This is a genomic window from Variovorax sp. OAS795 (assembly GCF_040546685.1).
GTDB lineage: Bacteria > Pseudomonadota > Gammaproteobacteria > Burkholderiales > Burkholderiaceae_C > Variovorax.
Genome location: NZ_JBEPOH010000001.1, coordinates 2,010,464 through 2,063,308, shown reverse-complemented (window position 1 = coordinate 2,063,308; position 52,845 = coordinate 2,010,464). Strand labels below are relative to the sequence as shown.

Annotated in this window: 70 protein-coding genes and 2 tRNA genes (2 of these 72 only partly in view); 18 read left to right on the top strand and 54 right to left on the bottom strand. The window is 62.9% G+C overall.

All coding sequences use genetic code 11. The annotated features are described in order from the left end of the window. The 8 genes from ABID97_RS09925 to ABID97_RS09890 form a co-directional block, all read right to left on the bottom strand. Positions 1-681 carry the 5' portion of a competence/damage-inducible protein A gene (locus ABID97_RS09925; protein WP_354398338.1) on the bottom strand. It extends 126 nt beyond the left edge of the window, so the window shows 681 of its 807 coding nt (coding positions 1-681); it begins with the start codon at positions 679-681; its stop codon lies beyond the left edge, outside the window. After that, entirely contained in the window at positions 678-1,553 is an 876-nt protein-coding gene (locus tag ABID97_RS09920) for an EI24 domain-containing protein (protein ID WP_354398337.1), read from the bottom strand. The genes ABID97_RS09925 and ABID97_RS09920 overlap by 4 nt, the downstream gene beginning before the upstream one ends. A 38-nt stretch (positions 1,554-1,591) precedes the next feature. Then, positions 1,592-2,566, bottom strand: a complete 975-nt coding sequence (locus ABID97_RS09915) for a sterol desaturase family protein (protein WP_354398336.1) — start codon at positions 2,564-2,566, stop codon at positions 1,592-1,594. A gap of 10 nt (positions 2,567-2,576) precedes the next feature. Continuing rightward, complete coding sequence (locus tag ABID97_RS09910) at positions 2,577-3,323, bottom strand: polysaccharide deacetylase family protein (RefSeq protein WP_503012811.1); 747 nt, start codon at positions 3,321-3,323, stop codon at positions 2,577-2,579. A gap of 64 nt (positions 3,324-3,387) precedes the next feature. Continuing rightward, positions 3,388-4,395: a YVTN family beta-propeller repeat protein gene (locus tag ABID97_RS09905; protein ID WP_354398334.1), complete on the bottom strand. Its 1,008-nt coding sequence runs from the start codon at positions 4,393-4,395 to the stop codon at positions 3,388-3,390. Positions 4,396-4,473: 78 nt separating this feature from the next. Next, positions 4,474-5,208, bottom strand: coding sequence for a pseudouridine synthase (locus ABID97_RS09900; RefSeq protein WP_354398333.1), 735 nt, complete (start codon positions 5,206-5,208; stop codon positions 4,474-4,476). Between the two features lie 53 nt (positions 5,209-5,261). Further along, complete coding sequence (ggt, locus tag ABID97_RS09895; protein WP_354398332.1) at positions 5,262-6,998, bottom strand: gamma-glutamyltransferase; 1,737 nt, start codon at positions 6,996-6,998, stop codon at positions 5,262-5,264. A 47-nt stretch (positions 6,999-7,045) separates the two neighbouring features. After that, positions 7,046-8,641, bottom strand: coding sequence for a methyltransferase regulatory domain-containing protein (locus ABID97_RS09890; RefSeq protein ID WP_354398331.1), 1,596 nt, complete (start codon positions 8,639-8,641; stop codon positions 7,046-7,048). A gap of 347 nt (positions 8,642-8,988) precedes the next feature. Between ABID97_RS09890 and ABID97_RS09885 the strand changes: the two genes are divergently transcribed. From ABID97_RS09885 to ABID97_RS09865, 5 genes are all read left to right on the top strand, one after another. After that, on the top strand, positions 8,989-9,384 hold the full coding sequence (locus ABID97_RS09885; RefSeq protein WP_354398330.1) for a hypothetical protein: 396 nt from the start codon (positions 8,989-8,991) through the stop codon (positions 9,382-9,384). After that, positions 9,344-10,306 (top strand): hypothetical protein, encoded by a 963-nt coding sequence (locus ABID97_RS09880; RefSeq protein ID WP_354398329.1) that lies wholly within the window; start codon positions 9,344-9,346, stop codon positions 10,304-10,306. The genes ABID97_RS09885 and ABID97_RS09880 overlap by 41 nt, the downstream gene beginning before the upstream one ends. A gap of 417 nt (positions 10,307-10,723) precedes the next feature. Beyond that, entirely contained in the window at positions 10,724-11,209 is a 486-nt protein-coding gene (locus ABID97_RS09875; protein ID WP_354398328.1) for a hypothetical protein, read from the top strand. 1 nt (position 11,210) lies between these two features. Next, complete coding sequence (locus ABID97_RS09870) at positions 11,211-11,825, top strand: helix-turn-helix domain-containing protein (protein WP_354398327.1); 615 nt, start codon at positions 11,211-11,213, stop codon at positions 11,823-11,825. A 10-nt stretch (positions 11,826-11,835) separates the two neighbouring features. Then, a complete protein-coding gene (locus tag ABID97_RS09865) occupies positions 11,836-12,198 on the top strand; it encodes a hypothetical protein (RefSeq protein ID WP_354398326.1) in 363 nt (120 codons plus the stop codon). Positions 12,199-12,309: 111 nt separating this feature from the next. On the opposite strand, the gene ABID97_RS09860 is transcribed toward ABID97_RS09865, so the two are convergent. After that, positions 12,310-12,903: an ATP-dependent DNA ligase gene (locus ABID97_RS09860; RefSeq protein WP_354398325.1), complete on the bottom strand. Its 594-nt coding sequence runs from the start codon at positions 12,901-12,903 to the stop codon at positions 12,310-12,312. Positions 12,904-13,311: 408 nt separating this feature from the next. On the opposite strand from ABID97_RS09860, the gene ABID97_RS09855 reads away from it, so the two are divergent. After that, a complete protein-coding gene (locus ABID97_RS09855; protein WP_354398324.1) occupies positions 13,312-13,587 on the top strand; it encodes a hypothetical protein in 276 nt (91 codons plus the stop codon). 670 nt (positions 13,588-14,257) lie between these two features. Beyond that, on the top strand, positions 14,258-14,467 hold the full coding sequence (locus tag ABID97_RS09850; RefSeq protein ID WP_354398323.1) for a hypothetical protein: 210 nt from the start codon (positions 14,258-14,260) through the stop codon (positions 14,465-14,467). A 12-nt stretch (positions 14,468-14,479) separates the two neighbouring features. Here ABID97_RS09850 and ABID97_RS09845 read toward each other — a convergent pair whose 3' ends face one another. The 4 genes from ABID97_RS09845 to ABID97_RS09830 all read right to left on the bottom strand — a co-directional run bounded on the left by ABID97_RS09845 (position 14,480) and on the right by ABID97_RS09830 (position 16,557). Then, positions 14,480-14,695: a hypothetical protein gene (locus ABID97_RS09845; RefSeq protein WP_354398322.1), complete on the bottom strand. Its 216-nt coding sequence runs from the start codon at positions 14,693-14,695 to the stop codon at positions 14,480-14,482. Positions 14,696-14,766: 71 nt separating this feature from the next. Further along, positions 14,767-15,231, bottom strand: a complete 465-nt coding sequence (locus tag ABID97_RS09840; RefSeq protein ID WP_354398321.1) for a hypothetical protein — start codon at positions 15,229-15,231, stop codon at positions 14,767-14,769. A 450-nt stretch (positions 15,232-15,681) separates the two neighbouring features. Next, a complete protein-coding gene (locus ABID97_RS09835) occupies positions 15,682-16,344 on the bottom strand; it encodes an SOS response-associated peptidase (RefSeq protein ID WP_354398320.1) in 663 nt (220 codons plus the stop codon). A gap of 30 nt (positions 16,345-16,374) precedes the next feature. Further along, positions 16,375-16,557 carry a hypothetical protein gene (locus tag ABID97_RS09830; protein WP_354398319.1) on the bottom strand — a complete coding sequence of 61 codons (183 nt, stop codon included), beginning with the start codon at positions 16,555-16,557 and terminating at the stop codon, positions 16,375-16,377. A gap of 72 nt (positions 16,558-16,629) precedes the next feature. On the opposite strand from ABID97_RS09830, the gene ABID97_RS09825 reads away from it, so the two are divergent. The 3 genes from ABID97_RS09825 to ABID97_RS09815 are packed head-to-tail and all read left to right on the top strand — an operon-like array spanning position 16,630 to position 17,469. Further along, positions 16,630-16,875, top strand: coding sequence for a hypothetical protein (locus ABID97_RS09825; RefSeq protein ID WP_354398318.1), 246 nt, complete (start codon positions 16,630-16,632; stop codon positions 16,873-16,875). A gap of 8 nt (positions 16,876-16,883) precedes the next feature. Further along, entirely contained in the window at positions 16,884-17,219 is a 336-nt protein-coding gene (locus tag ABID97_RS09820) for a hypothetical protein (RefSeq protein WP_354398317.1), read from the top strand. Next, positions 17,206-17,469 (top strand): hypothetical protein, encoded by a 264-nt coding sequence (locus ABID97_RS09815; protein ID WP_354401856.1) that lies wholly within the window; start codon positions 17,206-17,208, stop codon positions 17,467-17,469. Before ABID97_RS09820 ends, ABID97_RS09815 begins: the two co-directional genes overlap by 14 nt. A 22-nt stretch (positions 17,470-17,491) precedes the next feature. On the opposite strand, the gene ABID97_RS09810 is transcribed toward ABID97_RS09815, so the two are convergent. The 39 genes from ABID97_RS09810 to ABID97_RS09620 all read right to left on the bottom strand — a co-directional run bounded on the left by ABID97_RS09810 (position 17,492) and on the right by ABID97_RS09620 (position 47,890). Next, a complete protein-coding gene (locus ABID97_RS09810) occupies positions 17,492-17,881 on the bottom strand; it encodes a hypothetical protein (protein WP_354398316.1) in 390 nt (129 codons plus the stop codon). A 1-nt stretch (position 17,882) separates the two neighbouring features. After that, on the bottom strand, positions 17,883-18,656 hold the full coding sequence (locus tag ABID97_RS09805; protein ID WP_354398315.1) for a hypothetical protein: 774 nt from the start codon (positions 18,654-18,656) through the stop codon (positions 17,883-17,885). A 177-nt stretch (positions 18,657-18,833) separates the two neighbouring features. Next, positions 18,834-19,211, bottom strand: coding sequence for a hypothetical protein (locus tag ABID97_RS09800; protein ID WP_354398314.1), 378 nt, complete (start codon positions 19,209-19,211; stop codon positions 18,834-18,836). 160 nt (positions 19,212-19,371) lie between these two features. Continuing rightward, entirely contained in the window at positions 19,372-19,908 is a 537-nt protein-coding gene (locus tag ABID97_RS09795; RefSeq protein ID WP_354398313.1) for a lysozyme, read from the bottom strand. Next, entirely contained in the window at positions 19,905-20,207 is a 303-nt protein-coding gene (locus tag ABID97_RS09790; RefSeq protein ID WP_354398312.1) for a hypothetical protein, read from the bottom strand. Before ABID97_RS09790 ends, ABID97_RS09795 begins: the two co-directional genes overlap by 4 nt. 87 nt (positions 20,208-20,294) lie before the next feature. After that, complete coding sequence (locus tag ABID97_RS09785; protein WP_354398311.1) at positions 20,295-20,852, bottom strand: SPRY domain-containing protein; 558 nt, start codon at positions 20,850-20,852, stop codon at positions 20,295-20,297. Next, positions 20,849-22,099: a hypothetical protein gene (locus ABID97_RS09780; protein WP_354398310.1), complete on the bottom strand. Its 1,251-nt coding sequence runs from the start codon at positions 22,097-22,099 to the stop codon at positions 20,849-20,851. The genes ABID97_RS09785 and ABID97_RS09780 overlap by 4 nt, the downstream gene beginning before the upstream one ends. Further along, positions 22,096-25,287: a phage tail protein gene (locus ABID97_RS09775; protein ID WP_354398309.1), complete on the bottom strand. Its 3,192-nt coding sequence runs from the start codon at positions 25,285-25,287 to the stop codon at positions 22,096-22,098. Before ABID97_RS09775 ends, ABID97_RS09780 begins: the two co-directional genes overlap by 4 nt. Beyond that, the gene (locus ABID97_RS09770) at positions 25,284-25,763 is read right to left on the bottom strand and encodes a C40 family peptidase (protein ID WP_354398308.1); all 480 of its coding nucleotides are present in this window, start codon (positions 25,761-25,763) and stop codon (positions 25,284-25,286) included. Before ABID97_RS09770 ends, ABID97_RS09775 begins: the two co-directional genes overlap by 4 nt. Further along, complete coding sequence (locus ABID97_RS09765) at positions 25,760-26,635, bottom strand: phage/gene transfer agent baseplate hub protein (RefSeq protein ID WP_354398307.1); 876 nt, start codon at positions 26,633-26,635, stop codon at positions 25,760-25,762. Before ABID97_RS09765 ends, ABID97_RS09770 begins: the two co-directional genes overlap by 4 nt. After that, positions 26,632-30,117 (bottom strand): hypothetical protein, encoded by a 3,486-nt coding sequence (locus ABID97_RS09760; protein ID WP_354398306.1) that lies wholly within the window; start codon positions 30,115-30,117, stop codon positions 26,632-26,634. The genes ABID97_RS09765 and ABID97_RS09760 overlap by 4 nt, the downstream gene beginning before the upstream one ends. Then, positions 30,117-30,383 (bottom strand): hypothetical protein, encoded by a 267-nt coding sequence (locus tag ABID97_RS09755; protein WP_354398305.1) that lies wholly within the window; start codon positions 30,381-30,383, stop codon positions 30,117-30,119. Before ABID97_RS09755 ends, ABID97_RS09760 begins: the two co-directional genes overlap by 1 nt. Positions 30,384-30,397: 14 nt before the next feature. Continuing rightward, on the bottom strand, positions 30,398-30,760 hold the full coding sequence (locus ABID97_RS09750) for a hypothetical protein (RefSeq protein ID WP_012747592.1): 363 nt from the start codon (positions 30,758-30,760) through the stop codon (positions 30,398-30,400). Then, positions 30,757-30,984 (bottom strand): hypothetical protein, encoded by a 228-nt coding sequence (locus ABID97_RS09745; RefSeq protein ID WP_354398304.1) that lies wholly within the window; start codon positions 30,982-30,984, stop codon positions 30,757-30,759. Before ABID97_RS09745 ends, ABID97_RS09750 begins: the two co-directional genes overlap by 4 nt. A 1-nt stretch (position 30,985) precedes the next feature. After that, positions 30,986-31,636, bottom strand: coding sequence for a phage tail tube protein (locus ABID97_RS09740; protein ID WP_354398303.1), 651 nt, complete (start codon positions 31,634-31,636; stop codon positions 30,986-30,988). Between the two features lie 82 nt (positions 31,637-31,718). Then, positions 31,719-32,084 (bottom strand): tail completion protein gp17, encoded by a 366-nt coding sequence (gp17, locus tag ABID97_RS09735; RefSeq protein ID WP_354398302.1) that lies wholly within the window; start codon positions 32,082-32,084, stop codon positions 31,719-31,721. Beyond that, the gene (locus ABID97_RS09730) at positions 32,081-32,518 is read right to left on the bottom strand and encodes an HK97-gp10 family putative phage morphogenesis protein (RefSeq protein ID WP_354398301.1); all 438 of its coding nucleotides are present in this window, start codon (positions 32,516-32,518) and stop codon (positions 32,081-32,083) included. The genes gp17 and ABID97_RS09730 overlap by 4 nt, the downstream gene beginning before the upstream one ends. Next, complete coding sequence (locus ABID97_RS09725; RefSeq protein ID WP_354398300.1) at positions 32,511-32,885, bottom strand: phage head closure protein; 375 nt, start codon at positions 32,883-32,885, stop codon at positions 32,511-32,513. The genes ABID97_RS09730 and ABID97_RS09725 overlap by 8 nt, the downstream gene beginning before the upstream one ends. Before the next feature lie 2 nt (positions 32,886-32,887). Then, a complete protein-coding gene (locus tag ABID97_RS09720) occupies positions 32,888-33,556 on the bottom strand; it encodes a head-tail connector protein (RefSeq protein ID WP_354398299.1) in 669 nt (222 codons plus the stop codon). Further along, positions 33,553-34,074 (bottom strand): hypothetical protein, encoded by a 522-nt coding sequence (locus tag ABID97_RS09715; protein WP_354398298.1) that lies wholly within the window; start codon positions 34,072-34,074, stop codon positions 33,553-33,555. The genes ABID97_RS09720 and ABID97_RS09715 overlap by 4 nt, the downstream gene beginning before the upstream one ends. Continuing rightward, a complete protein-coding gene (locus ABID97_RS09710; RefSeq protein ID WP_354398297.1) occupies positions 34,001-34,318 on the bottom strand; it encodes a hypothetical protein in 318 nt (105 codons plus the stop codon). Before ABID97_RS09710 ends, ABID97_RS09715 begins: the two co-directional genes overlap by 74 nt. A 36-nt stretch (positions 34,319-34,354) precedes the next feature. Further along, positions 34,355-34,804: a hypothetical protein gene (locus tag ABID97_RS09705; RefSeq protein WP_354398296.1), complete on the bottom strand. Its 450-nt coding sequence runs from the start codon at positions 34,802-34,804 to the stop codon at positions 34,355-34,357. Positions 34,805-34,853: 49 nt separating this feature from the next. Then, the gene (locus tag ABID97_RS09700; RefSeq protein WP_354398295.1) at positions 34,854-36,314 is read right to left on the bottom strand and encodes a phage major capsid protein; all 1,461 of its coding nucleotides are present in this window, start codon (positions 36,312-36,314) and stop codon (positions 34,854-34,856) included. A gap of 70 nt (positions 36,315-36,384) precedes the next feature. Beyond that, a complete protein-coding gene (locus ABID97_RS09695) occupies positions 36,385-37,071 on the bottom strand; it encodes a head maturation protease, ClpP-related (RefSeq protein WP_354398294.1) in 687 nt (228 codons plus the stop codon). Beyond that, positions 37,068-38,594 (bottom strand): phage portal protein, encoded by a 1,527-nt coding sequence (locus ABID97_RS09690; protein ID WP_354398293.1) that lies wholly within the window; start codon positions 38,592-38,594, stop codon positions 37,068-37,070. Before ABID97_RS09690 ends, ABID97_RS09695 begins: the two co-directional genes overlap by 4 nt. After that, positions 38,591-40,297 (bottom strand): terminase large subunit, encoded by a 1,707-nt coding sequence (locus tag ABID97_RS09685; RefSeq protein WP_354398292.1) that lies wholly within the window; start codon positions 40,295-40,297, stop codon positions 38,591-38,593. The genes ABID97_RS09690 and ABID97_RS09685 overlap by 4 nt, the downstream gene beginning before the upstream one ends. Further along, positions 40,260-40,658 carry a hypothetical protein gene (locus ABID97_RS09680; RefSeq protein WP_354398291.1) on the bottom strand — a complete coding sequence of 133 codons (399 nt, stop codon included), beginning with the start codon at positions 40,656-40,658 and terminating at the stop codon, positions 40,260-40,262. Before ABID97_RS09680 ends, ABID97_RS09685 begins: the two co-directional genes overlap by 38 nt. A gap of 69 nt (positions 40,659-40,727) precedes the next feature. Next, positions 40,728-41,108, bottom strand: coding sequence for an HNH endonuclease (locus tag ABID97_RS29520; protein WP_503012810.1), 381 nt, complete (start codon positions 41,106-41,108; stop codon positions 40,728-40,730). 1 nt (position 41,109) lies between these two features. After that, on the bottom strand, positions 41,110-41,295 hold the full coding sequence (locus tag ABID97_RS09670) for a hypothetical protein (RefSeq protein ID WP_354398289.1): 186 nt from the start codon (positions 41,293-41,295) through the stop codon (positions 41,110-41,112). Positions 41,296-41,760: 465 nt separating this feature from the next. Then, a tRNA-Met gene (locus ABID97_RS09665) sits at positions 41,761-41,836 on the bottom strand. 6 nt (positions 41,837-41,842) lie between these two features. Continuing rightward, a tRNA-Asn gene (locus ABID97_RS09660) sits at positions 41,843-41,918 on the bottom strand. A gap of 289 nt (positions 41,919-42,207) precedes the next feature. Beyond that, positions 42,208-42,915 (bottom strand): hypothetical protein, encoded by a 708-nt coding sequence (locus ABID97_RS09655; protein ID WP_354398288.1) that lies wholly within the window; start codon positions 42,913-42,915, stop codon positions 42,208-42,210. Further along, positions 42,912-43,328: a hypothetical protein gene (locus ABID97_RS09650; protein ID WP_354398287.1), complete on the bottom strand. Its 417-nt coding sequence runs from the start codon at positions 43,326-43,328 to the stop codon at positions 42,912-42,914. The genes ABID97_RS09655 and ABID97_RS09650 overlap by 4 nt, the downstream gene beginning before the upstream one ends. Next, positions 43,325-43,579, bottom strand: coding sequence for a hypothetical protein (locus tag ABID97_RS09645; RefSeq protein WP_354398286.1), 255 nt, complete (start codon positions 43,577-43,579; stop codon positions 43,325-43,327). Before ABID97_RS09645 ends, ABID97_RS09650 begins: the two co-directional genes overlap by 4 nt. A 257-nt stretch (positions 43,580-43,836) precedes the next feature. After that, positions 43,837-44,727: a toprim domain-containing protein gene (locus ABID97_RS09640; protein ID WP_354398285.1), complete on the bottom strand. Its 891-nt coding sequence runs from the start codon at positions 44,725-44,727 to the stop codon at positions 43,837-43,839. Next, complete coding sequence (locus ABID97_RS09635) at positions 44,724-46,181, bottom strand: DEAD/DEAH box helicase (protein ID WP_354401718.1); 1,458 nt, start codon at positions 46,179-46,181, stop codon at positions 44,724-44,726. Before ABID97_RS09635 ends, ABID97_RS09640 begins: the two co-directional genes overlap by 4 nt. Before the next feature lie 86 nt (positions 46,182-46,267). Next, positions 46,268-47,200: a ParB N-terminal domain-containing protein gene (locus tag ABID97_RS09630; RefSeq protein WP_354398284.1), complete on the bottom strand. Its 933-nt coding sequence runs from the start codon at positions 47,198-47,200 to the stop codon at positions 46,268-46,270. Then, positions 47,197-47,514 carry a hypothetical protein gene (locus tag ABID97_RS09625; RefSeq protein ID WP_354398283.1) on the bottom strand — a complete coding sequence of 106 codons (318 nt, stop codon included), beginning with the start codon at positions 47,512-47,514 and terminating at the stop codon, positions 47,197-47,199. The genes ABID97_RS09630 and ABID97_RS09625 overlap by 4 nt, the downstream gene beginning before the upstream one ends. Positions 47,515-47,623: 109 nt before the next feature. After that, positions 47,624-47,890, bottom strand: coding sequence for a hypothetical protein (locus ABID97_RS09620; RefSeq protein ID WP_258507238.1), 267 nt, complete (start codon positions 47,888-47,890; stop codon positions 47,624-47,626). Between the two features lie 43 nt (positions 47,891-47,933). Here ABID97_RS09620 and ABID97_RS09615 point away from each other — a divergent pair, with 43 nt between their 5' ends. Then, positions 47,934-48,176 (top strand): hypothetical protein, encoded by a 243-nt coding sequence (locus ABID97_RS09615; RefSeq protein WP_354398282.1) that lies wholly within the window; start codon positions 47,934-47,936, stop codon positions 48,174-48,176. A gap of 9 nt (positions 48,177-48,185) precedes the next feature. Here ABID97_RS09615 and ABID97_RS09610 read toward each other — a convergent pair whose 3' ends face one another. Continuing rightward, positions 48,186-48,428: a Cro/CI family transcriptional regulator gene (locus ABID97_RS09610; protein WP_354398281.1), complete on the bottom strand. Its 243-nt coding sequence runs from the start codon at positions 48,426-48,428 to the stop codon at positions 48,186-48,188. Between ABID97_RS09610 and ABID97_RS09605 the strand changes: the two genes are divergently transcribed. Further along, positions 48,405-49,151, top strand: coding sequence for a LexA family protein (locus ABID97_RS09605; protein ID WP_354398280.1), 747 nt, complete (start codon positions 48,405-48,407; stop codon positions 49,149-49,151). The genes ABID97_RS09610 and ABID97_RS09605 overlap by 24 nt on opposite strands. 355 nt (positions 49,152-49,506) lie before the next feature. On the opposite strand, the gene ABID97_RS09600 is transcribed toward ABID97_RS09605, so the two are convergent. After that, positions 49,507-50,013: an Arc family DNA-binding protein gene (locus ABID97_RS09600; RefSeq protein ID WP_354398279.1), complete on the bottom strand. Its 507-nt coding sequence runs from the start codon at positions 50,011-50,013 to the stop codon at positions 49,507-49,509. 85 nt (positions 50,014-50,098) lie between these two features. On the opposite strand from ABID97_RS09600, the gene ABID97_RS09595 reads away from it, so the two are divergent. The 6 genes in view from ABID97_RS09595 to ABID97_RS09570 are tightly spaced (each overlapping or abutting the next) and all read left to right on the top strand, a layout consistent with a single transcriptional unit that may run on beyond the window. Beyond that, the gene (locus ABID97_RS09595; protein ID WP_354401716.1) at positions 50,099-50,347 is read left to right on the top strand and encodes an Arc family DNA-binding protein; all 249 of its coding nucleotides are present in this window, start codon (positions 50,099-50,101) and stop codon (positions 50,345-50,347) included. Next, complete coding sequence (locus ABID97_RS09590; protein ID WP_354398278.1) at positions 50,337-51,188, top strand: hypothetical protein; 852 nt, start codon at positions 50,337-50,339, stop codon at positions 51,186-51,188. The genes ABID97_RS09595 and ABID97_RS09590 overlap by 11 nt, the downstream gene beginning before the upstream one ends. Next, positions 51,188-51,688 carry a hypothetical protein gene (locus ABID97_RS09585; protein WP_354398277.1) on the top strand — a complete coding sequence of 167 codons (501 nt, stop codon included), beginning with the start codon at positions 51,188-51,190 and terminating at the stop codon, positions 51,686-51,688. Before ABID97_RS09590 ends, ABID97_RS09585 begins: the two co-directional genes overlap by 1 nt. After that, positions 51,681-52,346, top strand: a complete 666-nt coding sequence (locus ABID97_RS09580) for a hypothetical protein (protein ID WP_354398276.1) — start codon at positions 51,681-51,683, stop codon at positions 52,344-52,346. The genes ABID97_RS09585 and ABID97_RS09580 overlap by 8 nt, the downstream gene beginning before the upstream one ends. Continuing rightward, positions 52,343-52,792: a ribonuclease H family protein gene (locus tag ABID97_RS09575; protein WP_354398275.1), complete on the top strand. Its 450-nt coding sequence runs from the start codon at positions 52,343-52,345 to the stop codon at positions 52,790-52,792. Before ABID97_RS09580 ends, ABID97_RS09575 begins: the two co-directional genes overlap by 4 nt. After that, positions 52,789-52,845: the beginning of a hypothetical protein gene (locus ABID97_RS09570; RefSeq protein WP_354398274.1), read on the top strand. It continues 387 nt past the right edge of the window; only the first 57 of its 444 coding nucleotides appear in the window; the start codon lies at positions 52,789-52,791; its stop codon lies off the right edge, out of view. The genes ABID97_RS09575 and ABID97_RS09570 overlap by 4 nt, the downstream gene beginning before the upstream one ends.

Here is a 52,845-nt window from a genome sequence, read left to right as displayed (position 1 = left end):
GTACTCGGGATGGTCGACGCTCGGGAGGCTGAACACCTTGATGCCCGGGTGCGCCGCTTCGATGGCCTCCATCAACGGTGTGAGCGTGGCTTCCATGGCACCGAAGACGATGACGGATTTTTCGGTGCCCTGCCCACTGGTGAACAGGTGCGCATAGCGGCTGTCGAGCACCGATTCAATCATCGGCCATGCCATGACCGGAAACCCGGGCACGAAATGGACGTGATCGACACTGAAGCCCGGAATCTTGTTGTACGGGTTGCGGATGATCGTCGCGCCCTTCGGGAACACACCCATGTTGAGGCGGTGGATGTTGTCGGGCCGGTCGGGCTCGTAGGCAATGCCCTGCTCGCGCGCCGTGTCCTGCATGCGCTCGCGGATCAGCAACTCGGCCTCGGGATGCAGTTCGAGTGGCAGGCGAAGCGCCTTGGCGGCGCACTGCCGCGTGTGGTCGTCGGGCGTGGCGCCGATGCCGCCGGTTGAAAAGACAATGTCCCCCGACGCAAAGGCCCGGCCCAGCGCCGCCGTGATGCGCGTGGGCTCGTCGCCCACGTATTCGGCCCAGCCGAGCTGCAGGCCGCGCGCGGCCAGCAGTTCGATGACCTTGGGCATGTGCTTGTCGGCACGCTTGCCCGAAAGAATTTCGTCGCCGACAACGATCAGGCCGAATGCGCGGGTCATGGGGATTTCCACTGAGAAAGAACGGCCTGGTCGGCCTCGAGGGCGGGTGTGCCTTCGGTTGCCGCGGCAGAGGCGCCACGCTGTGCACGCAACTGCGCCAGGGCATCGAGGCAGTAGTGGCCGAACCAGAGTGCGGAGAAAGCAAACACCAGCGTGTAGATCCAGATGGCGAGCGGCACCAGCACGAAGAAGGCGGCGGCAAACAAAAGGCCCGATGCCCAGACGATGCTGGGCGCGGCGCCCAGGTAGCCGCACAGCACGCCGATGCACAGGAGCGGCAGCCGGTGGGTTCGCAGGATGGTGGCCCGTTCTTCGGGGCTTGCATGTTCGGCCAGCGCATCGAAGCTCATCACGCGGTAGGTGAGCCAGCCCCAGATCAGCGGCGGGAGCACCAGCACCAGCGGCGGAATGAGCCACAGCGGCATCGAGACCACCAGCGCCACCAGCGCGAGCACGGTCACGGCGAGAGAGCGCGCCACGCTGCCGAAGAAAGAAGCGCCCTTCTTGCGTTCGAGCGCAGGAAAGCGGCGCAGCGCCACCAGGGCCGTGAGCGGGGGCGCCATGAGGCCGGCCACGATCAAGAGCGAGACGACGACGATGGCCGGCGTGGCGGCGACCACGACCACCAGCGGCGCGAGCACGGCTGTGGCGTCGCCCGAGAACAGGCGGCCGATCCAGCCCCAGAAGCTCGACAGCAAGGGCCAGGCATCGAGCGCCTCGCGCGTCCAGGCCACGGTGGCGTCCCAGAAGAAATAGCCGAATCCTGCGGCCAGCAACACCATCAGGCCCAGGGGCAGCAGCGACAGCACGATCACGCGCGGCAGCATGCAATAGGCGACCGCGCGCCAGAAAGAGTCGAGGAGCAGGCGCATTGGGTGCGAAGGATAACCGGCCCGGTGGTCGGCGGCGCTCAGCCGCGGCCAACCATCCGCTTCAGGCCGAGCCACTGCTGGGTCCAGAAGCCGCTGCCGTAGTCGCGCACCCTGCCATCGGCACCGGGCTCGACCTGGTCGCGGATGCCGGTCGGGTCGTAGCGCTCCTCGAAGTTGGCGGTCCGAAAGAGCATGTCCCACCACGGCAGCAGCACGCCGAAGTTGTGCCCGCCCAGTGTGTTTGCGCCGTGCGATTCATGGCCGAGGCCGATGCTGTGGTGCAGCCTGTGGAAACGCGGGCTGATCCACAGCCGCTCGCCGATGGCGCCGAAGCCGAGCTTCAGGTTGGCATGCTGGAGGCTTTCGCTGAGCTGCGTGAAGGCCACGAAGGCAATGAACTGGCCCGGTGCCACGCCGATCAGCTGCGCCACGATGACGATCAGGGTGTCGTGCACGATGTCGTCCAGCAGGTGGTTGCGATCGTCGCTCCACATGGTCATCTGGCGCTGCGAATGGTGCAGCGAATGCAGTCCCCACCACCAGTTGAACCGGTGCTGGCCGCGGTGGATCCAGTAGCCGACGAAGTCGAGCACCACGAGGTAGATCGCAAACGCGACCCACGGCACGTCGGTCACGCCGGGCCAAGCCTCGTCGAGATGGAAGGTGCCCCAGCCCGCAGTGCGCAGGCTCCCGATGGCCTCGTCGAACAAGGGCTCGAGCGTGAAGAACATCGCCAGGCGGAACAAGCCGAGGCGATGGATCAGCGTATAGAGAATGTCGATGCGGATGGCGCGGCGGTCGGTGACCGGCTCGACGGCGCGCCAGCGCTGCAGCGGACCGATGACCGCAAGCAGCACCACCACCTGGATCAGCCCGACCAGCAGCCAGCCGGTGGCATCGAAGGCGTCTTCGGTCCACCCGCCAAGGCCGACCGCATAGACCAGCGGCTGGATCACCATCTCGAAGAACCAGGCCTGAAGCGCGGAGAACGCGTCCGTCAACCAATCGATCACGGCAGATGCCTCAGGGGTGGGACGCGATCCAGGCGCGGTATTGCGGATGCTGGCGCAGGGTTTCGAAGCAGAAACCCTTGGCCTTGAGTCCGACGATCAGCGGCTCGAGGTTGGCCGGCGCCCATGGATCCTTGCGCGACCAGATGCCCAGGTGCGCAAGCAGGATGTCGCCGGGGCGGATGGTCTCCAGCGCCTGCGCCAGGAGCTTCTCGTTGCTGAATTTATCGCTCGGCAGTTCATCGCCCAGAAAGCCGGCCGGCGACCAGCCCACATGCTCGAAACCGCAGGCCTTGGCTGCCGCGAGCAGCCGCGGCGAAGTCTTGCCGCCCGGCGCGCGGTAGAGCGGCAGCGGCTTCTTGCCGGTGATGAGGGCCAGCCGCTCCGACGACTTGGCGATGTTGGCGCAGTACTCGGCGGCGCTCCAGGTGAACTCGCGGCCCGCGAGTGCGCCGGCCGAAGGCTTGATGCGGAAGCTCGGCTCGACGCCCTTGAGGTCGCCGCGCCAGTATGCGTGGTCGTAGGTGTGCGAGGCGAACTCGTTGCCTTCTGCCGCCCGGGCCTTCCACCACGGCGCCCACTGGCTGTCGAGGCTGTCGCCATCGGTCTGCGTGCGCTCGGCGGCCGCAAAGAAGGTGACGCGGACGTTCTGGCGCTTGAGCACATCGGCCACCAGCGGTGCGACGCCCATGTGGCCCGTGTCGAAGGTCAGGTAGACCGGTTTTTCGCAGGAGGCGCCTTGCGCCCAGGCGGCGGGCATGGCGGCGCATGCGACCGCAAGAACGATGCCGGACAGCCCGCGAAGCCGGCTGTGACCCGCCCCCTCAGATTCTTTTCGCATGGTCCAGCGTCCAGACGCCGTGCGGCGAACGCCCGACGTTGACCTGGCGCACGACCTTCTGGGTCGCCAGGTCGACCACGCTGAGCTTCTTGGCCCAGCGCGAGGTGACGTAGAGGGTCTTGCCGTCGGCCGACACGTCCATGCAGTCGGGCCCGCCGGGCACGGCATACGTTGCGCTCACCTTGAGCGTCGCCAGGTCGATCCGGCTGATGGTGTTGGCCACCCGATTGCTCACGAAGACGCTCTTGCCGTCGCCGGCCGAACGGAAGGCGTGCGCGCCCTTGCCGGTCGGGATCTTGCCGACCAGCTTGGGCTCGGCGCCCGCCACGTCGAACACCTGCACGCCGTCGCTGCCCGTGAGGCCGACGAGCAGGGTCTTGTCGCCGTGCACGCCGAAGATGTCAGCCGGCATGGGGCCCGTGGCCATGCGCCAGCGAACGGTCTGCGTGGCCAGGTCGACCGCAATGAGCTCGTCGCTGTCCTGCATGGTCACGTAGGCGATGGTGCTGGTGCCGTCGATCCAGATGTGGCTGGGCGTCTTGCCGGTGGCAATGCGCTTGGCAAGCTTCAGGTCCTTGCCATCCCAGCGGTAGACGTCGACGTGGTTGAGCCGGTTGCCGGCCGTGACGAACCACTTCATGTCGCGCGAGAACTGCAGCTGGTAGGGATCGATGATGCCGTAGACCACGCGCTGCACTTCGGCCGTGCGGGGGTTGAGGAAGGTCAGGGAATCGCCCGCCGAGTTGGCCACGATGACCGACTTTTCGTCCGGCGTCATGTAGATGTGGTGCGGCTCCTTGCCGGTGGCGATGCGTTGCTTCTCGGACCAGTCGGCCGGATTGATCACGCTGACGCTGGCATCCAGCGAGTTGAGCACGAAGATCGGCGGGGGTTCCGCAGGCGCTGCGCCGGCGGCTTGGGCCGCCCAGACCGTCAGGCAGGAAAAAAAGAAGGCCGCCAGGCGGCCGTTCGGTCGGGCAAGGAATCGCAAGGGAGAAGTTCCGGAAGAGTGCTGTCGATTATCAACGTCCGGACCTAACGGCTGGCTGACCGGCAGGTTAGCAATGGCCTATCCCGGTGTTTTTTCACGCAGCGCCGCAACCTGTTCGGCGCTGAGCCAACGCCACTGGCCGGGCGCAAGGTCCGGGGGCAGCACCAGTTGCCCGATGCGCGAGCGGTGCAGGCCTTCGACCCGATTGCCGACGGCCGCCAGCATGCGCTTGACCTGGTGGTATTTGCCTTCGGTGAGCGTGAGCCGCAGCTGCAGCGGGCTGTCCGACTCGCAGGCGGCCGCACGAACGGGCTTGGGATCGTCGTCGAGCACCACGCCGGCCAGCAGCCTGGCGACCTGGGCTTCGTCGATCGGATGCTTGGCCGTGACCTCGTACACCTTGGGCACATGGTGCTTGGGGGAGCCCATCTTGTGGATGAACTGGCCATCGTCGGTCAGCAGCAAGAGCCCGGTCGTGTCCTGGTCGAGCCGCCCAATGGCCTGCACGCCCTGCACTGCGCCCTTGTTGGGCCGCAGCCGCAGCGGAGAAGGCAGGAGCGTATAGATGCTCGGGTAGGTCGAGGGCTTCTGCGAGCACTCGGTACCGGCCGGCTTGTGCAGCATCAGGTAGGCCTTCTCGTGGTACGCCCACTCGGTGCCCTGGACCGTGAACAGCAGGCCTTCGGGATCGAGGTCGGCGAACGGATCGTCCGCGGTCTTGCCGGCGATGGCCACGTGGCCTTGCTGGATCAGGCCCGCGCACACGCGCCGCGTGCCAAAACCCTGGGAATAAAGAATGTCTTGAAGGTGCATGGAATGAAAAAGGCGGCCGCGCCGACAAGGCATGGCCGCCCGAGTGTGCAGGATCAGTACCCCGCGGCCAGGCCGGTGTTGCGTCGCGGGTCGTTCGCGCCGTAGAAACGGTTGGCGCCCACGGGCTTTCCGCCCAGCGACGGCGCACCGACGATGATCGCCGCCATGTGGTTGGCCGGCTGCGGCACGCCGAGGTTGTGGCCCATGTCGGTCAGCATCTTGCGGGTGTCGGGGCTCAGCGCAAAGGTTTCGACGTTGGTCACGTCGGGCAGCCATTGCTGGTGGAAGCGCGGCGCATCGACGGCTTCCTGCACGTTCATGCCGTAGTCGACCACGTTCAGGATGGTGTGCAGCACCGCCGTGATGATGCGGCTGCCGCCCGGCGTGCCGACCACGAACACCGGCTTGCCGTCCTTCGACACGATGGTCGGACTCATCGAGCTCAGCGGACGCTTGCCCGGGGCGATGGCGTTGGCTTCGCCCTGCACCAGGCCGTACATGTTCGGCACGCCGATCTTGGCGGTGAAGTCGTCCATTTCGTTGTTCAGCAACACGCCGGTCTTGTCGGCCGTGACCTTGGCGCCGAACCAGTCGTTGAGCGTGTAGGTCACCGCCACTGCATTGCCCCACTGGTCGGTGATGGAGTAGTGGGTCGTGTTGCTGCCTTCGTGCGGCGCGACACCGGGCTTGATGTCCTTGGAGACGCCGGCCTTCCTGGGATCGATGGCGGCGCGGATCTTCTCGGCGTAGCCCTTGTCGAGCAGGCGCTCGAGCGGGTTCTTCACGAAGTCGGGGTCGCCCAGGTAGCTGTTGCGGTCGACGTATGCGTGGCGCATGGCCTCGATCTGGTAGTGCACCGACTCGGCCGAGCGGAAGCCCAGGTCCTTGAGCGGATAGCCCTCGAGGATGTTGAGCATTTCGCAGATGATCACGCCGCCCGAGCTCGGCGGCGGCGCCGACACCACACGGTAGCCGCGGTAGTCGCATTCGACCGGCGCCAGCTCGCGCGTCTTGTATTGGTCCAGGTCGGCCTGCGTGATGATGCCCTTGCCGGCCTGGCTCGATGCCACGATGGCCTGCCCGACCCAGCCCTTGTAGAAGCCGTCGACCCCCTTGGCGCTGACGGCGCGCAGCGTCTTGGCGAGGTCTTTCTGCACCAGCTTCTGTCCGACCGCGAAGGGCTCGCCCTTGTTCAGGAAGATGGCGCCGGAGACGGGGTCTTTCTTGAAGTCGTTGGTGGCGGTGCGCAGCATGTCGATGTCGCCCTGCTCCAGCGCAAAGCCCTTGTCGGCCAGCTGGATCGACGGGGCGATCAGGTCGGCGCGCTTCATGGTGCCGTATTTCTCGCGCGCGTACTCCATGCCCGAGACGGAACCGGGCACGCCCACCGCCAGGTGTCCGTTGGTGCTCAGCCCCTTGATGACGTTGCCGTCCTTGTCGAGGTACATGTTGGCGGTCGCGGCCAGGGGCGCCTTCTCGCGGAAATCGAGAAAGGTCTTGCGGCCATCGGCCAGCTGCACGGTCATGAAGCCGCCGCCGCCGAGATTGCCCGCAGCCGGGTACACCACCGCCAGTGCGTAGCCCACGGCCACTGCCGCATCGACCGCGTTGCCGCCGCGCTTGAGCACGTCGACACCGACCTTCGTGGCCAGGTGCTGGGCGCTCACGACCATGCCGTGCTCGGCCGCGACCGGCGCCTGCGAGGCGGCGTTGGAAGCGCTTGCGCCCGCCAATGCGAGTGCGGCCGCTACCGCGGCGCGCAAGCTTGGAGTCCAGTTGAATTGCTGCATGGAGAAAGTCCCTCGTTGAGTTCGATGGTGGAAGGCGGAGGATGGTGTCAGGCAACGAGCAGGGCCTTGCGCCACAAGTCCTGCAAGCCGAGTGCCACTTGTTTGAGCGCGAATTGCTTCAACGCCGGAGCGTCGGCGAGCGGCTGGTCGCCGTGGACGAATCGCAGGCGCTCGGCACGCACCTCGTTGACGAGGTGGTCGGCCAGCGCATCATGGGAATGCGCGCCATCGAGCAGCGGCAACAGGCTGCGCTCGAGCGCGGTGAGTGCGACGGACTCGTGCCACTGGTTGCAGGCGCTGGCCGAATTCCCGGCGGACAACGCGATGCCCGGGGCGGTTCGCACCGACGGCAGCGCGACGGGCCACGCCGACACTTCGGCGGCGACGTGCACCGGTGTGCGGCGGATACGCACGGCGCCAAGGATCAGCAGCTCTTCGAGCATCGACATGACGAGCGGCTCGACCGTGGCGCGCGGCTCGCCAGTGGCGCCGGTCACCGCGGCAATCAGCGCTTCGGGCGACGCAGTGGCCGGATAGCGGTTATCGAGCGCCTGCGCCAGGGCCTTGTGCACCGGCAGGCGCAGCGTCACCGTGATGTTGCGCAGTGCCTTGCACGGCTGCTCGCGCGCATCGAGCGTCAGCGCGCCGCCGTCCGCGGGCGAGAACAGGCCGGCATATTCGAGACCGCGAACGCGCACCGGGTCGAGGCGAAAACGGATGTCGCCGCCACGGCCCTGCTTCACCAGCAAGGTCTGGCGAAAGATGCGATTGACCAGGAAGTCGAGGTACTGCTCCATCAGGACCTGGCTGCCGCCGCACTCGCGCAGCAGCGGCTCGCGAACCTTGTCGCCGTAGTTCTGCACGAACATGGACGAGGGTTCGGCGTCCCCGAGGTAGGCCAGTCCGCGTGCCTCGGCGCGGGCGGCAAACTCCTTGAAATAGCAAGGCGCATTGCAGGGCTCGAGGAACTCGTGCAGGAGGTAGTCGCTGCTGGAGCGGCGCACGATCGGCATGGTTTCGTCGAGCGTCTTCTTGAGGACGCTGTCCGGACGGGCCGATTGCTCGAGAAATTCGAGCATGCCGCGCGCATAGGACAATTTTTCTTCCGGCGTGTCGCGCGGCCCGCCGCGCAGGATCATCGCGTCGCGCACGATCTCCCTGGCCTTCCAGCCCGGGTAAACGTTGTAGCTGACATAGGCCACGCCGTCGGGCGCCAGGTTCTCGCAGCAGATGCGAAGGATCGCATCCTGCACCGGGCCCGGCACCCAGCTGTAGACGCCGTGGCAGACGATGTAGTCGAACTGGCCGAAGGATGCATCGACCTGCGCGAGGTCGAACACCCGCAGCGCCACGTTCGCCAGTGCGGCGCGCGAGATGGCTCCGGCGCCCTGCGCCACCTGGACCTTCGAGAGGTCGAGTCCCAGCGCGCTCGCCTGCGGATGCCGCGCCGCGAAAGGAATCAGGTTGCCACCGGACGCGCACCCGAGCTCCAGCACGCGCGCAGAGGCCGGCGGCGGCGCCTGCAAACCGAACAGGTAGGCGATGGCTTCCAGGTGCTCGACCGCGGTTTGCGGGAACGGGTGCGATTCATAGGGCACCGCGTCGTAGTAGCTCGTGAGCGTGGAAGTCAGCGAATCGGGCACGGCGTCCTTTGATGTCGGATCTGGGGCGATCGCAGCCGAAACCTTGCACGAAGGCAAGAGGTTGCGGCGCGGCAGCGCCCGGTGACTATAGCCGTGCGTCAGGGCAAAAAAAAGCCAACCTGTGCCAGGTTGGCTTTTTTGCGATGGATGGTGGAGCTGGGGGGATTTGAACCCCCAAGCGAACGGCTGCGAGGCCTTTATATATGCGGCTCTCCAGCATCGACCGGAAAAACGTGTGAGAAACGAGTGAATTCCAAGGCTCCCCGATGGCCTCGGGTGCCTGCCAGGCAGAGCCTGCGAAACCGGCTCTCTAGGATTGGCGCCCTCCTCGTCAATCACCCGTTCCGATGGCCGCCAAAGAAAAGCGCTTTCCGAGAGCAGCGTTCACCAGGAAGCTGATCCGGATCTGCGAGCGCCTCGACGCTTGCAGCACCCACGCCCTCTCCTTCCAACACTGGTTCTTCCTCAAGCCGGAGTCCGCCACATCCACCGCAACCAAGCTGTGGGTCGTCGGCTCCTACGCGAGAGGCGCGCTCCAGTGCGGCGATCTGGACCTCGTCATGGAGGTGCACACGGTGGGCGGCGAGCCCCCAGAACGAAAGCTGATGCGGGCCTTTCTGGGCGCAGCCCCTTTCGTGCGCTGCTACGCGTGGGACGCCCGAAAAGAACTCGTCCGGGATCGAGTTTCCGAATCCGAGACTCTTGTGGACCGGGCCGGGCTGCGACTGGAGGGCGGCCATTGATGCGATTGCGCCGGATCTGAGCGCCGGCCGAGCAAAGCGGCCGATCGACGCATTGCCGTTCCGCGTCGAGCAGCTCGACGCTCAGATCGAGCACCTCGAGGAACTGCTGAAGCTGAGGCGCAAAGGGCTCATCGAGTGGAACTTCGTGGCGTTCGATCGGAAAGCGCTCTCGCCGATGCTTCCATGGGCTTTCAAGCATTCCGAGGAGTACGTAGCCAGAGCCATCGAACTGGAGATGGCAGGCAAAAAGACTCTCCAGCTCCTGCCGGCGCTCACGCGCACGATGCGGAAGATCGAGCCGCATGGTGTCTGGCACTCCGACTACGGCCGCCTCAGGAACCTTTGGTGCGGCGGGACGTTGCTGCGACTCGGACGCCCACACGTCAGCACGCACTGCTTGGACGACGAGCCCCGACTTTGGCAGCTCGGGATCGCCCCTCACCTCTCAGCGCGCGGGCCCAATGGCGTCTGGCTTATCCGCCGCGGCCGCAAGCATCCCGACACCTTGGCCCTGGATATGGCGAACTTCAGAGCGTTCTACCTGGTCGAGGACGGCGCCCCTTTCGTCATCACATGGGTTGGCCACGATGGAGACTATGACGACACTACAGTGCTTGACCTCTTCGCCACGCGTGAGGAAGCGCTGCAGGACCTCGAAGATTGGCAAGACGACGTTGAGCCGAGCGACCGAGCAAACTTCGAGGTCGCTGAGGTCAGCGGGAGCGCCCTGCTGCGGCTCACGGGTTTGTGCGACGTCCTGCGGGCTGGTGAAATCGAACTGGCGATGACGTACCGAGGAAGGGAATTCGCCGGCCTGGAGCAATCATCGACTCTCGCCGAGATAGTCACGGCGTTGGAAGCGTTAGCATGCGCCGGCGCTCCCGCTTCAAAGATTCAAGCCGCGGGCAACACACCCCAATGAAACAGATCCGTCTCTGCTGGCGCCCTGACGTCGTAGGTCACGAGTACCCGCCGAGCCTCTGCGCGGGCGAATGGATGGAGGCGGACTTTGATGCCCGACGGCACATGAGGCGCGTTCTGAAGTTGGCGCTTGAGGCGGGCGGACCGGGATCACATTGGGTCGAGAAGAGGGAAGCTCCCGCGCCCTTGGTGATCAATCAAGACCGCCTGCCGTGAGGTCGAGCCATAGAAGGTCGTTACCTGCGCGATAGCTTAGAAGAGCCTAGCCAGACGGCTCGAGTCTCACCGCAACCTTGAGCCTTGGTCGACAGGTAGACGTGGGCCGCCTGCGCATGTAACGATCAGGGGTCTGTAACTTCGCTGACGAGTCTTAGCTCTGGAAGGGGGAGACAAGCGATTCACTTATAAGTTAACATGCATGACGATCTTCTTCAAGAGGCTCAAGGTCGGACATCCCGAACCGCTTTCCATGCCGCCAGACGCGGCCAACTCGTGGAAGACCTATACCGTTTTGGAGAGTCGGCAACCTCAATCTTGCATGACGCGCGCAGACATTGCAGCTCTCAATTCCAATGACCGTCAGGACGCTCGAACCTCTTTTATTGCGTTGGTGAATCGAGCACAAACAGGCGAGCCGCTAACAGCCCTGTATGACAAAACAAGATGTCACGAGGCCTTTACCTTTAAGCCCTTTGGAAACAGTCCGAATACCGTAAAGGTGTGGCGAATATGGGGAGCAGGCGCTATACGGATGTATTTTATTTATCACAATAAAAATATTATTTTGCTCCGCACTATGGCCAAACGAACTCAAAAACTCAGCAAAGGCGATATAGGCGAAATAGGAACCATCGCCAAATCGGTACTAAATGCATTTCAGAGTCTGAGTTTACGGATCGTATAGTATGAACAATTCCAGATCCGCCCTCGTTTCGAACGCTAGCATCGATACGGAAGAAGATATGTTTGCAGATCTTCCTCCACTCGATCCATTCGTCGTAAAAAAAGACCAGATCGCAGCTCACTTAGCGGCGCTCCTGTCCCATTCTGGGAAAACCCGCACCGAAGTTGCAGAAGCACTTGGCTGGAAGAAAAGCAGAGTTACTAGCGTTCTTTCTGGGAAGAGTAATCTCACCGTTAGGACTATCTGGGATTTTTGTTCCTCATTATCATTTGATTTTGATGTGGTTTTCCGCAGCGCTTGGCAACCAGTTGCTTCGCAGCCTTGGCAGCAACACTCCAAGGCCGAAGCTTCTCTTTTGTCCGCGATAACCGCCGGGTTCCCAGTCGTTTCCTTTGAGGAACATACGCCCGAAAAGATTGCCGCCGACGTAAAAAGTGGTACTAACTATGATACTTACATGACCATCTCGTTCAGTGCCGATGCAAATAGAACCTCGGACGAGATTGCCAATCGCTCTCTTCTTCTTGATCTCGTACCGCATAACATTTCGGCGTCTGATTATTATTTTTTGGACAAGATTAAGCCTGAACTTGACATAGTCCCACCTAACAGATAGCGCACTTAATATGACTGATGAGAACACCGCAGAGAAAGCAAAATTCGTTTTAGTGCCGGGTTCGGCAGAAAATGCACCGGTTTATTTTTTTGACGGCGTTGCTGGAATAGCGCTCGGTCCTTCAGTTTGTCGCATGCAGTTTCACCAAGTCGTAGCGCCCAGTTCTGCGGAGAAGGCAGAGGTGCGCAAAGTTATCGTCAATGCTGTGATTCCGACAGCAGCTCTTGTTGAACTGTGCGTCAACACGCTCGCAGCGATCTCGAACAATGCGCCTGCCCTCAAGAACGTAATGGATTTGCAATCCGAACAGATGTTCAGCTCCCTTCCTAAATCCACGAAACCGAAAGACGGAAGCCGCGCTTCCAAAAAATAAGGGCGTCGAGCTGGCGAGCTTTCGGACTGAAAGCGCATGAGGCCAGCCGTGCTGGCAATCCGACCTCCGCACGCTGCGCATTCCTGTGCAGCCGGCTGAGTTACGCCTCGCTCAACGCTTGAACCGCTCAGCCGGTATCGCGCCCTTCCGCTTCACCTTCACCCAGTCCCTTGAGCGGACGCCAGGCAGATAGACGCTGTCGGCTCTCTTCGCCACGAGCCCTTCCAGCTTCAGCGGGATCACGGCGTCTTTGAACAGCTGGGCGGCGCCGCTCTCGAAATGGCCGACGTACATGAGAGAGGGTCGTGGATGCTTGAGGATCTTCGCCAGCGCGGCCTTGCGCTTGAGCAGCGGCTGCTGGGTGATGTCCACGCCGCGGTGCACCAGCAGATCGAAGATGCAGTAGACGACCGTGGGGGCCCCGGGATACCGGCCGCGCCGGCGTGCCCGGTCTTGCAGCTGGTTGAAGTCACTTCGGCCGATCTCGTCGAGCACACAGACCTCCCCGTCCACCACGCAGTGCCCGTTCCTCAATTTGGTCAGATCGTGCGTGACCTCAGGGAACCAAGTCGTGGCGTCGATGCCGTTGCGGGTGCGCAGCTGCACCGAGCCGTCGAACTCGGCCAGCACACGGTAGCCGTCCATTTTCAGCTCGTAGATCCAGCCGGGCTGATCCAGGTCGAACGGCCTCTCGTCGAGCAACATGGGCTGAAGTTCGTCTAACTTGACCATGCAGGCACGCTGCACCGGAGCGAAGTCTTCTCATGTAAGTCGAAATCGCTACTTAGACCGACAAGCGTGGGCTTGAACTACCCCGCGACAACGCCGCAGGAGGCGCGGCAACCAATCGTTGCAATTGCAGCATTTCGTTCTGCTTTTTAACGAGTTGTTGGTTACCCACCTGCGCTTCCATGCGCCCTCGGGTTGCGCCAAGATCAGCGCACCTGCCCCAAAAAGACAGCGAATGTTTTCTCGATGGCGATGCACATCGTGCACCGGATCGACCCGTCCTCGGGAAGACCTTTCAGAGCCTCCAGAGCCCAAAGCTTGGAGGCTTTGTTGGTTCAGATCGGCAGATGCAAAGAACACCAAGAATTTGTCCCGGAGGATCAAATGCCACTCTCGTTCCTGTCCCGGCTGCAAAGGGTGCAGTTGCCTGTCAGCGTGACGGACCCAGAAGAGATCCGAAAAGTGACAGTGCTGATTGCTACCGGCTTGATCGAGGCCGAGTTCAACGTCGTTAGGTCGCACGAGGTGCGCGACGCAAACCCGGTGCCTACGGTAACTCGCATCACGGAAGATGGCCTGGCCGAGCTTGCAACGGCCGACGCGTCACGCTCGTTCGCCCGGCCTTTAATTCGATTTTCGGGCGGCTTGCGTTTGATGTGATCTTCACGTCAAACTCCACCTCATGTGGAAACCTCACAAGCACATCGGTGCAGGAAGTCCCTTGTCTAGCGCAGACGCGTGGCGGCACGAATTCATTAATGAGCTGTACCACCGCTGCAATGGTGCGGTCAATCGCGAATGGCTGGAGCAACTCTTTGCGGCGCTCTACCCGCTGAATGGCGACCGGGATCCACGCCAAGCTGCGCGAAGTAGCCTTCATTGCGCTCGGCTTCAATTTTCCAAGCGGCTACGACGAGCACTAGCCGCAAAGGCACACTGCTGCTTGAGACCTTCTGCTGGTCTGCCGCGCAAGCAGAGACGCACGTAGATGTGAGCAATCTTTCTCATGCAGAGCCCTTGGACTCCGACTCCGAACACTCAGAAGCAGCGCGTGAGCCGCGCACGACTGTGGAACTGGCAACAAAGGCCAAGACACTCAAGGCCGAGGTGAAACTGTTGGCGGAAGAGACGTTGATCCTGCGTGCTCAGGCCCGAACAATCCGCGCCGAATTGGCTACAGCGCTCTCGTCGCCGTCCGGCGGCTTGACCAGATCGCGGATTCCTCGAAGCTGTAGGAAGGTCGATTCCCACACCAACGGTGGCATGTAGGCGGCAGTCAGCGCCGAAGGGGGCAGAAGAATCGAAAGAACTCTCAACGAAGAGAACTGCCGTGCTGCCCATCGACTATCTCCACGAAATAGAACACGCGACCTTCCCGCTGGAAGAGTCGGACCCGGCCCGGGTCAAGTGCGTCGAGATGCTGCGCGCGGTTAACTATGTGGACGCGAGCATCACAACCCCCTCCGATCGGCAGCCGCGGGCCAGCGTGAAACGAATCACCTGGGTCGGACGTACAGCGCTAGAGAACCACCGAGGGTAGAGCGCTTGAATGCTATGGTTGTGAACTTCGGAGACGGTTGAGCTGCGCTCGCCCCTGTGGTGTGATGCGAAGGATCACGCCGCCGTCAGTGGAGCTCTCGGGACCCGGCAGGTTCGCTTCAATGAGCTCGGCGGCGGCCAACACCGCCGCGCACTGGATGTCCGCCTCGTCGCGAATCGCCAGGGGGAAAGAGGCGTCCTCAATGCGACGCAAAAAATTCATTGGCATCGTTTCTCCTGGGTTCCCAGCCCAAGGAACCTTCCCGGGGCGGCCAATCTCTCCGCCGAACATGCCTGGCTTTAACGGATTTTGCTAGTCCTGCTAGGGGCCGTGAATCTCGGTGGATGGGCGTCAATTTCCGCAGCCTCCTCATGTGAGCAAAGTCTCAACTCGGGCGCACGACCCACGGCGACATAATTGGTAGAGATCGCCTTGAGGACGGCCAGCACCATGGCGTCGTCATTGCCGACCGGAACCCCGTTGATCTGGTCGCAGATCCGTTTTGCCTGCTTGTATTGAAGCTCTGTGATTTTCGCGGCGTACGCGACCCGTCGAGTGGCCCATTCGGACACTTCGACCGGAGAATCGTCACTCATCTGCTTGCCTTCGCGAGGTCCCTCGCGGCACATAGGCCAGCCTGAAGTGCCGCCATTCGGCGAATCGTTCCTGGCCCCACTACCTCCGGCGTGTTCCCCGTTGCCGCTGTTGATGGTGTCGCTTCCGGCCATGCCGGCGAAAAGGTCGCTTCCATTGGAGTTGGTCATTTGCTTCCTTGGTGAACGCCGAAGCCCGGCGCGTGTCGTCTCGACGCCTCATTGGATCGCGCCGAAGGCAAAAGCACATGGAAGAAATGTCCTTTCCTGCTCGCTCGATAAGTACCGCAACGGCAGTGAAGAACTGGGACGTTTGTCCTGGAAGTCTGACTGGTAAGCGGTACTACCAAATGTGTACAACTTTGCTCGGGGTTGACCCCGGATACGCGAAGCTCAGAGGGAAAGTTCTCCACCATTGCGGTGGATAAGACGGTGGAAAAGCCTGTGCTCATCACCGGAGAACGTTGCCACGGCTGAGTCGTGGTGCGATGCCCGGAAAAGCAGCATCTCAGGCCGGCCGACCCATTTTCCTTTTTCGACGGAGTACCTCGTAGCGCTACCCGGAAAGTGTTGAGGTAGAAGCACTGCGCTGTAGCGGACAGGGAAGGCGGTGGCGCGCTACTAGGCCGGGATGGGACGGGCGTCGAACACCTCGACCGGGGTGAGGTTCAGGAGCGTCTTTGCCTGTTCGACAGTGCCGGCCAGCCAAGCGTCGAACTCGTGCGCTTCGAGCGGGATCACCGACCGCTTGTCCTGCTTGTCGGGCGCCAGCTTCGGATCGGGCTTGTGCATGCGGCTCATCAGTGGGTGCGCATCAGCGTTGATCGTGAGCATCGTGTAGCTCTCGTGGATCTCGCCCGTGGCCTTGTCGGTCCATGTGTTCCACAGCCCCGCGAGGCCCCAGGGCGCCCCGTCCGCGCGCCTGAACTGCCACCAGACGTTCATTCCCGTTTCCCAGTTCGGCTCGTCGAATGCCGCGGCCGGAATGATGCAGCGCTGTCCCCGCTTCCATGGGTCCTTGTAGCTGACCTTCACCTCGAGCTCTTCGCTGCGCGCGTTGTTGGTCGGGTACTTCAGCTTCGGCTGTTTGGCGAACCACGGGATGAGGCCCCACTGCCCCGTGACCAGTTCCCGTTCATAGCCCGTCACGTCCTTGGCCCGGCGGATGAACGGCCCCTGCGTGCGGGGGTAGACCGCCTTCACCCAGCCCGGCGGGCTGTTCTGGCGGACATGCCAGAAGCTTTCGATCTCGTACTCATCCGGGGAGATGTAGCGGTTGCACATGGCCAGATTCTGTGTCCTGGGCGCGCCCTGTCACTCGGTGATTGGCCGCAGCCACTCGACGGCCGCTGCCTCGGGCGGCATCGATCGCAGCCGTTCGTCGCGCCACAGATCCCGTGCGACATCCTCCAGTTCGAGGGGGTCAACGGTATGCCACTGCTGCTGCAGCCGGTGCGCGCAGGCGGCGATCCAGAGGTTGGAAGGAACGCTTTCCATGCGTTCATTTTAAGAAAACTACTGTATATTTGTACAGCACCAAAGTGTTACCCGCCGACCCCCGAAGACCCCATGCCCGAGCCTCCCATCGAAGAAGAAATCGCCCAGATGGCACGACGCGCAGGAGAACTTGCCGACGGCGAAGCTCTGCGCCCGACGCTGCTGGATTTCGCCGATCTGGTGTCGGGCCGTTGCGCCAGGACCGGCGACCTGTACGGCGACTGGGACCGGAACGCGGGCGACCATATCCGTGCGGTGATGCACGGGATCCCGGGCCTGCTGCCCAAGGCGCCCAAGAATGACAGTGAGCCGGTATGAGAGTCAGGATGCGTCCGCGATACCGCGGCGGCACCTTGCTGAGCAAGCGGGAGTTCGTCGACCAGCCGTGGCTGTCCGGGATGTTGACGCTGCGGCCGGTGGAAGGACGAATGCAACTCGGCTTGTGGAACTCGGGACCCGGTGACGTCGCGCCGCCGCTGGGCGTGCTCTGGCGGCCCGAAGTAGTCGCCTGCGCACTCGACACCATCAGCTTCGCCGGGACTGAACAAGTAGGCGGGCGGTGGTGCTACCAAGTCTGGTACTGCGAGGCCTATGGCCTGCCCTCTCCCCTCTCGCGGGAACTGATGGAAGCAGCCGCGAAAATGAACCATGAGTCAAACTGAATTTTTCTCCGAGCCCCCCACCATTCTCCGCATGCCGTCTTGGCTCGGGAGCCACGTACACGAAGAACGCGAGTTGCCCCTGGCGCCCGGTGACTACAAGGTGACGCCGGGAGACCGATGGACCGTCATTTCGCTGAAGACCAATGAGGTCGTGTATGACGGAATCGGTCCCGTGGAGCTACTGCGCGAGCGCTCTACCGTCAAAATCCAGACGAGACAACCCGATAGCTTTCTTTTGCCAATGCGCTGACTACAGGCGCGCGAGGAAGACGCTACAGAGAAACAATTTTTCTCGCAGAAGCCAACGCAGTCCGCGCTTCGTAGGCGTTGACCGTTCGACTGAGCTTGTAGTCGGCCACAACCCGATCAGCGTGAAGATTCCTTAGAGCCAAGCCGCGCTTCTTGGAGCTTTCCTGCAAGTCTTTGCTAAGACTTTGGTCGGGATTCAGCAATCTGAAAGCAAGCTCCACGTGCGTGCCGCGTTCAAGGAATTTAGGTGGGAGATGACCTTGGGCGGGAAGCGAAGAATGCCACTCTAGGCAGTCGTGAAACGCCGCGTAATAGGACCTTGCTACGGCTGCGCGCACGAATGCTTCAATGCCTTTTGTCGCTTTGGTCATCTCCGAAGCACAATCGAGAATGTCTTGCGAAACGATGGGCATTTCAAGCCTCGACCGATTCAGCAGCGCCGACGAAAGCAACGGAGAGCGGCACAGCTTCAAGCCCTAGCTCAACGATGCGTTTCGAAACGTCGGCCGTAAGCGCCGCCGCATCTTCCGGAGAAACATCAATCAAATATCGAATCGCCAAGAGTTCCATTTCCTCATCGAAATGATAGCGGGGCGACTCATTCAGCCAGAACAATCTTTGCTCACGCATCACAGCCCCGGCAACATCTAGAACTTGCGAGTATTGCTCATCTCCAAAACCGGAGGACGATGCGGCTCGCACCATAGCCTGTATGTCTCCGATGTCTTCGACCGCAGTGAGATCCAGTTCTGCCTTTCGCGCCTGCTCTAAGAGTTCTCCAACAAATTGAAATGCACCGGTTGATACAGCCGAAGGCAATCCAATCGTGATGTTACTTTTCTGAATGGAAACCACCATTTTGCAGAACGCAGCAGCCTTGGACGGATAGCCTAGATTTAGATAGGCGGGTATCGAACAAGCGGCAATTTCGTCTTCGGTCGCTCCATGAGTCCGAGCGCGTTCGTACATCGCGTTCGTCGTCTTCAGGTCTCCAGTCAGGTGATACACCGAGGCCATCGTAAAAAAGGCCTCTTTCCGTCCAGCAGGCATCGCGTTTGCCAACTCGTCTAACCATCCGACGACTCTGGGGTCCGATGGCTCCAGATAGCGAGGTACGTCTTGCAGCAGCAGGCGACTGACCTCCTTGTCGATCCGAGATGTAACTTTCGCTGGAACTGGGGCAATCATCGGCGGATTGTGGACCATTCCGGATGTTGGTCATGCTTCTAGCTTATTCCACGACCTGCGAGCTATCGGGGCCAGGCATCGATTAGCCCTCCCCGCTTCGCTTTCTCACATCCGTATGCACCAATCCACAGCGTGGTCCACGCTTCCAGCTCTCTCTGGGGCGCTGGCTCTGCTAGGTCATCGGGCGCTGGACACGGGCTCGTGAACGCTACAGGCGCCGGGTCGATCTTCGCGGGCGCACGCTGCTGCGCCGTTGAGCAGGCGCACAACGCGAGGGGCAACAAGGCAGCCAGTGCCAGACGATGGAACATCGCGAATCTCCTTGACGGTTTTGGTGATGAAGCGGTCCCGGTAGACCGTCTGCGCCGCGTGCTTTTCTTCAGCCACGCGCGCGCGGCCTCGATTCGATTCGCGTTGCAGCTCCGCCCGGGCTTGGTATTCGGCTTGCGAGCGGTCGTAGCCGGCCCGGTCGGCGGTGTGCCAGAGCTTCCAGAAGCCAGCGATCAGCGCTAGCACGACCAGCCCGACGGCCACGAGTTTTGCAGTCAGGCTCATATCGTCCTCCTGCCAGAGCAAAGCCGGCACTGAACGCGCGAGGGGATGCCCAGGAACACGCGGTTGCAGTCGCCGCAAACATTCCAGGTGGTGCGCTGGTCGAAGTCCTCGGGCCAGTCGCGCGGCTGGGCTGCGGCCTGGCGTTCGGCGAGGTCGGAGGTCACTTCGAGCCCCAGTGCAGGCACAGCTCTTCGCCAGTGCCGCGGCGATCGACGAGACCGTTCAGCGTCACGAGTTCGCCTTTCACCCTGCCCTTCACCCAGCGCGAGAGTTCGTCGCATCCGCCCTCGATGTCGCCGGCATTGAACTTCGCGCGCAAGGTGGAACCGAGCGTGGCGGGATTGGCGCCCAAGTTGTAGAACCAGTCGATCAGCGCGGCCTGCTGCCACTTGTTCAGCTGGTCGTAGCTGGTGATGTAGCGGCGTGCGGCGGCCTCAGCGATGGCGAGGTGCTTTTCCTCGAGCGCCCGGCATTCGGCCGCGGTGTAGCGCCTGGTCGGGATGACCTCGGGACCGGTCACGCCACGGCAGACCGTCCACACGCCGCCCGTGTCTTTGTATGGCACCGAGAGCACCACGCCGCTCGGCTGCCGCACTGTCGGGCCCTCGCCTTCGTACCAGGCCTGCAGCACACCAGCGATGGCCAACGTTCCCGCGCCGCCGGCCGCGAGCAGGCGGTTGCGAAGGGTCGGGTTCATTTGATGCTCGGCGGCACCGCAGTGCCCGCTTTGTAGGCTGTGTACAGGCTCACCACGGCAGCGATCGCACCAGCGATGTAGCCCAACGGCCGCGCGAACTTGCCGATCCAATTGAGCACCTTGAAAGCGCCCTTCAGATTCTCGAAGGCTTCGACCAGCTCGGAGGTGTTGGTCTCGATGCGCTTCGTCGCTGCGGTGTTGTCGGCGAGCTCGCTCTTGAAGGTGCCGAAGCCGTTCTCCAGGTTGCCGACGCGATCGTTGAGCTCTCCCCAGTCGGTGGTGGTGGGGTCGTTCGTCACGATGTCTCGGAGGTTGCGATTCATAGGGCTCCAGGCAAAGAAAAACCCGCCGAAGCGGGTTGGGTTGGGTTGGGCAAGCGTCCAGCACTAGTTCCAAGCGGTGAAGCCGCCCACTGGATAGGCCAATGTTCCAGTGTTCAAGTCGCCCAGCGCACCAGTGCCGCTTGCAGCACCGATCATTGGGAAGTAGGTTCCGGACGAGACGGTGAACGCTGTGCCGACCAAGACTCCGTTCTTGTAGAAAACGAGGGCGAGAGTTGCAAAATCTATCGTGACACCCAGCACGTCGCCGCTCGCGAGACTGGTCCCGAACGCGGTTGGGGAGCCGTTGTTGTATTTGTTTCCATTCCCTGCGTGGTAACCGTAGCCGTTCACGTCAGACCCGGGGTAGCTGGTAAGTCCTGCCCCGATCTTTCCCACGCCGATGAGCCAGGAGCCGCCTGTCTGCCTTGCCGTGACTTCGAATTGCCACTTGCCCGACGCTTTGCTGACTGTTGCTCGCGCCGAGCCAGCAGAACCATTCCCCGAGGCGCGCAGATTTGCCAGCGAAAGCGTGATGTTCGCTGACTTGTCAGATGGGTTCCATGTGGTCGCCACACCACCAGTTAGCGCCTGTGCAAGGCTCATGGCCTTGAACGGCGTCATGCTTCCTGCCCCACAGCCACGACATCCCATTTCGTATCGTCGTTGTTGAAGACCATTGCGAGATAGGTGGTCTTGCTGATCACCGTCGTGGTCGGGAGGGTGACGCCAATGGCGCGGTATTGCGTCCCATAGGCGATGCTGCGTGCAGTGCCGTTGTCCTTGATGCGGATCACGATGCCGAGCCCGTCAATTGCTGTGCCGGTGGGGTTCGCCAGCGTCAGCCCAGCCGCCTGCGCCGTGATCTTCACCATGTCGTTGGAGAAGGTCGGCGTGACCGTGGCCGAAGAAGCGACCGACTGGATTGATGGCGAACGCACCTGCTTCAGATCCAGTGCGGCCTGAAGGTCCGTCTGACTCGACAGCGTTCCGGTGATGCTCCCCCATGCTGCGCCGCCACCAGCTGACAATTGAACGAAGGCGATCGACGTGCTGCCGATTGTGATTGGCGCGTTCGTCGAGCACGTCCACTGGGTATCGGCGAGCGTCGTCCCCTCGCTGACGAAGACGGTCGCGTTGACCATCTCCGCACCGGTGTCGCTGTCGGTGGCGCGCGTCGGAGCTCCCGATGCGTTGACCGTATAGATGCCGTTCTCGGTCGTCGACACCTGGTTCTTGATCAGAACCCGGTCACCCGTTGCGAGCGTGACGCCATCGATCGCATCCCCGTTCTCGAAGGATGAGGCCAGAGTGCCGGCCACCGTCGTCGCAGCGCGGACAGCCTTCTTCCAGCTCAAGCCCTGGAGCAGCCCATCGACATAGGCAGTGGTCGCCAAGTCAGAAAGCAGCGTGCCACCGTCTTGAATCAACTTGCCGGTCACGCCGTTGAAGGTCGCCACCCGTCCATTCACGGCACTGGCGGGACCGACGACATCTCCCACCCCAGCACCGCCCACGCCCGGGCTGAACTCGCGCCAGTCGGTCCACGAGGTGATGGTCGAGGCCCCCACCACCGCAACGCCCATGCGTTTGTAGTTGGTGGTGTCGTTCCAGTTCGTGGTGCCCGTGGCAGAACTCACGACGCCGGTAGCCCTTGCGGCCACCACATAGCGCGTGGTGCTGGCCGTCAGCAAGTGCGTGCCGTCGGCGTAGGAGACGCCGTCGATGATGCCGCCGTAGTAGCCCAGCGTCAGGCCCGTGGTGGCCGAGTCCTTGATGCCAAACGAGGCCGCGGGCGAGACAGCCTTGAAGTTCTCGTTGACCCGAAGGTTCCAGTTCGCCGCCGCGTTGATTGTCTGTAGTGTGGTCATATGGTTGCCTGAAGTTCATGGCCGCGGCCGATGGAATCGCCGAGCTGGCTCACACGCACGTAGAGCGCGCCGGAAGGTGTCGCGCCGGCCGAGGTGATCTGCGCGGCGGTGACGGTCGCCGTCGTGGTGAGCGCCGATCCGATGAGCGTCGTGAATCCGCTCGAGGTGTAGAAGTCCCACGCCCAGGCTTCCGTCGCCTCGCCGAGAGGAAGCGCCCCGGTGCTGTTGTTCATGGCCAGGCGCGATCGCCGATCTACGCTGAGGTCATTCGTATTGCTGCGGCGCAGGTTGACCGGGCTGAGCGGCATCAAGCCTTCGCCGGTATTCGTGTAGGTCTGAGAGGCCACTGAATCGCGGCTGCGGCCCTTGGACACTGCGCGGTAGTTCTGCGCTTGCCCGATGTCTCCGGCGCCCGTCGAGGGACGAAGCATCCCGGCGATGCGCAGCAGCACGAACACATCCCCTTCTTCGTGCAAAGCAGCATTCGCTTCGGTTCCGAACTGCCCGCGAAGATGCCGCGAGAGGATGTAGCGTCCGCCCCCGAGCGAATCGCCCACCGCAGATGCGCCAATTTCCCACCGGCCCGGAACGCCGTAGGCCCAGAACTCGGCGCCGTTGGCCAGCAGCACGTCGCGAGTCACGCTCTCGAAGTCGTTGTTCCCGATGCTGACTGTGAAGATGTTCGACTCATCGACAAATCCGCTCGACGCGTTGCCCAGTACCGTTTCCGCAAAACCGATTGGCGCATCGGTCGATACAGTGCCGCGGCTCACAAGGCTTGTGTCGTCGTAGCCGACCAGCAACTCAGCGCCCGTCCAGCCGTCGGCGTAGTTGTCGAGGGCCGCGTAGATGCCAGCGTTGTTGTCCTCGTCGCGCAGGATGGGGATGTCGAGCAATTGCAGGCGCGTCGGGGACGCGAGAGGGGCAACCTCCTGCTGAACGTACCCTGTCGCACCCACGGCGGTCTGGGTGTAGAGCTCGGCGTCTCCTGGCTCCACGTTGAATTCGCACAACGCGCCGGTATCCGTCATGCTGGTGATCCGCCAGAGCCGGAAGGTGCCGCGGGGGTATTCGACCGTCACGCCATCCCCGGGCGACAGGAAGGCGAACTTGCGCGACGTCTTGAAGCTGCGGGTGTTCTGCGCTCGCCATTTCGCGAACAGGATCATCGAGGCCACTTGCTTGGCGTGGTCCGAAGTTGTCGCCATCGGAAGCTCGATGATCATGTCTTCCGTCGCTTCCGTAATCTGCCGGACTTCCTTCTCGCTCGCGGTCTGGTAGTCGAAGGTCGGCTCGATGTAGCTGACCGACACGCTGCGCGGCATGTCGATCTCCTGCGCGCGGTTGAGCGGCATTGCGTCTGCGGGTTCTGCGCCGTCTTCCGCTTGGCCGAGCTCGTCATAGGTGACGGTCGCCTCCGAAACGATGTCCTCGTACTTCTTGAACTTGATCAGCCCGTCTTCGTCAACGATGTAGATCGCGAAGGCGGTCAGCAGAGGGTCGATGTTCGACCTGGCACTCGCTGGGTTCTGCAGCTTGTAGCCGTGCAGCGTGTCCGTGTCGGGAATCCCGCTCACGTCGTAGCGCGACTCGCCGGCGCGATCGCATTGGTCGGCAATGATGTCGGACACCTTGACATCCGCAACCGTCAGTGGGCGCAGGAACCCCACCGAATACTCGCCATTGACGGTGGGCCCAACGACGACGACATCATCACTGGCGTAGAAGGCGCGCTGGAAATGGCCGAAGTTGTCCAAGCCGACAGGGACTTGTTCGGCGATGAGGCTCCACGCCATCGTCGTGGTGTCGATCTTGTAGACATCCAGGCCGGAAGAACCGGCCGGAAAGATCAGCGCATAGAGTCCCGATGCACTTGCGTACAGCCCTGATTTCTGGATGTTTGCCGAGCCGACCGGACCGGCGCCTGCCACTTCGGCATGTACCTCCGTGCCATCAACCGCGCTGCGGCTGGCGATCTTCCATTGGTTCGACTCGGCCTTGAGTACATAGAGCACATCGTCATAGAAGGCGATGCCGGCTGTAACGCCTGAGATCGGGTCGCAGGACAGCACCTCGCCATTCTCAAAAATGAGCGGCGGGCACTCGGCCGGCGTGACGTCAGCGTCCTGAAATGCGATGGCATAGTTGCCAGTGGTCGGGTCGCAAGCCGCGCGCATGAACTCGACATGGTTGCCAGACATTCCCGGCAAGAAATCGGAGGAGGTCTCGGGCGAGTAAAGACCGACCCTCACCATCGTCTCCAAATTCAGCAGGTTGACGAAGCCGGAACCAGCCCCCGAGAGATAGACGGCAATCGGCTCTTCGGCTCCGATCGCGGGCATCGGGTAGTAGGTGAGATCGGTGCCTGTGAAGCGCAGCTGGTTGGTGATGCGCTGTTCGCCGGTGGATGCGCCGTAGCTCACGAACAACGTGATGACGCCTCCGTTCGTGAACTGACCGATGTTCCAGACCGAGCCATCGGACTTGGCCAAGCCGGTGATGACGTTGTACGAAGGGCTGCTGAAATCGACGATGACTTGCCCGGTCGGAGCCGTCGAAGCGTTGGTTGACAGCACGAACGAGAACTGAGGCACGCGCCCACCGGGGCACTCAATCGCATTCATGCGAATACGCACGACGCCGCGATAGGCCGGCACCGAGCCGGGCCCGCCCATCCATGCTTCCTCCCCCGGGTCAGGCAGCTGATCAGCGTGTCCCTGGTACAGGACGAAATAGGCGTGCGGGTTCTCAGCGCTGGCGAGCGCAGAGCCAATCGGAATGCCCGACCGGGCGTCATAGATCAGCTTGCCGTCCTTGAAGATCTGGACGATGGAAACGGTCGAGCCGTCGCGCGGCGTGTCGCAAAGCACGACCCCCATGTGCACGTAGTAGCGATAGGTCGTGTTCTCAGGCCCACCACCCTTGCCCCCGGTGGTTTCCTCGACTTCGATCTTGTCGGTAGACCAGACGACATTCCCGCCGACGCGCTCTGTGCCGTACATGAGCGGGATTCCGACGCCATAGGTCGAAACCTGCACCTTCAGGTCATCGACGCGCGGGCCTTCGGTCTTCTCTCCGGGGGTAAGTAGCCCGCCCACGAGCGAGCCGACGACAAAGCCCAGCTGCGGATAGCCGAAGAACGCGCCGACGACACCACCGACGACGCCGAGGATCTGCTGGGTGCTCACGCGGCCACCTCCGGGAAGCGGAAGCAGCCGCGGACGGACTTCATGAACACGTCATCCAGCCGGCACTCGACGACCTTCTTGTTCGGCAGATGGGCGTGGATGATCGACAGACCACCGCCCGGGTAGTCGCCGACGATTGCGATGTGCCGAAGTTGGCCAGTCATCTGCACCAGCAGGTCACCGGGTTGGAGACTTGCGCGATCGACCGGAACCATGTTCGCGCGGCAGAAGTCGAGCATTTCGGAATCGACGGTGCGCTTGGCATAGCCAACTGCATCCATGGGCGGAAGGCCGAGCTCTGCGCGCACGCACACGGGCAGGCCGATGCAATCGACGCCTTCTCGGCTGCGGCCTTGGTGGCGGTACTTCACCCCCAAGAAGCTGCGGGCAACGTCCACAACGTCGGCCCCAGAAAGAGAAAAGGCGCCCAAGGCGCCTGCGATTGCTGGACCACAACACCCCAAGAGCCGGCTCATAGGTTCGTTCCTTCCGTACCACCGAGCCCCAGCACCTTGTCGCTGCCAGGCACCTGCGGGAAGCCGCCGAAGTTATTCGTGTTCGCCCACTTGGTGCGGCAGTCTTCGGTGAAGCGCTTGCGGCAGCCGGGCGTAACGCTGTAGGTGTCGCCGACGGACACCGTGTAGGGCATCGGCAGATGCAGGACGAAGACGCCGGCAGCGAAGGAATAGATTTCCATCTGCACGCCTTCGTTCGGTCCGCTAGTGAAGGTCAGCAGGCCGGCGCCGAAATAGTCAGCCGCCTCGCCGCGCGAACTGTCAGCGAAGGTGCGGAGGTCGGTGGCGCTTGTGAGCGTGCCGGTGGCGGTCAGCGGACCCAAGTCGACGTTGCAGGCCGGCACATAGGCCGAGCCGATGGAACCGAAGACCCACGGACAGCCGGCGGTGTAGACGCGGCCGACGACTTTCTGCAGCGATTGCGTCAGGCCCCGAAGCTCGGCATTGAGCGCACTGCGCCCCGCCTTCAGGTCGCCCATCGTCTTGACGCCGAAGTTGATCTTCCCCATCGAAAAGTCGCGGTAGTTCACCTGGAAGGTTTCCACCACGCAGCCATCCCACAGGCCGGCGAAGATGTCCTCTTCGGTGATCTCGTCGGACAGCACGGTTTCGACCTCGGTGTTCGAGACCGCGCCCGAGGCTTCCTGCGACATGGCCTTTGGGTTGAAGCCGTACCGCGGCCGGTAGAGGACGCCTTCGAACAGCAGCGAACTGGCGCACGTCGTCACCGCAAGCACGTAACCATCCCGGCGGGTTGCCTTCCAGCACCAGGCCAGCGTCGTGGTCCCCTGCGCAAGGTGCGCTTTGAAGGGGACGGAGATGGTCTTGGTCATTCTTCGCGCACCTCGACCAAGGGGATGTTGGGACCGTCGATCAGCCGCTCCCCGTACCGGCCTGGCCGAACCAGGTCCCAGTCGATCGAGTCGTTCGCGAACTGCACTGGCACGTAGAAGCCGCCCGACCAAGTGAGCGTTTCGTCGGGCTGGGGGTACTTTTTGCCGGTGCCCGCAGCGGTGATGGTCTTGCCGGCCGTGTTCGTGGCGAGGGTGTAGACGTTGAGCCCGCCGCCGGTGATGGCCGTGATCTCGTGGCTGAGGCTGTTCAGCAGTGCGGCGTCGGCGCCGGTGAGGTCTTGCAGCCACAGCCGGCCTCCCACCACGAAGCCAGGGATAGCGGTCGCGAGCGTCACTTGCGTGGTCGCGCCCACGGTGACGCCGGTTACGGTGCGCGAGGCATCCGCCACGAACGTGATCTTCACCGGGCCGGTGCTGAGCGCGATGTTCCCGGCCGCTACGCCGACGACGACAGGCGAGCCCCCGCGCAGGATCGCAGGCGTGCCCTTCGGCCGGCCGAGATCGCGCGCGCGCCTGCGGGTCGTGCCGAGTGCGGTGTACAGCTTCTGGAGGGTGTAGTTCGGCGTGCCGTTGCCGTACCCGGTGGCGCCGGATTGCACGCCGGCCATGTAGCCGATCAGCGTGCCTTGGGTTGCCGTCACCACCGCATCCACCGGATCTTCGAGCAGCATCCCGTAGGCGCCGGCATCCGTCACCTCGTAGATGCCCATGATGGCTTCCCACAAGGCGAGCAGCATCGGCTTCACGCCCATGGTGTATTCGCGCATCGAGAGGTCGCGCACGACGTTGACGGTCGCGTAGCCGCCCTGGTTGACGCTGCGGTCGTTCTTGCGCGTGGTGCGCCCGACGATGCCCGCCATCACCACGCTCTGCGGGATGATGACGTCGGAGAGAACTTCGATGCTCATGATGTGCGCTCCATGGCACGGCGCGCGCCGCGGTAGGCGACTGCGCTCAGCTGCTCTTGGGTGGCACGGCTGGCGGGCTGGTCGAGGATGAAGGTGGGCGAGTAGTTCATGCCGCCGCCGAGCTTGTTGTTCGGCGTGATGCGGGCATTGCGGCTGCCGTTCATGAGGTACTGCTTCCCGTTGACGTCGAGCATCTCGGGGCCTTGTTCGTTCACGCGGTGCATGCCGAGAGGGGGCAACGCTGCCGCCGGCCGCCTTGCCGCCGCCGAAGAGGCCGGACAACAGGCTGCCGAAGTTGAAGCCGACACCACCGGTGCCCGTGCCGCCGCCGCTGAACAGCTGCTTGAACAGGTCTTTCACGATCAAGTTCGTGAGTTCCTTGAAGATCGTGTCGGTGAAGCTCTTGAAGGCTTCCTTCGCGGTCTTGGTGCCGTTGATGAAGTCCGAGAAAGCGGAGCCCGCGGCGTCGGCGAACAGGGTATTGAACTTGTCGGCCAGTGGGTCAACCGTGGCGGCAAGCTTTTCCAACTCGAGCCGGGCGCGCTCGGCGCTCTGCACCAGTGCGGGGTTGCCGGAGGCGCGTGCGATGGCTTCCTGCGCTGCGACGATGGATTGCAGCTGCGCGACTGCCGCTTTGCGCGACTCGCCGAGCTTCGCCAGGGATTCGAGTTCACCCGTGGTGCCAAGCTGGCGGGCCAGGGTGATCCGCTCTTCCTCGATCCGCAGGCCTTCCGTGATCCGGCTGACCGTCTCGGATTGCTGGCCGTAGTCGGCCTGCGCCTGCTTCAGCTGCTTGAGCCGATCGACTTGCGCCAGGCCAGCGCTGTCGCCGTTGGCGGTGAGGCGCTTGGTGATGTCGCCGAACTGGTCTTCGAGGCGGATTTTGGTGGCCGCGCTGAGGTTGCCGGTGAGCTCCAGCACTTCAGCGTTGACGCTGTTCATCTGCTTGGCGAGGTCTTCGAGGGCCTTGCGCTCCTTGAAGCCCCACTCGATTGCCGTCTCGCCGGCCTCGCGCGTCAGGCGCTTCTTCTTCTCGATCAGGTCATTGATCTTGCCCTGGGCGGATTCGCGGTCGGTCTGTTTGCCGGCCGCGGCCTGGAACTTCTGCAGCGCGGCGATTTCCTGGTCGTACAGCGCCAGTTGCGACGACACCGCGGCAGACTGGGCAACGCGCTTCCCTTCGTAGTAGGCCTGCGTCGAAATCAGGTTCTCGCCGTTGTACAGGTCGAGCATCTTGTTGCGCGACCGCAGGATGTCTTCCTCTTCCCGGGCGGCGTTCTCGAGCGCCTTCAGCTGGTTGTCGAGGATCTTGTTCGTGGGGTCGTCCTTGCCCCCGCCGCCGCCCTTGGGTGTGGCGCCGTCGAACTTGAGGGTTGGCAGCACGCCTTGCGCCGCGCGCGAGCGGGCCATGAGGCGCTGCGTCTCGGGGTCGGCCGAGCCGGTGATCACCGCGCGCTGGTCGGCAAAAGCCTTCTTGATGGCCTTCGTCGCCTTGGCGCCGTCGTAGTTCCACAGATCGACGTAGCGGTCGTTCGCTTCCTTGGCCTTGGCGTTCCGCTCGGCCAGCAGCGACGAGATGCTGTCGCCGGAGATAACGGCCTTGATCGCGCCCGTCGGCGTCAGGGCGGAAAGCAGCTTGGAGTCGGCATAGACGGACTCGAAGCTGCCGCCCACGGCGCGGAGCGTCTTTGCCAGGGCCACAGCGGTTTCGCCGACGGTGGCCAGCGCGAGCGTGACCTTTTCCGCCCAGTCGAGGATGACCAGGTTGAGGGCGAAGTCCTTCTGCGCACCGTTGGCGGTGATCAGGTTGCTGATGACGTCGCGCACAGCGTTCTGCACCGCCGTGAGGGCGGGAATGAACTGCGTGGCGATGGCTTGTGCATGCAGGGTGAGTTCGGCGCGCGACTTGGCCTGGCGGTCGGCGTAGTCGTCGGCGAGCTTGATCTGCTCGGCAGTGAGAATGTTCTGTTGCCCGCCGGCCTCGTAGAGGGCCTTCAGGAACGGCAGGAGGTCGGCGCCGGCCTTGCCGAACAGGGCAACGGCCACAGCGGTTTTCCCGGCACCTTCAGCGAACCCGCCCAGCGCCTTCGACACAGCTTCGATCTGGGCCTCGGGCGCCAGCTTCTTGAAGTCGGAGAGCTTGAGGCCAAGAGCACCGATGGCGGCGCCGGCTGCCTTGGACTCGTCATCCACGCCGGTCATGCCCTTGGTGAGGCGGATGCTGGCCGCGGCGACCGTCTCCATTGTCGTCCCGCCAACGGCAGCGGACACGGCAAAGCCGGCCAGGGCGTCCGCGCTCGCGCCGGTCTTCTCGGCCAGGTCTTGGAAGTCCCCTGCTCCCTTGACCAGGCTGTCGAAGATGGCGAAAGAGGCGGTAGCGCCGGTGGCGATAGTCGCCAGCGAGGCGACGGCAAGCTGTGCACCGGTGCGGATGGCCGCGCCGATCTTCTCGCCGAACTGCCGCGCCTGGTACTCGGCCTTGGTCAGCCCGCGCGTGTACTCGGCTGCATCCAGCCCGAGCGAGACGACAAGCGATCCTGCAGCTGCAGCCATTACTTGCGCCCCTGCCCGAGCTTGCGCACGCCAGCACCAGTGAGTTCGCCGATGTCGCTCGCTGCGTTGTCGAGTTCTGCTTCGCGATTGCGTTGGAACATGTCGAAGTCACTCATGCGGGTTTTTTTGCCGTTCACCTGAGCCAGAAGGTTGGTCATCTGGATCAGCAGCAGCTCTTGCCGGCGAGGCCAGAGCGGGCCGCGAACCATCCACAGGGTCAGTTCGCGCTCCGTGAGAGCGTTGACCGCGGCAAGCGGCCAGCCCATTGCTTCAGCAAGATCTAGCTTGAAGCGGTCCCGAGGGGTGAGACGTTTCCCAGGTCGATCGCCGCTTCCTTGCTGGTGGCGTTGACCTCTTCCATGGCCGCATGAATGCGGTTGAGCGAGGACGCGCGCAGGCGGTTGATCGCGAAGAGGTCTTCGGGGCTGGTCGGGTCGAACAGGAGTTCGCCGTTCACGTCGCAGAGCATCTTCGCCACGCCGCGCGCGGTCTGGAGCTTCGGGTCCGCGTCCGAAGACATGGACTCGATCTCGCCGACGAGCAGCGGCTTGACGTAGACGTCGCCCCATTCGGGAACGTTGACCGGAACGGGCTTCGGGCTGGCGGTGGCGAGGATCTTGGCTCGCAGTTCGTCGCGGGTCATTCTGCAACTCCTGCGATGAACTCGCGCGCGCCGGACAAGAGCGAAGTCACTTCGATCTCGTTGGACCGCTTCTCTGCCTCGGGGTAGAAATCGACCGCGACAGTGAACACCATGCCGACGCCGTACTCCACCTTGACCACCTTGGCGGTCTTGGGGATACCCAGCTCCTTGCACAGGAAGGCGTGAATGCGCTGGCCTTGCGCTGATTGGCTGTTGATCGGCATATCAGGCTGCCAGGACGAAGATTTCGCCGGAGAGCTTGAGGGTGGTCGAGCCGGTCCACACGCCCGACACCGCGCCGCTGAAGCTGGACTGCTGCACCGAACCGATCATGACGATGGTGCCGCCGCTGTTCGGGAAGGTGATGCGCACCGCGATTTCCTCGCCGGCCACCTTGGCAGCGCGAATCGCGGCCTGCACCGACTCGTTCGGGGCGAAGTTGTAGTTCAGCGTGAGGGTGCCGCTGTCCGACAGGCCGGTTTCGAATTCCTTCGCGGTCGAGCAGATGGTGGTGACGTCGATTTCGTCGGTCGTGCCGTCTTGCTGATCCACACCGGTGAGCTCGCAGAACGCGCTCATCGTCAGCGGCGTGAAGGTGCCGCCGCTGGTGTAGGGGGTGTACCCGGTGGCATCGACGCCAGCCAGTTCGAAATCGTTGGTGTCGGGGTTGTCGACGACGTACAACTTGCCGTTGACTTCCGTCATGCCGACAACCGCGGCGATGCGGCCGACGGCGCCCAGGACCTGGCCGTGCGCGGTCGAGGTGACCAGCGCGGGATCGGCTTCGCTGATGTCGGTGATGGTTTTTGCCGCCGAGACGCCCGTGCTGACTTGCAGCGTGGAGCCTTGGAATTTGAGACGTTTGCCTGCTGCCATGATTGACCTACTTTCTTACTGCGACTGACATAGAAAAAGGCCGCACAGTGGCGGCCTTCGGCTGGGGAACTTGGGTGAGCGGCTACGCGCTGCTCGGGTAGTGGATGAAGTCGAGGCTGACGCGGTGCAGCTTCAAATCGGGCTCGTAGGTGCTGAAGCCGCCCACGCAGCGGGTTGGGGGCGTCACCGCGGCCATGGCCGTCAGGGCCTGAATCCGCAGAGAGCGCGTGGAGTCGAAGTCGGTCGAATAGATGTCCACCTGAACCCGCGTATTCGCGGTCTGTGCGGTGTCATCGCCGCAGATGTCGTCGATCGTCTCGTCGCTGATGAACGTGAAGAGGATGGCCGGCGTGATCGGAACCGCCGGCAGCTGGGGGAACGTGCTGGCATAGACGCGGTTGGAGACGAGCCCCTTCAGCGCGTCGTAGACCTTCTGCTCGAGACTCATACGCCCGCCTTTGCCAGCCGCTTGCTGATCCGGTCCTTGATCGCCTGCACGGCCTTTTCCTTGCTCTCGTCGAACGCAGGCCGCATGAAGGGACGCGCGGGCATCTTGGCCGTGCCGTATTCGACGAACCGGCCATAGAACGCATCGCCCAGGCCTGCTGCCTTCTGCTTCTTGGTCAGCTTGCCTTGGCGCACCGTCACGATGTGCTCGCTGGTCAGCGGCGATTCGCCCTTCGGCAGGCGCTTGACGATGATGTTTTTCTTGAGGTTCCCGGTATCGACGGCAACCTTGCGTTTCGCCGAATCTCGGATCACCACCGCGCCGGCCGCGGTCGCCGCGCGCGCGATGCGGTTGTTCATGGCTTCGGAGAGGCCTTTCATGCGGGTGCCGAGCTCGCGCAGGCCTTCGACCTTGACGGTGACAGAACTAGCCATTGTTGAGGCCCCTTCGCGCGATCAGCGAAATCTTCCGGCCGCGCAGCTGCTGGTCCGGCATGTCGCTGATGTCGTAGTTCGCGCCTTTCCAGACAATCCGGTCGGTCAGCACCAGGCCGAGCCGGGTGAAGACATCGGAACGAATCCAGAAGGTGTAGTCGGCTGGCGACCGGATGCCGTCGGCGATGTAGGGTTCGCCGCTTGCCTTGGCGCCGTCCACCTTGGCCCAATACGTGGCAGTGATCGACGGGCCCAACCGGGTCCAGGCCACTGTTTCGCCGCCAGTGCCGCTCGGCGTGCTCACGCGACGCTCGAATGCGACCCGCTGGTCGAACTCCCGGGCATCGACGTTGCTGCGGATGCTCATGGCTAGAACGTGTGAACGCGGTAGCTGGACAGGAGCGAGTCGCGCGCGTTCTCCAGCGCCTTGCGCTTCTCCGGCGTGAGCTCGTCGTACTGCAGCTGCACGGCCAGGAGAATCGCCTGCTTGATGCTGCTGGGCACGTTGGCGCGGTAGTCGATCGCCGTCGGCGGCTCGGCGTCCGGGTCTGCCGGCACCGGCGCGTAGCCGGCGGTGTACTCGATCTGCACGGCGTCGTCGCGCAGGTAGATGGAAGGCGTGCTGAAGCCGCCGACGAATCGGAGCTTCGGAACCAGGTCGGAGGTGACGAAATAGTCATCCGGGTCCACGGTCTGTTGTGTGTTGGCGTCGTCGAAATACTTCAGCGACACCATTTCGATAAACGGGGGGCGGAGCAACTCGATGTCGCCCCAAGCCACACACCCACCGCCGATGAACCAGTCCCACCCGCGGCGCTCGCCGTTCCGGCGATCCGGGCCGCGCGTCAGGCGCAAGGTCTGCTGCACAAAGGCTCGGCGGGTGATTTGCTCGCACTGCTCGCGAGCGCTGACGATCTGCGCCTGGACGGCTGCGGTGTCGGGGTTGGCTTCCGTCGGATCATCCAGGCGGAGATGCACGAACGCCTCTTCGATCGTCACAGGCTCGACGGGCGGCGGCGTGACGACGACGATGTTCATTTGACGGATTCCAGTTCAACGATGGGGAAGCACTTCATCGCGCTCCCTGGGGTGCAATTCAGAATTTCGACCTGGCCGCGCAGCGCGTCAGCCAGCGTCTGAAACCGCTCTATCCATGTGGCGAACAGGTGCGCGGCCGGCGCCGGGGCGTCATGCCAGTGCGCGCCGCCCATGTCGAAGCCGCAGAGCAGAATTCGCGCGGCACCGGCTTGGGCTGCCACATGGACCGCCTGGTAGCCCGAATTTCCGCCGGAGCGAATACAGTGCGGGTCCGGATCGAACCCGACTTTTCCCGTGTGCCGCAGTGTCATCACCTCGGGCCACAGGAGCGAATCGTCGGAGCAGACCTTGATGCCGGCTAACTGCCGGGCATCTCGGTTGTTCCGCCACCAGTCCGCGTCGGCGCCGTAGAGCATTTCTGCCCACGGCGCCAGGCGGTAGGTGTCATTGACGACGGCTACCGGCAGTTTTCCGCGCTGGCGCCGGTGCAGGAGCGCCAGCGTCACCTTGAGGGACATCGACGGACCGCTCGCCAGAATCGCCACTGTCTGCCCCTGCCACATCGGCGGAACTTTCCATGGCGTTGTCATTGCGTTTGCCTTCCGCCTTGATCTCTTTGTCCGTCAGCTGGTACGCGACACCGCGGGTGATCCATCGCTGGGCCTTGTCGTCGCGCAGTGAAACGACGTCGCCGATCTTGTGAAGGACGGGGCCGTCGCCATAGTCGAACTCGCGCTCTTCGGTAAATTTGATGGTCTTCATGGGATGTTCAGGAGCCCCGAAGGGCTCCCGTTTTCATCAGACGCTGACGATCTCGTCGACCGTGGCAACGTCGTTGTCCGATGCCGGGCTGTAGAGCGGATCGAAGCCGAGCACGACCGCACTCAGGTCGGCGCCTGCAACGCCCATGGTCACGGACAGCTTGAAGTGAGTTGCCGTGCTGCCGGCCAACATGTCGGTGTTCAGGTTGATGATGACCTGCTTGTTGCTGTCCGTGCCGGCCGCGGTCAGCTGAGTGATGGCAGCGCCGGTGATGTCGGCCGCGCCGCTGCCGCTGCCGTTCGTGTACGAGATCAGCTTTGCGTCGATGGTGCCGGTCGCGACGATGTCGCCCGCTTGAACGATCGCCATGAAACGGCGAAAGAACTTCAGAGGGATGTACTCGTTCGTGGCCACGGTGGAAGCCGCGTAGGCGTCCGGATCGATGTTGCCGACGATCGCGGCGACTTCGGTAGGGGTCTTGTTCATGATGGTTCCTTGAAAGGTGATGGAGGAAGGCCCCGAAGGGCCGACTGGATCAGCGTGCGGCGAGCGTCACGAACGGCGAGCGGCTGGAGCCGTTGGCGCGGGTGATCGGGGTGTTCCACCACGGCTGGCCACCGACGCGCAGCACGAACCGGAAGGCCGTGATGTCGTAGTCGAAGAAAAGGTGAATGGAAACGTCCTGCTTGACGCCGCCGGCCTTCACCACGCTCATGTACTGCGAGAAGTCCACGAACGAGATGTCGCCGACATCGCCGAGGGCCGGGGCCGCTTCCGACGTGATCACCGGGCGACCGAGCAGCGTGCCGTAGGGCGCGGCCGAAAGACCGCCGGGCGGCAGGTACACGGGGACGGCCGTGCCGGTGCCGGGGAACTGCATCTTCATCAGTTGCGCTTCGACGTCTTCGTTGACGAGCCACACCGCGGTGCGCTTGGCCGAGGCCGGCATGCGGGTGTACATGTTCACGATGTTGTCGTAGACCACCGTGTCAGCGGTCTGCGCCGACTGTGCAGCCACCGTCACCAGTGCGCCCGAGTTCAGGAAGCCCAGCGGCTGGCCCACGCCTGTACCGCTGATCAGCGCCTGGTTGACCTTGAAGTCGATCTTGACCGGCGCCTTGCTCGCCACGTAGGCGGCCATCGAAGGCGCGTCCTGCAGAAGCTCGTCGGTCATCGGCACGAGGGCGATGATCTTGTTCGCCTTGACGGTCTTCTCGGTCAGCTGCGGCTTCGACTGCTGCTTCTGGCCGCCTTCCGACTCCCAGTAGGCCTGAATGCCGCCGGTTGCCTGCCACGGCGTGGTTTCGTCGGTCGGGACCGTGATGCTGTTCGAGCTGGTCGTCATCTGGTCGGTGCGGCCGAGCAGCGAGTCTTCCGCCATGACCTTCTGAACGATGGCCGTGCGGAAGTCCGGGGGCACTGCGAAGCCACCGTCAGCGCCGACACCTTCCGAGCCGTAGCTGGTCGGTGCGTTGGCGATCAGGCGGGGATCGGGAGCGGCGCCGCGTTGCGAAGCCTTCACCACGGCCGAGAAGTACTCGCCTTGCGAGCGGAAGCCCCACTTGCCGGTTTCACGGTTGTCGCGCGGCTGCGCAGGGACCGATGCACGCTGGCGCTGGCTCTCGATCTGCGCGCGGGTCTGGTTCGGGTTCGCGGCTGCCTGGGTGTCCGGGGCGCCATCGGCTTCGGTGCGCCGGCCAGCAGGGGCGGCGATCGAGGCGTTCATGGTGTCCAGGCGTTCCAGGCGCTCGATGTCGGCGGACAGTTCTTCGAACGACGCGAAGATCTGGTCGAGATCCTTGCGCTCGTCGTCGGTCATGTCGCGTTGCTCGGCGGCGGCTCGGGCCTTGATGTTGTTGGCTTCGGCGTTGAGCTCGATCAGACGGTTTTGCATCTGCTCGAGCGAGGCGGCGTCATTGCGGACGACGGCGGATTCGGCAAAGCCGAGGGACATGGCTACCGCCGCAGCGGTGAGGGCCAGCTTGAAAGTCTTCATGGAAACTCCTGTTTCAGAAAGGAAAAAGCCGCCCTGAGGCGGCTTGCTGCTGTGATGCGGAGGGCTGGCCCTACGCGGTCTTGGGGCTGGCCCCGAGATTCAGTTTTTGGAGGCGCATGGACATCTGCGCCATCCGGGCATCGACGCTGGTGGCTTGCTTGCGCAGGCCTGCCGGCACCTTGTTGAATTTGTCGAGCATGGGGAAGGCAGCGTTGAACTGCTTCTCCTCGACCTTGCTCGTCGCGAAACCACGTTCGACGGCTTCGTCGGCGTTCATCCATGTTTCCGCCGCCATCCATGCGCTGATCTGCTCGCGCTTGCCGCCGGTGCGGGCGACGTAGTTCTCGAGCAAGACGTCGCGCGTCTTGTCCAACGAGTCGGCCGTCTTGCGCATTTCCTCTGCCGTTCCCATGGTCATCCCCCAGGGGTCGTGGATCATGATCGTGCCGTTCGCGGCGATGCGCACCTCGTCGCCGGCCATGGCGATCACCGAAGAGATGCTGGCCGCGATACCGTCGATGTGGACGATTTTCTCGCCGGCGAATCGCTTGATCTGGTTGTAGATGGCCAAGCCTTCGAACACCGAGCCACCGGGGCTGTTGATGTACAAGTCCAGCGCGGAGACATTGCCAAGCGCCTTCAGCGACTCGGCAAACGACTTAGCGCTCACGCCGTCGTCGAAGAAGCTCCGGCCGATCGCGTCGTAGACGTAGATCTCGCCGCGCTTGCCGGCAGTCTTCGCGAAAAATTGGGTCATGCGGTTTCCTTTTCGAATACCAGGGCCGCCGCGTCTTCAGGCAGAAGCGGGCTATTCACCATTCGCAGGGCCATCTCTTGGGCGGCCTGGAGTCGACCACCAAGGACGGCGGCAAGTTCGCCTACCTGCTCGGGGCCATAGGTCTTTGCATCGCTGAGCGCACCGGCAACGCTGTCCGCACGCGAGCGGTTGTCGAAGCGCCGCTGAATCCGCGCGTAGACCGATGCGAGCCATGCCTGCGCCGTGTCGTCGGTGGCCGGCGGCGCAGGGTTCGGCGGCGTTGTGGCCTGCGCCTGGTCGTATGCGTCTCCGATCCGATCAAGCGGGATAGCCGCGCCGTTCACGAAATGGATGTCTCCCTCCGCGCCCAGAGTGTTCTCGCCCAACTTGCGGAGGATCATGTTCGGGCTGAAGGCACCTGTGCCGGCGAGCACTGCATAGGCTTCCGCCCGGCTCTTGTAGTCGCCCTGCTCCGCCCAATCGACATCAATCTCTACGAACTTCCTCGGCCCGCGGTACGGGATGAGCTTGTAGTCGGCTTCCTGCTCGATTTCCTTGACCCATGGGCGCAGCGTGTCGCGCGAGAACTCCAGGCCCTGGTGCTCGATGTTGTTGTTCGTGGCGCGCAACAGGTGCGCGATCTTGTGCGGCGGGACACGAAACCAGCGGCAGATTTCCTCGACAGAGAGGTGTTTCGCCTCGATGAGCTGCGCTTTTTCTGCGTCGACGCCCATGGTTTTGACGTCCCACTCGCCGGCGCCTTCGAAGAATCCCGAACGGAAGGCGTTCTTCACTCCCGTGTGGCGCTGGTCGAGTTGCTCCTTAACGCGCGCGAAGTGTGCGTCGTCCAACTTTCCCTTGTAGGTGAAGACGGTCCCCAGCTGAGCGCCGTTTCCGAAGAACCCCGCGGCGTACTGATCGAGTGCGATCGCGGTGGCAATCGTCTGGATCGCTCGCCCGATCGTGTCGTCGCCTGCAAAACCAAGAAGGCCAGCGCCACGCATGATGAAGAGCTCGTCGGGCTCCATGTCCACCCAGCCGCCGCCCCACTCCTGCATGACCCGATAGAACAAGCGCCCGGTTTCCATGTCGCGCCGCGGCTCGACGCGGTTGGGGGCGATCGGCCAGAGCCGGATGATCCGGCCGGCCAGGTCGGTTTCGATCTCCGCATAGCCAGTGCCGAAGCCCACGGCGCCCAGCGCTACGGCTCGCTTCCCCGCCTGCGCTGTCATCTCCGGATTGAACCGCGTGTTCATGATGAACTGCAGCGAGTCGTCCGGGAGGGCCCGCTTCTTGTTCTCGCCCCGCGTTCCCGCGTACACGTTCCAGTCGCTCGAGGAAAGCGCGGACGCGATCACGTCCATGCAAGCCCACACGGCGGCGACTTGCTCCGCGAGCTCATGAGTGACAGGAACGCCAGCGGCAGTCCTGCCAAAAAAGCTGCTCTTCCCGGCCCGCTGCGGATCGGCGAGGCGGACGCGAATTGCCGCCATCGCGCGCGTCAGCGGTGCGAGTAGGTTCATAGCCATCGAATTGAAGGTTCCTGTGTCGGCTCTTCGGCGCATGCACGCGCCATAGCCATGATTGCTGCGACCGCTCCGTCAATCTTCTGGTGCGGCTTCTGTTTGATCGGGGACACAAGCCCCTTCTTCGCCGGCCGCGCAACCATGTTGCTCATGCACCAGGTCGTCATCGCGTTGCCGTCATGGTGAAACCTTCCGTCCTTGACCGCGGTCAGCAATTCATCGAGCGGCACCGCGAAGTTCGCGGGCGTCTGGATGAACTCGACTGCTTCGATGTTCTTCGCCATCAGCGCCTGCATCATCTGCACGGCGTTGAAGGGATCGAAGATCGCCTCCCGCGGGTTGATGCGCTTGCAGTCCTCGATCACTTGCTCTGTGATCTGCTCGAAATCGACCGTTGCCCCATCGGTCTGGATCAACAGCCCCTGCTTGACCCACTTCGCGTAGTGCGCAGCATTGGGGCCAGGTTCTTCGACTGCTTCTTCCGGAAGCCAGTAGGAGCCGAACAGGTAGTAGTGCGCCTTCCCGTGAGAGTCCCTGCGGTACAGCCGCTGCTCCGCGCAAAGGTCGGATTTCGATGCGAGGTCGACCGCCACCCAGCTGTCGCAGCCCTTCAACTCTTCCTCGTCCAGCAATGGGTCTGCACAAAGTGCCCATTGCTGCATGTTCATGACCCCGGCGAAAACCGACGTCCAAACGTTCAAGTGCTTCGTCTTGAACTTGTTCTGCTGCAAAGGGTTCTGCAGCGCTCGGCGCTGCTGGGCGAGCAGAAAGTCCGCATCGACCGACACGCCGTAGTTCGGATTCGCCTTGATGAGCGACTTCGGATCTGCCCAGTCGTCCTCTTTGTCGATGCCGAAGATGACGCCGAATAGCTCGTCGTCCTCCTGGATGCCGTCGAGCACCTTGCAAACCTCATCGTGCTTCTCGTGGCACGGGCCGGCGATGTTCGCCCCCGCCGTGGTGATGGCCAGGATCAAAGGCTGCTCGCGCGCGCCCATGCCGGTTTCCATCGTGTCGTAGAGCGTCGGAGTGTCGTGCTCGTGGTACTCGTCAACGATCGCGCAAGAAGGCGAAGCGCCGTCGCCAGGGTTGCCGATCACCGGCTCGAACTTGCTACCGTTGGAGAGGACCACCATGCCCTTCGCCATCACCTCCACGCCCATGTGAGAGGCCAAACCCTCGTTTCGCTTCATCATCAGGCGGGCCGGCCCGAAGACCTCCCACGCCTGCTTTTCCGTCGTCGCTCCCGAGTACACCTCGGCTCCGAATTCGCCGTCGGCCGTGAACATGTAGTTGCCGATGCCGCCGGCCAGGAGCGACTTGCCGTTCTTCCGCGGGATCTCCCAATAGAAGGTGCGGAATCGGCGCTTGCCGTTCTTCTTCCGCAGCCATCCGAAACCGACGACTACAAGGAAACACTGCCACGGCTGAAGCCTGATGACCTCCTTCTTGGCGGCCCACTTGCCCTTCGTGTGCGGCAGCTTCTCAATGAAGCGGCAAACCTTCGCCCCTTTGTCCGCTTCGAACTTGAAGGGGTATGCCTTGGCCTTCGACTTCTTCAGATCGTCCAGGTGGCGCTTCGCAGCCTGCCGAACCCAGTGCCCGGCCGGCACTGTCCCGTTCAAAACCGATTCGGCGTACCACTGCGCCTTCCCGGCGTGGTCAGCCGGCGGACTTGAACTCTTCGTAGGGGTTGGCATTTTCCTTCGGCTTCAGCAACTGCACCTTCGACCGGTCCGAGGGCGTCATGCCGAGACGCGCGCAGACGGTTTCGAAGCGGATACCGAGCTTCGGATCGATGTCGACCTGGTTGCGCAACTGGGCCAGGACCCGCGCGCCATACTCCACGAACAGCCGGTCAGCTGCGCACAGGACGCCGGCATGTGCAGACGAAACGAGTTCCACCCAGCACTCACGTTCAAAGTCGGACAAGCGGGCTGGCGGATCACCGATTTCGCCCGCTGCCTCTGGCTCGTTCGCGCGCGCCGCTCCCCGAGCCGGGTCTTTCTTGAAAGCGCCTTTCAGCTCCAGAACGTTGCTCGGCTTGCGTGGACGGGCCATGATTTTTGGTTTTGCGGATGCAAGAAAAAGGGTAGGGCTACGGTGTCCATGGGTTTGGCCTCTAAGATTTCACCCACCCCCTGGGCTTCGGCCGCCTCGGGACCGCGCTCGTGCGCTCTCTGCCTTGGTCTTGGCCTCATGACAGGGGATGCATAGAGACTGCAGGTTCGACTCGTCGTCCTTGCCACCTTCAGCCAGGGAGAGGATGTGATCCACCTGTTCGGCTGCAGTGGTGCGCGCCGGGCTCATCGCCTCACAGCTGGCACACAGGGGGTGCGCTGCCAGCCAACCTGCCCTGCGCTCCACACCTCGACGGCCCCTCAGCCTCTCGGGCGCGGGGGCATTGCGTGTCCATGCTTGCCGTGGGTGGGCGGGGCATCGGCCCGTTCCATCCCTGCTCAGGGCTTGGCATCCTGCATGTGTGCACGGTCGGGCTGGTCTGCCTGGCATGTCATCCCTTGAGCCGGTCGACCACATCGAGCAGCCTCTTGTTTGCCACGAGCAGGGTCTGGATGTTCCCGTTCTGCACGTCTACCAACTCCAGGAGGCCGGTGATCAGGCGAACAACCTCAGTGGGCAAGCCGTCTAGCTCCTTCTGCAGGGCGTTCATGCCGGCGATGAAGGAGGTAGCGGTCATGCGACACCTCATGTAAGAAAGCCCGCACGAGGCGGGCAACGGCGGCAACTGCTTTGCTACCGGGAGACAAGTGGTTTCAGTGGCCGGCGCTTATCCCCGGCTTGGGTTGGGTGCCAGCGTTTCAGCCTCAGCGCCGGCGTGTACCACGGCTCGGTGTGCCCAACTACCTTTTCCCGCCTTACGCGGTATCACTAAGCGCATCAGCCTGCGCATTCACTGAAATTCTGGCCAACCAGGATGGAGTCGAACCACCAACCTTCGGTTTTGGAGACCGGTGCTCTGCCAATTAAGCTACTGGAAGGCGAATTGAATTCGGAATCCCTGAGCCTCGCGCGCCCTTGATACATGGGTCGCGTCCGGCTGTAAACGGGCGGCGGCTGGAGCTTGGTCCTGAGGGCCAGACCTGGCCCGGCGCTGGCGGTTAAGCAGGCGCTTCGACATCTTCCAGCCGGCTGTCGCCGAAAGTGGTTGCGGAGGAGGCGATCGCATCCTCGACGGTCGGGTTATGAGCCCGATGCTCTACTGTCTGAGCTACTCCGCAGAAATTTGGCTGTGAAGGCTGGCTTCGAACCAACGACCGCCTGGGTAACAACCAGGAGCTCTACCAACTGAGCTACTTCACAACAGGCGACTAGGAATGGTGCTGACATCAAAGCCTGTAGTCAGAACCGCATTCGCCACTACAGCCGGGCCGCTGTATGCACTGCCCTTCCGGCCGTTTCGGTTAACGAAACCTCATCAGGTGACGTCGGAAACGAAAAAGCCGCCTCAGTGGGCGGCTTGGAATCTCGGGAGACGGTTGCCCATCGAAGGCAGCTGATCGGGACGTGAACCCCGGAGCGTTGTGTGCGGTCGATGAACCGTTGTAGCGAACGGGGCGTTCTAGCCTGCGTCCTGGGCGCAGAGCATAAGCTATCGCATGTTTTCGTGCAATGCCCTTCGGTATGCGCCGATGTGCTGACGCGCGCGGCCGATGCACTCGAGGATCGCTCGCTCGATGATCCGGCCGTCGTGACCATGCGGCAGCGGGCGCTGGCCGGTGGCGTCGCAGCCGCCGCGGTGACGCGACGGACATGGCCTGCTCGCCTGACGACCGTTGCCGGCCACTGCCAGCTGTCCGGTCCCTCCGCACTTCGGGCAGATGGTGTCCAGCCACCAGGCCAGCACGCCGAGCACCTTGGGCCCTGGGTTCTCGACCTTGGCGCCGAGCACGTCGAGCAATCCGACCTTGACCCGCTCGAGGCTCTTCAGCCGCGCGACAGAGGTCATGCGCTCCTGCTCATACCAGCCGTTCGCGATGCCCTCCGCTTGTCGCTGCCGGCGCTTCAGTTCGTTCTCCGCCCATGCGTCCAGGTGCTTCGGCGCGAGCACGAGAGGCGGAACACCCGCGGGCAGCGTCTTGCGCAGCGCGGTGATGTCGTGCTCCATCATCCTGCGCGGCTTGGCGCATCCATCCCATTCGCCATGGAGAGCGATCAGGTGGCGGCCGACCACGCGCGGCGTCTTCGCGGCGGCGATCAGCATGAAGCCGTCGCCCTGGCGGTCGGGCGTGACGGTCAGGTCCGACGTGTTCGACGCACGCGCGAGGCGCTCATCAATGGTTGCGGTGTCGGTGCTCAAAGTGCCATCCCCCTATCGATTTCTTCCAGGACTCGCTTGTCCACTTCGGCGGGCCTGTACCCCTCGGCGGTCAGTTCAGCGCGGCGTCGGCTCGCGTACGCCAGTCGCTTGCGCTCGTTCTCGACGATTCGCGGAGGGTTGATGCAGCTGTCGCAGTAGCAGCGGACGTTGCGGCGGCGCAGATCGACGCCTTCGTCGAACGAGGCCCGGATGCGGGCCACCTCCGTGGCTGTGAAATGGTTCATCCGGACGCGCCCAGTGGTATCCCACCAGGTGCGGCCATGCCGGCCGCCCAAGCGGGCGTGTTTCTGGAGGTCGGTGACGCCCATCCACGACAGTTCAAGGCTCTCCTCCGCGTCGACCTCTGCTTTTGCAGATCGCGCGGTGATCACGCAGCGCGCTACCGCAGTCACAGGCGGGCCTTCAGGCTGTCGCCGATCCGGGCAACAAGAATGCGCCGGCTACCGTCAACCGACGGCCGACCGGTGCCCTCCTCGAGGCTGCGGAACATCTCGTTCAGCTCGACGTCCGTCGCCTGGCCCCGGCGCTTGAGCAGCACGGCGAAGGCGGCGATCACCTCGGCGGTGGCCGCCCGGTGCGCGTTCATGGTGTCGGCGAAGAAGTCCGACGCCTTCAGGTACTGATCGAATTCCTTCATGCTCATTTGGCTCTCCTGTTAACTAATACCCTGCCTAGAAACACCACCTGACCCCGAGCGGACAGACCCAGCCTCCTTAGAGGGGGCCTTCACATGAACTGACGTGACCCGTCGCGTTACATGACCCGGTAGCCTTGACGTTCACAGGTGCTGCCTTCGCCGCCTGCCGGGGTGTTTCAGAACTTCCTCACAGTTCCCCGCTCTTCCCTTGCTGCTGCCGTTACTTGGTGCTCCGACCGGCAAGGTGCTTGATGGCGCGCGTCCTACGGCATCACCGCCTCCTGCTGTCGAACCTTCATCAGCAACGCGCAGACGGGCATCAGCCCCGCGCGCTTGTGCATGTCGTTGGCGTCCTCGCCGAGTACCGGGCTCATGCAGTACGGCAGGCCGGTTTCCACGGCTGCGCGCTCCCCTGCCCCGCTCTTGTCGTTGTCGGCGAACACGTAGCGCTTGCCGCGGGTGACAGAGGCAGCGGCGGACACGAGGTTGTGATCGCTGAAGCACACCATCACTGCGGCGTTCAGGCGCATCGAGCGCACGGCCAACTCGATGGACAGGCCGGTTGCGTAGCCTTCGCAGAAGACCGTCTCCACGGCCGTTTTCGCGCCAAGGCGCAGCACGGCGCCGCGGGCCTGCATGCCGTAGGTCATCTTCTTGCGCCAGCGGTTCACCCCGGGCTCTTCTTCGGTGTCGGTCCAGCGGATGATCTGCACGCCGCGCAGCTCGTTGGTCACGATGTCGCGCATGGGCACGAGCAAGCCACCATCGGGCAGCACCAGGCCCTGCGCCATGGCGAGCCCCTTGCGGATCAGATAGTCGTGCGTGCCGGGCACCGTGGTGCGCAGCAGCTCTGCAGCCTTCTGCGCCGCCACGCGGTAGCCGTGCTCGGTGGCCTCACGCGCGGCCTGCCGCTTCGCACGCCAGGCGCGCTTTTCCTCTTCGGTCCAGGCCTTGGCGTTCGGGTCGTTGTACCAATGCACACGGCCTTCAGCGTCCCACCGGTACACCCAGCCGCGCTGCCCGTCCCACAGATAGGCACCGTTCGTGCTGCGTGGCTTTTCGGTAGTGCCGCAACGGCGGATCTTGTCCGAGGGAAAGAACTTGTCGGGCTTGATCTCGACGCCATGCGCACGAGCGAAGTCTAGGAAGCTCATACGATCGCAGCTTCCTTCCGGCGCATCGCCGCAGCCGCAATGTGATGGCTCTGCCGCTTGCCCTTGAGCCGCTTGGTGAGCGCATCGGACACGGCCACCACGGGTGCAGCATCAGCGCGCCAGGACGAAGGCGGCGGGGTGCCCGTGATCTCCTTGAACTGCATGAACGGGTAGCCGTCTTTCGACTTCACCCAGTCGGTGCGCTTCGCGAAGGTGCACAGCTGATTCCAAAGGTCTTGCCTGGTGCCAGCGAACGGCACTTTCCCCAGAAAGATTTCCTGCATCTCGCCGGCCTCGTGGGCGACGAGCGACTGCGCCGCGATCTCGAAGCCGCAGGACATGCAGCGCTGGCGGAACGGCTTGTACTGGCACTTCGGGCACCCGGTGCGCTCGCGTTCCTCCTGGCCGTCCGGCCGGATCTGCTTGTCGAGCGCCTCGCCCATATCGAGCGAGTCCAGGCCGTTGAAGAAAATGCGCGTGTAGTCCTCGGCGAACCGCGTGATGTTGCCGCTGTGATCGAGCAGCAAGCAGTCTTCCTTCCCCGTCGCCGGCGACGAGCGCAGGCCGCGGCCCCACATCTGGATCGCGGTGGACAGCGACTTTCGCAGGGGTCGGCAGTCCACGACGCAGCCTACGTCCTGCACGTCAAAGCCCTTGGCCAGCGCCTCCACCGAGATCAGAACGCGGATGGACGAATCTGGCTTTTCAAACTCGGCGATCAGCTGGTCGCGCTCGCGCTTGTCGGTGTCCTTTGTGAAGGTGGCGGAGAAGATGCCCGCTTCGTTGAACTGGCGGCACAGTTCTTCGCAGTGTGCGATGGTGGCGCCGAACACGATGGTCTTGCGGTTCTCGGCATGGCGCAGCCATTCGGCCACCACGTCGCCGATGATCTCCATGCCGCGCTCCGAGGCTTCGGCCGGCTGCCACTCGCCGAAGCTGTTCGTCTTGGCGCCGGCCATGTCCGGGCGGCGACACGAGAGCACGCGCATGGGCACCAGCACGCCGGATTCCGTGAGCGCGTGCATGGTGGTTGGGCTCACCAGGTTGGTGAAGACCTTCCCGAGCCCCTTCGAGAACGGCGTGGCGCTCAGACCGATGACGCGCGCGGCGCTCTTCATCGCGTAGTCCACCCAGGTGTCCCGCTGCGTGTGGGCTTCGTCCACGATCAGCACATCGGTATCGGGCCATCCGCGCGATTCGATGGTCTGCACGCTGGCGATCTGGAAGCGCTTGCTCCAGTCCTGCCGGAAGTGGTCGCCCTGAATCACACCGTGATCGCCCAGACCGTACTCGAAGGCCCGCTTGCAGGTCTGGTCAATGAGTGTGATGCGGTCGCACAGAAAGGTGGCGCGCTTGCCCTGCTTCAGCGCCTTCTGCGCGATCCGCAGGCCCAGGTAGGTTTTACCGGCGCCGGTCGGCGCCATGAGCATCTGGTTCTTGTGACCGGCCTCGATGCCCTCTCGGATGCCGATCAGGCCGGCACGCTGGAAATCCCGGGGCGCAGGGAAGTCGAGCGCACCCCCGTTGTCGAACAGTTCGGTCATGCGGTTTGACCCGCCTTCTTCTGCCAGTGCTTGACCGAGCGCTTCAGATCGGCAATCTCCGTCATCATGCTGTTGATGCGTTGCTGCAGGCCGGCCGCCAGGTCGCGGTACTTCTTCGCTTCGGCCACGGCCACGGCGAGCTGATCGTTGGCTTCGAAGACCTTGGACATCCCGGCGTTGTCGGCCTCGGCCGCTGCCTGCGTTTGCAAGGCCTCGGCGAGCTGCTGGCTCAGGCCCGCGGCGTGCTGCTCCAGCTCCGCCACGCGTGCCTGCGACTCTTCGGCTTTCGACCTGTGAGCCGCGGCCTTCAACTCGGCGCGGATCAGGTCGGCTTTCGGCCCCTTCATCGGCTTGCCTCGGAACCGCGGCACCCGTGGAGCGGAAAGCGCTGCGGCCTGCTCGTCCTTGGGTAGCTTCGAGATTTCTTCGGCCCGGTGAGCGGACACTGCACCCGCAGTTACTGCCTTGACCAGTTCGGGGGCCCCGTTGTCGAGTGCAGCCTTCACGCTGGATGCGGATCGAGTGCTTGCGCCGACGGATGCCGCGATCTCCGGGATGCTGCGCTCAGACTGTTTCGGTAAGTCTGCAGAATTTGCAGACTTATTCGGGCGGTGTGCCGGCTTGTAGCGGCTCATCTGCAAAACGGCCGCCAAGCGCTGTGTGAGGGTCAGCGGCCTGCGTGTGTGCTTGTCGCGAATGAAATCGGCAGCTTCGTCGCCGTCTTCGCCCGTGAAGTCTTCAAATCGCGGCTCGATGCCTTCGGCGATGCACGCTGTGTACCGCTGCCACCCGTCGAGGACCTCCCCGTTGAGCAGAACGATTGCCTCCCGCAGCCCGGATGCAGCGATGCTGTCGCGGAGCGCTCGATGGTCCTCCGCGCTCATGTCCGGCCAGGACGCGGACAAAGGGTGTCGTTGGTAGAGCGTCATTCCTCGACGCTTTCAACATGGCCAAGGGCACTTGCTTGCGCCCAAACAGCGAGTTCTTCGACGAGATCGACATCGAGGAGCACGAGGTCCTTCTCGTCGCAACCGTCGACGTCGCCGCTAGGCGCCAACATGCAGCACCAGCCGCCTGCGATCAGAGGATCGCGCAGCAACACTGGCAGCGAGACACTGCCCAACGAGAGACGCGTGGAATTGCGACAGGCGAATTCGACGTGTCGGGCTCCTGGGACGCCGACGAGAGTCGCGACCATTTCACGCCCTTCGTGATTCTGGAACGTGTAGTTGCTCATCGCCATGCCCTCCCCTCGTGTTGCATGCACCACTGGGCGGAGGACCACGAGCGATGGATCCTCAAGTAGTAAAGAAAATGCGCGACGTAGATGACGCGATTCATAGGACGGTGCATCAGTCGGCATCCTCGAAAATCAGCTTTGCGGGAGTGGTCTGGCTCATGGCTTTGGCGTACAGCACCTCGAAAGCGGCGAAGGTCTTCGGGTCGACGCACTGGTATTCGGACGGCACCGCCTTGATGCCGAGGTGCGCCAGAAACAGGAGGACCTCTTCGAGGCGCTCCGTTTTGATGCGGCTCACCGTCGAGTCACTCAGCCCCATGGAAACGGCGAGAGCGCCGGCCTTCCCAGGCTCTTGCAGCGCGCGCAAAGCGAGCTGCATGCCCTTTCTGGCTCTTTCAATTGGGGCTGGCGAAACTGCAGACATGACCTACCCGACCAGTTCCAAGCAAGCCCCGGCACATGACCCGGACCTGATCCACAGCAGCTCGCGCAGCAGCGTCACGACCAACGCGAGTACGACTCCCGGCAAACCCGCACGCATCACGCTGCGGACCACGCGGTTGGATGTGAGGTGGCTCGATGGCGACGTGGAAGTGCGCTTTGTGGCGCACGCAATGGACATGAGCCCCAAGGCACGCACGATGCCGAGCAGAGGTGCGCGGTGAATGGCCACGTCAAACTCCCAAAGCCGCAGTTGCGGCTAAGTCGGACGCGCGTACGGGAGCGGCCAAGCCGAGTACACGGTCCAGACACCCGAGTTCCGCCTTCAGCGCTCCCAACGTCACACGCTCAAGCTGCAGTTGTCGCGCGTCCGGCGGATATTCACCCCATTGAGAGATCGCCCCGGGAGTGATGTTCAGCCGCGCTGCCAAGGCGACGGCGCTTCCGGCGTGGTGGATAGCTTCTTTGGTTCGCATGGTTCTGCAACTTTAGCAGACTGCATTTCAGAACACAAGCACACTAATGTGTTTAGCCGGTTTAATAAGCAAATGCACTTTTCACAACGCGTAAAGGAAGCCATCCAAGGCTCCGGCAAGACTCAGAGCGCGTTAGCGCGCGAGGTTGGCGTAAGCCAAAGCGCAATCGCGCAATGGATTTCTGGGAATGTGAAGAGTCTCAAAGCCGAGACTGCGGCCGCGCTGGAACTAGCCACCGGGTTTAACGCCAGATGGATCGTCACTGGGGAGGGCGAAAAACGCGTGGCGCAAGGCGGCGCGGAACTTGATAGTGGTTGGACCGTTCCGTTGCTCGCTTGGTCTCAAGCCACGTTGTTTACGACTTACGAGAGCATGGCTGAAGCCGATGTTGAGGGTTGGGTGGGATGCCCTATTCCACATAGCTCAGACACTTTTGCACTTCGCGTCCAGGGCGCCAGCATGCACAACCCCACTGGCGAGGCGTCACTCACGGAGGGCGAGTTAATTTATGTCGATCCCGCACGGGCACCCAATCACGGATCGCTGGTTGTCATTCGGGCGCAACGTGATGAGCAGGCCTACTGTCGACAACTTCTCGTAGATGGTGGAACCCGCTATTTACAGGCGCTGAACCCCAACTGGCCAAATCGGATCACCCAGATGGCCCCGGATAGCAGCATCTGCGGCGTCGTGATCGGGCGTCTTACCGAGTTTCCAAGCTAATACCTTAGCAGACTGCAAGGATACTTTAAGTAAACTTGCTGCAGTCGGCTAAAGTTGCTTCGTGCTCATCACGGGCTTGGAGTGAATCTTGGAGTTTTGGATCGCAAGCTGCGACGCCCCGGGGATGGCCCTCCGAGTCTGCGCGTCCGTCGCCCGCGTTTGCGGTCCGGGCGGCTCGACGCCGCTTGTGGTGGAGCGAGCGCTCAACCATGCCGCGCCGGAGCGCGCGAAGCAAGCGTCTCGACTTAAATGCGGCCTCTGCCCGCTTTCGTTTTGCCCTCCGGCGCGCGCTGCGCAGGTTTTTGGATTGGGCATGAATCGCGTTGCCAGGAACTTTCCCTTTACCCAAAGGGTGCTAGTTGGTGCGTCGCAATTTGTGAGACTGCGGTCCCTCCTTCAGCCACGGCAACTGCTCGAGGTCGAGTTCCCCCTTCGTTTTGTCATGTTCCATGGCCAGTCTACCGGCCTCAATTGCGCTGAGAACCTCGGGTTCCATCTCCTTTATCTCTTTGGCTTCTTTGGAGTTGCCGAGCGTGCCGAGTATGTGAAGTATCCGATGCCCCAGGGCGATCACGTTGGATGCGAGCATCAGAGTGAGCGACCGCTCCATCGCATCGAGTTGAAGCATGCGCTTCTGCGATCCTTCACTTGCCGCGTACGCTTTTTCCAGAGCTTGCACCTGGTTCTGCAAGGCCTCGTATTGAGCCTTCGGAACGGTATCTGCGCCTTCAAACGACTGTTCAAGTCGCGCGACGATCTCGGCGTTGAGGCTCTTCGAAGTCTCGTCAGCGCGCGATTCAAGCCGCGTGTGAAGTTCCTTCGGCAGGCGCAATGTCATGCGCGTGTAGCGGTCAAGTTCCATCGAAAGAATTTACACCAAAACAGTGTCACCGCTCTTGACACCACAATGGTGTCACATTCAAAATGCAGGCTCTGACACCATTTATATGTCATTTAATCGGGAAGGCCACCTACGGCTGACACTGCGGATACCAAAGGTTTTGGCGGACCTCCTGCGTCAGCAGGCTAGCCAAAACCTCAGGTCTCTCAACAACGAACTGGTTTCATGCCTTCAGCAATCCCGCGCCAACGGAAATGTGAAGGCAGAAAAGGCGAAGGGGCACACCGCGCCAACGGTGGCCCCTTCATGTGAATCGACCCCTAGCAAAGAAGACGGAACACAAAATGGATGTTAGCACGCCCTCACGTAAGACGGCAACAGCAGTCACCAAAGCGGCGACTGCTGTCATCGAGCCGAAGACCTCTACACCCGACACGGCGCGCGCGCCAATCGAGAACGAGCCCCAGGCACCACTGGTAACCATCGCGGACATTCGCCGCTGGATGGCCGAGGCAGATCAAAAACTCGAGATGGCGCACGACGCGGCCGAGACTGGCGAGTACATCGAAACGCTGCTTGGGCACATCTGCCACTCGGTGCTCGTGCCTCCCCTGCACACGATCCAGCGCGAAGACCTCACGCAAGGTGACGTGAGGCATCTCTACGATAGTCTGTTCGTGCCTCTGGCATGCATCGAAGGCGCGATCAAACTGGCACACGGGAGCATCCTGCAGCACATGTTGGAAGGTGCCTTTGAACTGCTGGACGCGGCGCATTCCGCGCTCGACCCGGTGAACGACGCAGTGAAGGCACTGCCCATCGAAGCAGCGTCTTCCGCATCGCAATCGCCTGGCCGGCGTGAAGCAGTTTCTTTCGAAGGCTCAGGGATCGAGGACAACGCTTACAAGATGGGCGCCGAGGTGATCGCCATCATCCGAGCTTGTCTGCAAGATGTCGGTTCGGATCTGGTCTATGGGGCGTTGTATGTGGTTGAACGCGCACAGAACGCCCTCGCCCGCGGTGTGCACGCCCGAGACTTCGAAATGTGCGACGAAGCCTCTGCTCCCTTTGCCTGCGCAATCGCCGTGCTCGCAATGAGCATCCGAGAATACGATGACGACGCACTGCGGGGCGCACTCCGCCTGCTGCAACTCGCGAAGACCTCGCTTGATGACGCACTCGAAGGGGCGAAGTGATGGAAGCCCTTGCCGAGAGAACCACTCGCCGGGGTGCCTTGACGCCGGCCGTAGCGGCAACGTCTGCCGTCTCGGTGCCAGCCACCACTGCCAGGCTCACCGGCCAACAGTTCGACCGGATCACAAGCCACCTGTCGCACTCGGGCTCGATGCTCACGATGCTGATCTACATGTTCGCCGGTCAAAGCTCGCTCGATGATGTGCGCGACGACGCCACGAGCGAAATGGTGATGGGATTGGTTCAGCATGCGGACAATCGTTTGACCGCGGCTTACAACGAGCTCATCGGGATCGAGGGAAGATTGCCCGACGAAATTCGCGTTCGAATCTTCGAGGCGCATTCCATCGTCTCCTTGCTGGAGCGCATCGGCTTCAGTGCTGGCTTCGACTTTGAAGCCTTCACCGAACAGCACATGGTCGATTACCTGAGCGCTGCACAGCTGTGCATCGACCAGACGAATGCGGGCCTGACGGCGCACTGGAAGCAGCAACATGCGTAGCCCCCACAACAACCAGGCGTCCGGATTCGAGTTCGACGCAGGCGTGGGCGGCGACCACTACAGCGGCAGCATACAGGCCCTGATCTCGGCCGGGATCATCACGCCGGAGCACCTGCCAACCATCGCCTCCGTGACTTTCTTCAACGGCGTGCAAGTCGATGGTCGCAAGGTCAAGGCGATGCAAGACGAACGCTGGATGCAGGTCCGTTACGTCGGCCGCAACATCCGGGTCACGAAGGGGATCACGCGCGACGAACGCGCGCGCCGCGAGGAGGCCCGCAGGCTGGAAGTAGAAGATGCTGTGCGTACCGCGCCGAAGCAGGATCCGGGTTTGGACGGCGCGTCCGAGATGAACTACAAGGCAAGCGCGGCGTTCGCCGTCGGTGATGAAGTCTTCGCCTACGGCCAGGCCGCTGTGATCGTCGGCGAGTACAAGCTGTATCGCGTACGGAGGGAAGACACCGGGGAATTCAGCGACGGCAAAACTCGTGCCGACTACCTCACCGGCTATGTCTGCCGCCTTCATAGCACCGAGAAGGAATTCTTCTACGCGGCCCACGCTGTGAGGGCGAAGTCAGGGGCACTCAGCCACCTTCGGCTCGTATCCGGTGCAGGCCCCCGCCGCGAAATCGGCTTCGCGATCCGGAGCCTCGCATGATCGAAATCTACACGGATGGATCATGCTGGCCGAATCCGAGTGCCATCGGCGGCTGGAGCTTCGTGGCCTTCGAGAACGGCCGCGAAATCCACACCGGGAGCGGCAAGGCCGACACGTTCACTTCGAGCAACCGCATGGAGCAAACAGCCATGCTGCGCGCCCTGCTGTGGCTCGGCGACCGTCCTGCGGTGTTGCACAGCGACAGTCGCTATGTCGTCGACGGACTGAATCTGTGGTCGGCGAAGTGGCAGCGGAATGGCTGGACTCGCAAGGACAAGGCCACCAAGAAGATTTGCGACGTGATGAACGCTGACCTTTGGCAAGTAATGGTGATCGCACGTCAGCGCCAGCACGAGGTGCGCTGGATCAAGGGGCACGCCGGCCACATTGGCAACGAGCGCGCAGATGGCCTGGCGGAAGCCGCGCGCATGGGAGCGACAGCATGAACGGAACGGCTTTGCCCGAGGTGCGCGTCCTGGACGCCGCGGCACAACGCGAA

Bases quoted from the DNA above. Each gene is read 5' to 3' on its own strand.
- ABID97_RS09920 (WP_354398337.1), bottom strand. From the start codon at position 1,553: ATGCGCCTGCTCCTCGACTCTTTCTGGCGCGCGGTCGCCTATTGCATG.
- ABID97_RS09910 (WP_503012811.1), bottom strand. From the start codon at position 3,323: ATGCCCGCCGCCTGGGCGCAAGGCGCCTCCTGCGAAAAACCGGTCTAC.
- ABID97_RS09900 (WP_354398333.1), bottom strand. From the start codon at position 5,208: ATGCACCTTCAAGACATTCTTTATTCCCAGGGTTTTGGCACGCGGCGC.
- ggt (WP_354398332.1), bottom strand. From the start codon at position 6,998: ATGCAGCAATTCAACTGGACTCCAAGCTTGCGCGCCGCGGTAGCGGCC.
- ABID97_RS09885 (WP_354398330.1), top strand. From the start codon at position 8,989: ATGGCCGCCAAAGAAAAGCGCTTTCCGAGAGCAGCGTTCACCAGGAAG.
- ABID97_RS09875 (WP_354398328.1), top strand. From the start codon at position 10,724: ATGACGATCTTCTTCAAGAGGCTCAAGGTCGGACATCCCGAACCGCTT.
- ABID97_RS09870 (WP_354398327.1), top strand. From the start codon at position 11,211: ATGAACAATTCCAGATCCGCCCTCGTTTCGAACGCTAGCATCGATACG.
- ABID97_RS09865 (WP_354398326.1), top strand. From the start codon at position 11,836: ATGACTGATGAGAACACCGCAGAGAAAGCAAAATTCGTTTTAGTGCCG.
- ABID97_RS09860 (WP_354398325.1), bottom strand. From the start codon at position 12,903: ATGTTGCTCGACGAGAGGCCGTTCGACCTGGATCAGCCCGGCTGGATC.
- ABID97_RS09855 (WP_354398324.1), top strand. From the start codon at position 13,312: ATGCCACTCTCGTTCCTGTCCCGGCTGCAAAGGGTGCAGTTGCCTGTC.
- ABID97_RS09845 (WP_354398322.1), bottom strand. From the start codon at position 14,695: ATGCCAATGAATTTTTTGCGTCGCATTGAGGACGCCTCTTTCCCCCTG.
- ABID97_RS09840 (WP_354398321.1), bottom strand. From the start codon at position 15,231: ATGACCAACTCCAATGGAAGCGACCTTTTCGCCGGCATGGCCGGAAGC.
- ABID97_RS09835 (WP_354398320.1), bottom strand. From the start codon at position 16,344: ATGTGCAACCGCTACATCTCCCCGGATGAGTACGAGATCGAAAGCTTC.
- ABID97_RS09830 (WP_354398319.1), bottom strand. From the start codon at position 16,557: ATGGAAAGCGTTCCTTCCAACCTCTGGATCGCCGCCTGCGCGCACCGG.
- ABID97_RS09825 (WP_354398318.1), top strand. From the start codon at position 16,630: ATGCCCGAGCCTCCCATCGAAGAAGAAATCGCCCAGATGGCACGACGC.
- ABID97_RS09820 (WP_354398317.1), top strand. From the start codon at position 16,884: ATGCGTCCGCGATACCGCGGCGGCACCTTGCTGAGCAAGCGGGAGTTC.
- ABID97_RS09815 (WP_354401856.1), top strand. From the start codon at position 17,206: ATGAGTCAAACTGAATTTTTCTCCGAGCCCCCCACCATTCTCCGCATG.
- ABID97_RS09810 (WP_354398316.1), bottom strand. From the start codon at position 17,881: ATGCCCATCGTTTCGCAAGACATTCTCGATTGTGCTTCGGAGATGACC.
- ABID97_RS09805 (WP_354398315.1), bottom strand. From the start codon at position 18,656: ATGATTGCCCCAGTTCCAGCGAAAGTTACATCTCGGATCGACAAGGAG.
- ABID97_RS09800 (WP_354398314.1), bottom strand. From the start codon at position 19,211: ATGAGCCTGACTGCAAAACTCGTGGCCGTCGGGCTGGTCGTGCTAGCG.
- ABID97_RS09795 (WP_354398313.1), bottom strand. From the start codon at position 19,908: ATGAACCCGACCCTTCGCAACCGCCTGCTCGCGGCCGGCGGCGCGGGA.
- ABID97_RS09785 (WP_354398311.1), bottom strand. From the start codon at position 20,852: ATGACGCCGTTCAAGGCCATGAGCCTTGCACAGGCGCTAACTGGTGGT.
- ABID97_RS09780 (WP_354398310.1), bottom strand. From the start codon at position 22,099: ATGACCACACTACAGACAATCAACGCGGCGGCGAACTGGAACCTTCGG.
- ABID97_RS09770 (WP_354398308.1), bottom strand. From the start codon at position 25,763: ATGAGCCGGCTCTTGGGGTGTTGTGGTCCAGCAATCGCAGGCGCCTTG.
- ABID97_RS09765 (WP_354398307.1), bottom strand. From the start codon at position 26,635: ATGACCAAGACCATCTCCGTCCCCTTCAAAGCGCACCTTGCGCAGGGG.
- ABID97_RS09760 (WP_354398306.1), bottom strand. From the start codon at position 30,117: ATGGCTGCAGCTGCAGGATCGCTTGTCGTCTCGCTCGGGCTGGATGCA.
- ABID97_RS09755 (WP_354398305.1), bottom strand. From the start codon at position 30,383: ATGGGCTGGCCGCTTGCCGCGGTCAACGCTCTCACGGAGCGCGAACTG.
- ABID97_RS09750 (WP_012747592.1), bottom strand. From the start codon at position 30,760: ATGACCCGCGACGAACTGCGAGCCAAGATCCTCGCCACCGCCAGCCCG.
- ABID97_RS09745 (WP_354398304.1), bottom strand. From the start codon at position 30,984: ATGCCGATCAACAGCCAATCAGCGCAAGGCCAGCGCATTCACGCCTTC.
- ABID97_RS09740 (WP_354398303.1), bottom strand. From the start codon at position 31,636: ATGGCAGCAGGCAAACGTCTCAAATTCCAAGGCTCCACGCTGCAAGTC.
- gp17 (WP_354398302.1), bottom strand. From the start codon at position 32,084: ATGAGTCTCGAGCAGAAGGTCTACGACGCGCTGAAGGGGCTCGTCTCC.
- ABID97_RS09730 (WP_354398301.1), bottom strand. From the start codon at position 32,518: ATGGCTAGTTCTGTCACCGTCAAGGTCGAAGGCCTGCGCGAGCTCGGC.
- ABID97_RS09725 (WP_354398300.1), bottom strand. From the start codon at position 32,885: ATGAGCATCCGCAGCAACGTCGATGCCCGGGAGTTCGACCAGCGGGTC.
- ABID97_RS09720 (WP_354398299.1), bottom strand. From the start codon at position 33,556: ATGAACATCGTCGTCGTCACGCCGCCGCCCGTCGAGCCTGTGACGATC.
- ABID97_RS09715 (WP_354398298.1), bottom strand. From the start codon at position 34,074: ATGTCCCTCAAGGTGACGCTGGCGCTCCTGCACCGGCGCCAGCGCGGA.
- ABID97_RS09710 (WP_354398297.1), bottom strand. From the start codon at position 34,318: ATGAAGACCATCAAATTTACCGAAGAGCGCGAGTTCGACTATGGCGAC.
- ABID97_RS09705 (WP_354398296.1), bottom strand. From the start codon at position 34,804: ATGAACAAGACCCCTACCGAAGTCGCCGCGATCGTCGGCAACATCGAT.
- ABID97_RS09700 (WP_354398295.1), bottom strand. From the start codon at position 36,314: ATGAAGACTTTCAAGCTGGCCCTCACCGCTGCGGCGGTAGCCATGTCC.
- ABID97_RS09695 (WP_354398294.1), bottom strand. From the start codon at position 37,071: ATGACCCAATTTTTCGCGAAGACTGCCGGCAAGCGCGGCGAGATCTAC.
- ABID97_RS09690 (WP_354398293.1), bottom strand. From the start codon at position 38,594: ATGAACCTACTCGCACCGCTGACGCGCGCGATGGCGGCAATTCGCGTC.
- ABID97_RS09685 (WP_354398292.1), bottom strand. From the start codon at position 40,297: ATGCCAACCCCTACGAAGAGTTCAAGTCCGCCGGCTGACCACGCCGGG.
- ABID97_RS09680 (WP_354398291.1), bottom strand. From the start codon at position 40,658: ATGGCCCGTCCACGCAAGCCGAGCAACGTTCTGGAGCTGAAAGGCGCT.
- ABID97_RS29520 (WP_503012810.1), bottom strand. From the start codon at position 41,108: ATGCCAGGCAGACCAGCCCGACCGTGCACACATGCAGGATGCCAAGCC.
- ABID97_RS09670 (WP_354398289.1), bottom strand. From the start codon at position 41,295: ATGACCGCTACCTCCTTCATCGCCGGCATGAACGCCCTGCAGAAGGAG.
- ABID97_RS09645 (WP_354398286.1), bottom strand. From the start codon at position 43,579: ATGAGCATGAAGGAATTCGATCAGTACCTGAAGGCGTCGGACTTCTTC.
- ABID97_RS09640 (WP_354398285.1), bottom strand. From the start codon at position 44,727: ATGAGCTTCCTAGACTTCGCTCGTGCGCATGGCGTCGAGATCAAGCCC.
- ABID97_RS09630 (WP_354398284.1), bottom strand. From the start codon at position 47,200: ATGACGCTCTACCAACGACACCCTTTGTCCGCGTCCTGGCCGGACATG.
- ABID97_RS09625 (WP_354398283.1), bottom strand. From the start codon at position 47,514: ATGGCGATGAGCAACTACACGTTCCAGAATCACGAAGGGCGTGAAATG.
- ABID97_RS09620 (WP_258507238.1), bottom strand. From the start codon at position 47,890: ATGCAGCTCGCTTTGCGCGCGCTGCAAGAGCCTGGGAAGGCCGGCGCT.
- ABID97_RS09615 (WP_354398282.1), top strand. From the start codon at position 47,934: ATGACCTACCCGACCAGTTCCAAGCAAGCCCCGGCACATGACCCGGAC.
- ABID97_RS09610 (WP_354398281.1), bottom strand. From the start codon at position 48,428: ATGCGAACCAAAGAAGCTATCCACCACGCCGGAAGCGCCGTCGCCTTG.
- ABID97_RS09600 (WP_354398279.1), bottom strand. From the start codon at position 50,013: ATGGAACTTGACCGCTACACGCGCATGACATTGCGCCTGCCGAAGGAA.
- ABID97_RS09595 (WP_354401716.1), top strand. From the start codon at position 50,099: ATGTCATTTAATCGGGAAGGCCACCTACGGCTGACACTGCGGATACCA.
- ABID97_RS09590 (WP_354398278.1), top strand. From the start codon at position 50,337: ATGGATGTTAGCACGCCCTCACGTAAGACGGCAACAGCAGTCACCAAA.
- ABID97_RS09585 (WP_354398277.1), top strand. From the start codon at position 51,188: ATGGAAGCCCTTGCCGAGAGAACCACTCGCCGGGGTGCCTTGACGCCG.
- ABID97_RS09580 (WP_354398276.1), top strand. From the start codon at position 51,681: ATGCGTAGCCCCCACAACAACCAGGCGTCCGGATTCGAGTTCGACGCA.
- ABID97_RS09575 (WP_354398275.1), top strand. From the start codon at position 52,343: ATGATCGAAATCTACACGGATGGATCATGCTGGCCGAATCCGAGTGCC.